The organism is Rhodobacter sp. SGA-6-6, from assembly GCF_011043545.1.
Classification (GTDB): domain Bacteria; phylum Pseudomonadota; class Alphaproteobacteria; order Rhodobacterales; family Rhodobacteraceae; genus Pseudogemmobacter.
Window position 1 is genome coordinate 1 of record NZ_JAAKGP010000013.1, and the last position, 54,665, is coordinate 54,665.

At 69.3% G+C, this 54,665-nt stretch carries 58 protein-coding genes and 1 tRNA gene (1 of these 59 running past the window's edge); 37 read left to right on the forward strand and 22 right to left on the reverse strand.

From position 1 onward, the window contains the following. The first annotated feature begins 201 nt into the window (after window positions 1–201). Entirely contained in the window at window positions 202–1,101 is a 900-nt protein-coding gene (locus G5B31_RS17370) for a lysophospholipid acyltransferase family protein (protein ID WP_165019480.1), read from the forward strand. A 270-nt stretch (window positions 1,102–1,371) separates the two neighbouring features. Here the strand turns inward: G5B31_RS17370 and G5B31_RS17375 are convergent, their stop codons facing one another. Continuing rightward, window positions 1,372–1,986: a class I SAM-dependent methyltransferase gene (locus tag G5B31_RS17375; protein ID WP_165019481.1), complete on the reverse strand. Its 615-nt coding sequence runs from the start codon at window positions 1,984–1,986 to the stop codon at window positions 1,372–1,374. A gap of 76 nt (window positions 1,987–2,062) precedes the next feature. Here G5B31_RS17375 and G5B31_RS17380 point away from each other — a divergent pair, with 76 nt between their 5' ends. Beyond that, window positions 2,063–2,962 carry a choline/ethanolamine kinase family protein gene (locus tag G5B31_RS17380; protein WP_165019482.1) on the forward strand — a complete coding sequence of 300 codons (900 nt, stop codon included), beginning with the start codon at window positions 2,063–2,065 and terminating at the stop codon, window positions 2,960–2,962. A gap of 129 nt (window positions 2,963–3,091) precedes the next feature. Next, complete coding sequence (locus G5B31_RS17385; RefSeq protein ID WP_165019483.1) at window positions 3,092–3,442, forward strand: hypothetical protein; 351 nt, start codon at window positions 3,092–3,094, stop codon at window positions 3,440–3,442. Between the two features lie 82 nt (window positions 3,443–3,524). Here G5B31_RS17385 and G5B31_RS17390 read toward each other — a convergent pair whose 3' ends face one another. Beyond that, window positions 3,525–5,099, reverse strand: coding sequence for a bifunctional UDP-sugar hydrolase/5'-nucleotidase (locus G5B31_RS17390; RefSeq protein WP_165019484.1), 1,575 nt, complete (start codon window positions 5,097–5,099; stop codon window positions 3,525–3,527). A gap of 168 nt (window positions 5,100–5,267) precedes the next feature. Here G5B31_RS17390 and G5B31_RS17395 point away from each other — a divergent pair, with 168 nt between their 5' ends. The 12 genes from G5B31_RS17395 (at window position 5,268) to G5B31_RS17450 (ending at window position 18,028) form a co-directional block, all read left to right on the forward strand. After that, window positions 5,268–5,606 carry a DUF952 domain-containing protein gene (locus tag G5B31_RS17395; protein WP_165019485.1) on the forward strand — a complete coding sequence of 113 codons (339 nt, stop codon included), beginning with the start codon at window positions 5,268–5,270 and terminating at the stop codon, window positions 5,604–5,606. A gap of 29 nt (window positions 5,607–5,635) precedes the next feature. Continuing rightward, on the forward strand, window positions 5,636–6,664 hold the full coding sequence (locus tag G5B31_RS17400; RefSeq protein ID WP_240904481.1) for a quinone-dependent dihydroorotate dehydrogenase: 1,029 nt from the start codon (window positions 5,636–5,638) through the stop codon (window positions 6,662–6,664). Window positions 6,665–6,795: 131 nt separating this feature from the next. Next, complete coding sequence (locus G5B31_RS17405; RefSeq protein WP_165019487.1) at window positions 6,796–8,133, forward strand: 1-acyl-sn-glycerol-3-phosphate acyltransferase; 1,338 nt, start codon at window positions 6,796–6,798, stop codon at window positions 8,131–8,133. 154 nt (window positions 8,134–8,287) lie between these two features. After that, window positions 8,288–9,580 (forward strand): crotonyl-CoA carboxylase/reductase, encoded by a 1,293-nt coding sequence (gene ccrA, locus G5B31_RS17410; protein ID WP_165019488.1) that lies wholly within the window; start codon window positions 8,288–8,290, stop codon window positions 9,578–9,580. Between the two features lie 391 nt (window positions 9,581–9,971). Further along, the gene (locus tag G5B31_RS17415; protein WP_165019489.1) at window positions 9,972–10,151 is read left to right on the forward strand and encodes a hypothetical protein; all 180 of its coding nucleotides are present in this window, start codon (window positions 9,972–9,974) and stop codon (window positions 10,149–10,151) included. Between the two features lie 37 nt (window positions 10,152–10,188). Then, on the forward strand, window positions 10,189–11,715 hold the full coding sequence (locus tag G5B31_RS17420; protein ID WP_165019490.1) for an ATP-dependent RecD-like DNA helicase: 1,527 nt from the start codon (window positions 10,189–10,191) through the stop codon (window positions 11,713–11,715). Window positions 11,716–12,158: 443 nt separating this feature from the next. After that, window positions 12,159–12,395, forward strand: coding sequence for an Lrp/AsnC ligand binding domain-containing protein (locus tag G5B31_RS17425; protein WP_165019491.1), 237 nt, complete (start codon window positions 12,159–12,161; stop codon window positions 12,393–12,395). Window positions 12,396–12,518: 123 nt separating this feature from the next. After that, on the forward strand, window positions 12,519–14,471 hold the full coding sequence (locus tag G5B31_RS17430) for a protein meaA (protein ID WP_165019492.1): 1,953 nt from the start codon (window positions 12,519–12,521) through the stop codon (window positions 14,469–14,471). Between the two features lie 109 nt (window positions 14,472–14,580). Further along, complete coding sequence (locus G5B31_RS17435) at window positions 14,581–14,937, forward strand: DUF6455 family protein (protein ID WP_165019493.1); 357 nt, start codon at window positions 14,581–14,583, stop codon at window positions 14,935–14,937. Window positions 14,938–15,030: 93 nt separating this feature from the next. Continuing rightward, window positions 15,031–15,732: a purine-nucleoside phosphorylase gene (gene deoD / locus G5B31_RS17440; RefSeq protein WP_165019494.1), complete on the forward strand. Its 702-nt coding sequence runs from the start codon at window positions 15,031–15,033 to the stop codon at window positions 15,730–15,732. Then, a complete protein-coding gene (gene glyA, locus G5B31_RS17445) occupies window positions 15,729–17,048 on the forward strand; it encodes a serine hydroxymethyltransferase (RefSeq protein ID WP_165019495.1) in 1,320 nt (439 codons plus the stop codon). The genes deoD and glyA overlap by 4 nt, the downstream gene beginning before the upstream one ends. Next, complete coding sequence (locus tag G5B31_RS17450) at window positions 17,045–18,028, forward strand: aldo/keto reductase (RefSeq protein ID WP_165019496.1); 984 nt, start codon at window positions 17,045–17,047, stop codon at window positions 18,026–18,028. The genes glyA and G5B31_RS17450 overlap by 4 nt, the downstream gene beginning before the upstream one ends. Here G5B31_RS17450 and G5B31_RS17455 read toward each other — a convergent pair. From G5B31_RS17455 to G5B31_RS17515, 13 genes are all read right to left on the reverse strand, one after another. After that, window positions 18,019–18,210 (reverse strand): hypothetical protein, encoded by a 192-nt coding sequence (locus tag G5B31_RS17455; RefSeq protein ID WP_165019497.1) that lies wholly within the window; start codon window positions 18,208–18,210, stop codon window positions 18,019–18,021. The genes G5B31_RS17450 and G5B31_RS17455 overlap by 10 nt on opposite strands. A 25-nt stretch (window positions 18,211–18,235) precedes the next feature. Continuing rightward, window positions 18,236–19,012, reverse strand: a complete 777-nt coding sequence (locus tag G5B31_RS17460; RefSeq protein ID WP_165019498.1) for a succinate dehydrogenase iron-sulfur subunit — start codon at window positions 19,010–19,012, stop codon at window positions 18,236–18,238. A 6-nt stretch (window positions 19,013–19,018) separates the two neighbouring features. Beyond that, complete coding sequence (locus tag G5B31_RS17465; protein ID WP_165019499.1) at window positions 19,019–19,309, reverse strand: hypothetical protein; 291 nt, start codon at window positions 19,307–19,309, stop codon at window positions 19,019–19,021. After that, window positions 19,309–19,626: a hypothetical protein gene (locus tag G5B31_RS17470; RefSeq protein ID WP_165019500.1), complete on the reverse strand. Its 318-nt coding sequence runs from the start codon at window positions 19,624–19,626 to the stop codon at window positions 19,309–19,311. Before G5B31_RS17470 ends, G5B31_RS17465 begins: the two co-directional genes overlap by 1 nt. 4 nt (window positions 19,627–19,630) lie before the next feature. Further along, window positions 19,631–19,981: a hypothetical protein gene (locus tag G5B31_RS17475; RefSeq protein ID WP_165019501.1), complete on the reverse strand. Its 351-nt coding sequence runs from the start codon at window positions 19,979–19,981 to the stop codon at window positions 19,631–19,633. Continuing rightward, window positions 19,981–21,783, reverse strand: coding sequence for a succinate dehydrogenase flavoprotein subunit (sdhA, locus tag G5B31_RS17480; protein WP_165019502.1), 1,803 nt, complete (start codon window positions 21,781–21,783; stop codon window positions 19,981–19,983). The genes G5B31_RS17475 and sdhA overlap by 1 nt, the downstream gene beginning before the upstream one ends. Before the next feature lie 10 nt (window positions 21,784–21,793). After that, a complete protein-coding gene (gene sdhD, locus G5B31_RS17485; protein WP_165019503.1) occupies window positions 21,794–22,165 on the reverse strand; it encodes a succinate dehydrogenase, hydrophobic membrane anchor protein in 372 nt (123 codons plus the stop codon). A 10-nt stretch (window positions 22,166–22,175) separates the two neighbouring features. Then, window positions 22,176–22,562 carry a succinate dehydrogenase, cytochrome b556 subunit gene (gene sdhC / locus G5B31_RS17490; protein WP_165019504.1) on the reverse strand — a complete coding sequence of 129 codons (387 nt, stop codon included), beginning with the start codon at window positions 22,560–22,562 and terminating at the stop codon, window positions 22,176–22,178. 241 nt (window positions 22,563–22,803) lie between these two features. After that, window positions 22,804–23,832: a MaoC family dehydratase gene (locus tag G5B31_RS17495; protein WP_165019505.1), complete on the reverse strand. Its 1,029-nt coding sequence runs from the start codon at window positions 23,830–23,832 to the stop codon at window positions 22,804–22,806. A 71-nt stretch (window positions 23,833–23,903) separates the two neighbouring features. Next, the gene (locus G5B31_RS17500) at window positions 23,904–24,107 is read right to left on the reverse strand and encodes a DUF1737 domain-containing protein (protein WP_165019506.1); all 204 of its coding nucleotides are present in this window, start codon (window positions 24,105–24,107) and stop codon (window positions 23,904–23,906) included. Continuing rightward, window positions 24,107–24,664: an NnrU family protein gene (locus G5B31_RS17505; RefSeq protein WP_165019507.1), complete on the reverse strand. Its 558-nt coding sequence runs from the start codon at window positions 24,662–24,664 to the stop codon at window positions 24,107–24,109. The genes G5B31_RS17500 and G5B31_RS17505 overlap by 1 nt, the downstream gene beginning before the upstream one ends. 36 nt (window positions 24,665–24,700) lie before the next feature. Next, window positions 24,701–25,561: a CoA ester lyase gene (locus tag G5B31_RS17510; protein WP_165019508.1), complete on the reverse strand. Its 861-nt coding sequence runs from the start codon at window positions 25,559–25,561 to the stop codon at window positions 24,701–24,703. Window positions 25,562–25,657: 96 nt separating this feature from the next. Beyond that, complete coding sequence (locus G5B31_RS17515) at window positions 25,658–26,410, reverse strand: sulfite exporter TauE/SafE family protein (RefSeq protein ID WP_165019509.1); 753 nt, start codon at window positions 26,408–26,410, stop codon at window positions 25,658–25,660. Window positions 26,411–26,564: 154 nt separating this feature from the next. Here G5B31_RS17515 and mdh point away from each other — a divergent pair, with 154 nt between their 5' ends. Further along, a complete protein-coding gene (gene mdh / locus G5B31_RS17520; protein ID WP_165019510.1) occupies window positions 26,565–27,527 on the forward strand; it encodes a malate dehydrogenase in 963 nt (320 codons plus the stop codon). 61 nt (window positions 27,528–27,588) lie between these two features. On the opposite strand, the gene G5B31_RS17525 is transcribed toward mdh, so the two are convergent. After that, window positions 27,589–27,924, reverse strand: coding sequence for an SMR family transporter (locus G5B31_RS17525; protein ID WP_165019511.1), 336 nt, complete (start codon window positions 27,922–27,924; stop codon window positions 27,589–27,591). A gap of 127 nt (window positions 27,925–28,051) precedes the next feature. Here G5B31_RS17525 and G5B31_RS17530 point away from each other — a divergent pair, with 127 nt between their 5' ends. The 13 genes from G5B31_RS17530 to lpdA all read left to right on the forward strand — a co-directional run bounded on the left by G5B31_RS17530 (window position 28,052) and on the right by lpdA (window position 40,461). Beyond that, window positions 28,052–28,201 (forward strand): hypothetical protein, encoded by a 150-nt coding sequence (locus G5B31_RS17530; protein WP_165019512.1) that lies wholly within the window; start codon window positions 28,052–28,054, stop codon window positions 28,199–28,201. Next, entirely contained in the window at window positions 28,198–28,860 is a 663-nt protein-coding gene (locus G5B31_RS17535) for a class I SAM-dependent methyltransferase (protein WP_165019513.1), read from the forward strand. Before G5B31_RS17530 ends, G5B31_RS17535 begins: the two co-directional genes overlap by 4 nt. Window positions 28,861–29,197: 337 nt before the next feature. Beyond that, on the forward strand, window positions 29,198–30,391 hold the full coding sequence (locus G5B31_RS17540; protein ID WP_165019514.1) for a hypothetical protein: 1,194 nt from the start codon (window positions 29,198–29,200) through the stop codon (window positions 30,389–30,391). A gap of 224 nt (window positions 30,392–30,615) precedes the next feature. Beyond that, window positions 30,616–31,809 (forward strand): ADP-forming succinate--CoA ligase subunit beta, encoded by a 1,194-nt coding sequence (gene sucC, locus G5B31_RS17545; protein WP_165019515.1) that lies wholly within the window; start codon window positions 30,616–30,618, stop codon window positions 31,807–31,809. Continuing rightward, the gene (locus tag G5B31_RS17550; RefSeq protein ID WP_165019516.1) at window positions 31,809–32,321 is read left to right on the forward strand and encodes a hypothetical protein; all 513 of its coding nucleotides are present in this window, start codon (window positions 31,809–31,811) and stop codon (window positions 32,319–32,321) included. Before sucC ends, G5B31_RS17550 begins: the two co-directional genes overlap by 1 nt. Window positions 32,322–32,363: 42 nt before the next feature. Beyond that, window positions 32,364–32,543, forward strand: coding sequence for a hypothetical protein (locus G5B31_RS17555; protein ID WP_165019517.1), 180 nt, complete (start codon window positions 32,364–32,366; stop codon window positions 32,541–32,543). Between the two features lie 81 nt (window positions 32,544–32,624). After that, window positions 32,625–33,509: a succinate--CoA ligase subunit alpha gene (gene sucD / locus G5B31_RS17560; protein WP_165019518.1), complete on the forward strand. Its 885-nt coding sequence runs from the start codon at window positions 32,625–32,627 to the stop codon at window positions 33,507–33,509. A 154-nt stretch (window positions 33,510–33,663) separates the two neighbouring features. Beyond that, entirely contained in the window at window positions 33,664–36,630 is a 2,967-nt protein-coding gene (locus tag G5B31_RS17565) for a 2-oxoglutarate dehydrogenase E1 component (RefSeq protein WP_165019519.1), read from the forward strand. Window positions 36,631–36,641: 11 nt separating this feature from the next. Then, entirely contained in the window at window positions 36,642–37,925 is a 1,284-nt protein-coding gene (gene odhB, locus G5B31_RS17570; protein ID WP_240904480.1) for a 2-oxoglutarate dehydrogenase complex dihydrolipoyllysine-residue succinyltransferase, read from the forward strand. A gap of 53 nt (window positions 37,926–37,978) precedes the next feature. Continuing rightward, complete coding sequence (locus G5B31_RS17575) at window positions 37,979–38,218, forward strand: hypothetical protein (protein WP_165019520.1); 240 nt, start codon at window positions 37,979–37,981, stop codon at window positions 38,216–38,218. Next, window positions 38,215–38,610 (forward strand): MAPEG family protein, encoded by a 396-nt coding sequence (locus G5B31_RS17580; RefSeq protein ID WP_165019521.1) that lies wholly within the window; start codon window positions 38,215–38,217, stop codon window positions 38,608–38,610. Before G5B31_RS17575 ends, G5B31_RS17580 begins: the two co-directional genes overlap by 4 nt. Beyond that, window positions 38,607–38,999: an MAPEG family protein gene (locus G5B31_RS17585; RefSeq protein WP_165019522.1), complete on the forward strand. Its 393-nt coding sequence runs from the start codon at window positions 38,607–38,609 to the stop codon at window positions 38,997–38,999. The genes G5B31_RS17580 and G5B31_RS17585 overlap by 4 nt, the downstream gene beginning before the upstream one ends. Window positions 39,000–39,072: 73 nt before the next feature. Continuing rightward, window positions 39,073–40,461 carry a dihydrolipoyl dehydrogenase gene (gene lpdA, locus G5B31_RS17590; protein ID WP_165019523.1) on the forward strand — a complete coding sequence of 463 codons (1,389 nt, stop codon included), beginning with the start codon at window positions 39,073–39,075 and terminating at the stop codon, window positions 40,459–40,461. A gap of 83 nt (window positions 40,462–40,544) precedes the next feature. Here lpdA and G5B31_RS17595 read toward each other — a convergent pair whose 3' ends face one another. From G5B31_RS17595 to G5B31_RS17610, 4 genes are all read right to left on the reverse strand, one after another. Further along, window positions 40,545–41,270 carry an intradiol ring-cleavage dioxygenase gene (locus G5B31_RS17595; protein ID WP_165019524.1) on the reverse strand — a complete coding sequence of 242 codons (726 nt, stop codon included), beginning with the start codon at window positions 41,268–41,270 and terminating at the stop codon, window positions 40,545–40,547. 67 nt (window positions 41,271–41,337) lie between these two features. Further along, complete coding sequence (locus G5B31_RS17600) at window positions 41,338–42,249, reverse strand: pirin family protein (protein ID WP_165019525.1); 912 nt, start codon at window positions 42,247–42,249, stop codon at window positions 41,338–41,340. A gap of 344 nt (window positions 42,250–42,593) precedes the next feature. Continuing rightward, complete coding sequence (locus G5B31_RS17605) at window positions 42,594–43,241, reverse strand: GntR family transcriptional regulator (RefSeq protein WP_165019570.1); 648 nt, start codon at window positions 43,239–43,241, stop codon at window positions 42,594–42,596. 32 nt (window positions 43,242–43,273) lie between these two features. Next, entirely contained in the window at window positions 43,274–43,984 is a 711-nt protein-coding gene (locus G5B31_RS17610) for a M48 family metallopeptidase (protein WP_165019526.1), read from the reverse strand. A gap of 133 nt (window positions 43,985–44,117) precedes the next feature. On the opposite strand from G5B31_RS17610, the gene G5B31_RS17615 reads away from it, so the two are divergent. The 8 genes from G5B31_RS17615 to G5B31_RS17650 all read left to right on the forward strand — a co-directional run bounded on the left by G5B31_RS17615 (window position 44,118) and on the right by G5B31_RS17650 (window position 51,451). Continuing rightward, a complete protein-coding gene (locus tag G5B31_RS17615) occupies window positions 44,118–44,453 on the forward strand; it encodes a TIGR02300 family protein (protein WP_165019527.1) in 336 nt (111 codons plus the stop codon). 91 nt (window positions 44,454–44,544) lie between these two features. Then, window positions 44,545–44,620, forward strand: a tRNA-Ala gene (locus G5B31_RS17620). A gap of 434 nt (window positions 44,621–45,054) precedes the next feature. After that, window positions 45,055–46,653: an ABC transporter substrate-binding protein gene (locus tag G5B31_RS17625; protein ID WP_165019528.1), complete on the forward strand. Its 1,599-nt coding sequence runs from the start codon at window positions 45,055–45,057 to the stop codon at window positions 46,651–46,653. Window positions 46,654–46,746: 93 nt separating this feature from the next. Beyond that, window positions 46,747–47,766 (forward strand): ABC transporter permease, encoded by a 1,020-nt coding sequence (locus G5B31_RS17630; RefSeq protein ID WP_240904482.1) that lies wholly within the window; start codon window positions 46,747–46,749, stop codon window positions 47,764–47,766. Between the two features lie 10 nt (window positions 47,767–47,776). Then, window positions 47,777–48,682, forward strand: a complete 906-nt coding sequence (locus G5B31_RS17635; protein ID WP_165019530.1) for an ABC transporter permease — start codon at window positions 47,777–47,779, stop codon at window positions 48,680–48,682. Next, on the forward strand, window positions 48,679–49,521 hold the full coding sequence (locus G5B31_RS17640; protein ID WP_165019531.1) for an ABC transporter ATP-binding protein: 843 nt from the start codon (window positions 48,679–48,681) through the stop codon (window positions 49,519–49,521). The genes G5B31_RS17635 and G5B31_RS17640 overlap by 4 nt, the downstream gene beginning before the upstream one ends. Window positions 49,522–49,606: 85 nt before the next feature. Beyond that, window positions 49,607–50,377 (forward strand): ABC transporter ATP-binding protein, encoded by a 771-nt coding sequence (locus G5B31_RS17645; protein ID WP_165019532.1) that lies wholly within the window; start codon window positions 49,607–49,609, stop codon window positions 50,375–50,377. A gap of 18 nt (window positions 50,378–50,395) precedes the next feature. Then, on the forward strand, window positions 50,396–51,451 hold the full coding sequence (locus G5B31_RS17650; protein WP_165019533.1) for a dipeptidase: 1,056 nt from the start codon (window positions 50,396–50,398) through the stop codon (window positions 51,449–51,451). A gap of 52 nt (window positions 51,452–51,503) precedes the next feature. Here the strand turns inward: G5B31_RS17650 and G5B31_RS17655 are convergent, their stop codons facing one another. Then, entirely contained in the window at window positions 51,504–54,611 is a 3,108-nt protein-coding gene (locus G5B31_RS17655) for an efflux RND transporter permease subunit (protein ID WP_165019534.1), read from the reverse strand. 1 nt (window position 54,612) lies between these two features. Further along, window positions 54,613–54,665: the end of an efflux RND transporter periplasmic adaptor subunit gene (locus tag G5B31_RS17660; protein ID WP_165019535.1), read on the reverse strand. The gene runs 1,072 nt beyond the window's last position; the window shows 53 of its 1,125 coding nt (coding positions 1,073–1,125); the start codon falls outside the window, past its right edge; the stop codon is at window positions 54,613–54,615.

Genomic DNA, 54,665 nt, shown 5'->3' on the forward strand with positions numbered 1-54,665 from the left:
AGCGGGAATCGAACCCGCCCCATCAGCTTGGAAGGCTGAGGCGCTACCACTACACCATACCCGCCGCTCTGGCCCGTCCCTAGCCGAATTCCGGCAGGCCCGCAAGCCGCCGGACCTTTCGCGGAACCGTCATCGCGCCGTCGCCGCGCCTTCATGCGCGGCGGCTAGCCTGCGGCGGCACCCTGCCGGTCCGAGGCCCGCATGATCACCGACGCGCTTCCCCTTCCCGCCGACCCGCCCGAGGTCCGCTTCACCTATTCCCACCCCGGCCAGCCGGCCTTCCGCCGCGGGCTGATCCGCGCGGTGGAACGGGTGTCGGGCCAGCCGCGGCTGGAAAGCCTCTATGCCGGCTGGGCCAACGGGAGCAAACGCCCGGGCGAATCCGTCTTCGCGGCCGCTCTGCGGCTCTTGGACCTGCCGGTCAGGATCGAGGGCCGGGCGGCGCTGGCCGCCCTGCCGCGCGAGGGCGGGCTGCTGCTGGTGGCGAACCATCCCTTCGGCATCGTCGACGGGCTGGCACTCGGCCAGCTGGGGATGGCGCTGCGGGGCAATGTGCGGATCATGACAAACAGCCTCTTGTGCCGGGTGCCGGAGGTGGACCCCCACCTGCTGCCGGTGGATTTCTCCGACACCGCCGCGGCGCGCCGGCTGACCGGCGAGACCCGCCGCCGCGCCGCCGAACTGCTGCTGGCCGGCAAGGTGGTGGCGATCTTCCCGGCCGGCGGCATCGCCACCGCCAACCGGCCCCTGCGCGGCCGCGCCGTCGATTCGCCCTGGCATCCCTTCACCGGGCGGCTGGCCACCCTGCCCGGCGTCACCACCCTGCCGGTGCATGTCCGCGGCCAGAACTCGCGGCTGTTCCAGATCGCCAGCCACCTGTCCTATCCGCTGCGGGTGGCGCTGATCTTCCACGAGACCCGCCGCCGCATCGGCCGCCCGCTGGACCTGCGGCTGGGGATGCCGATCCCGGCCGAGGAGCTGCGCCGGCTGGACCGCAACAGCGTCGCCGCCGAGCTGCGCCGCCGCACCATGACGCTGGCCCGCCCGCTGCCCGAGGACCCCGACGAGACATTCGACTGGCCGCGCCACATCCGCTGGTAGGGGGGCGGGCTCGCCCGTGGACCGGGCGGGAACAGGCGAGGCGCTGCCTCGCCCCCGCCCGTGCGCGACATATCAGCCGGAGACGGTGGTGGCTATAACCCCGAGAGGCCAGCGCCCGACCCGGCGGGCGTATAAGCGCTTGGCCCAAGGGCGGGGCGGGCGCTGGCCGGGCCTTGAGGGCCCGGCCGGTCCGGCCGAACGGTTGCACTGTGGCGAAGGCACACGCCTTCGCCAGGGAAACCGAGACAGGAAAACCCCAACCCAGGCGCCCTACCGCACCCGGGCCACCACCGCCCGGCTGGGCGTCGTCGCCGCGTCCGCCGGCATCGAGACATAGGGCTCCGTCACTTCCAGCAGTTCCACCGGCTGCGCCCGCAGGGCCGCGGCGAAGCCGCCGTCCCAGAGGCTGCCCTTCACCGTCAGCACGATCACCCCGCCCTTCGCCGTGATCCGCACCAGCTCGGGCAGCGCCTCGGCGCCGACATGGCCGGTGGTGAAGACCCCGGTCGAGATCACCGCGGCGAAGGCCCCGTCCGGGAAGTCCAGCGGCTGCCCCAGCACCGCCCGCATCAGCCGGGCATAGGCGCCCTTGCGGGCCGCGACCGCCAGCATCCCCTCGCTGATGTCCGCGCCCCAGACCTCGGGCCAGCCGAGGATGCCGAACCACGGCCCCGCGATCCCGGTGCCGCAGCCCGCGTCCAGCACCGGCCCCGCCCCCCGCGGCAGGTGCCGCGCCAGGAGCGCCAGCCCGATGCTGGGATGGCGGTAGCCGGTCGCCGCCATCTCGGCGTCGTAGCCCTCGGCCCAGCCATCATAGGCGGCGGCCACCTCCTCCGCCGATTTCGCCGCATAGACCGCGCCCAGGGCGCCCCCGTGTTCCGCCATCCGCCGCTCCCTTGCTGCCGCCGACCATAGCCAAACGCCGGGAAATGTATAACCCTTCCGGCAGATGGAGGCAGAGATGACCGACGAGACCGAGACCGCCGCCCTGATCCGCACGATCCCCGCGCTGGCCGCCGGCGGCACGCCGGAGCGCCTCGGCGGGCTGACCAACCGGGTCTACCGGGTCGGCGATTGCGTCCTGCGCCTGCCCGGCCGCGGCACCGAGGCCTATATCGACCGCCGGAACGAGGCCGAGGCCGCCCGCGCCGCCGCCGAAGCCGGCGTCTCGCCCCCGGTCCTGCACGCCGACCCGGAAACCGGCGTCATGGTCACCCGCTACCTGCCCGGCACCGCCACCATGTCGCCCGAGGCCTTCCGCACCCGCAAGGGCAGCCCCGCTCGCGCCGGCGCGGCCTTCGCCCGCCTGCACGCCTCCGGCGCCCGCTTCCCGGCGCGGTTCGAGCTCTTCGCCATGATCGACGACTACCTGCGCCACCTCGCCTCCACCGACATCGCCCCGCCCGAGGGCTACCACGACGTGCTGCGGGAGGCGGAGGCGGTCCGCGCCGCCCTTGCCGCGGTGCCGCTGCCGCTGGCCCCCTGCCACTGCGACCCGCTCTGCGAGAACTTTCTGGACACCGGAGAGGCGATGTGGATCGTCGACTGGGAATATTCCGGCATGAACGACCCGATGTGGGACCTCGGCGACCTGTCGGTCGAAGCCGGCTTCGACGCGGCGCAGGAGCAGGAGATGCTGCACGCCTATTTCGGCGGCGCGCCCTCCCCGCGCGACCATGGCCGGATGGTGATCTACAAGGCGATGTGCGACCTGCTGTGGACGCTCTGGGGCCTGCTGCAACTGGCGAACGGCAACCCGGCCGAGGACTTCCGCGCCTACGCCGAGGGGCGCTTCGCGCGGTGCAAGGCGCTGATGGCGAGTGCGGACTTCCCGCGGCATCTGGCGGCGATCGGGGGGTGAGGGGCTTGGCCCGGTCGTTCCCGAAAGCAGGATGGAACTGCGCGGTTACCGGGATGGATCTGGAGGCGTCATGAAACCGACGACTATCGCCGCCTCGGCAAGCTGTTCGAAGCCGGAAAACTGGAAAGGTTGCGCGACGAACTCCTGCCGTTCCTCGCCGAAAACGACCCGGATGCCAGATTCCTGAACGCACATTTCTCGACAGACCCCGAAGAAACCGGGGCTGAACTCGACCGGCGCACCGCGCGCGAACTGCAGGCGCTGGCCGCGGATCTCCATCCCCGCTCGCTCCATGCTCTGGCCTGGCGCTATCGCCATGGCGATGATGTTCCGGCGGACCATGCGAAGTTCAAGGACCTCCTCGCCGCCGCGGCCCTCCTGGGCAACAAGCCCGCACGACAGGACCTTGCTCACATCCTTGAACGTGACCTCGGCCTTTCCGGGCTGGGAAAGAGGTTCCCGAGGAACGAAGACGAATGATGATCCGACAAGCCCCTGTGACAGGCTCTCCCATCAGGGCGGACGCTGAACGCCCGCCCCCGATTTTTCGTCGAAAAATCGCCTACTTCTTGGTGATCCGTCCGTCCAGATAGGGCTGATAGGGCGCATTCGCGGCGATGAACTCGGCCACCACATCCGCCAGGTCGGGGCCGAAGTCGTAGGCCTTGGCCGCGTCGATGAAGACCGAGAAGCCGTCGCCGCCCTGGCGGACGTAGTTGTTCGACACCACCAGGTAAGAGGCCGTCGGGTCGATTGGGGCCCAGGCGTCGCCGCCGACCAGCACCTGCACGTCGCTGATCCGGCTGCCGGCCGGCTGGCTGACATCGAAGCTATATTTCAGCCCGGCCACCTGCAGGAAGCGTCCTGCCTTCTCCTCATACTGGCTGACGCCGTTCTCCAGCGCCTCGACCAGCGTGGCGCCGGTCACCTCGAAGGTGGACAGGGTGTTCTGGAACGGCAGCACCGTCAGCACCTCGCCCATCGTCACCTCGCCCGCGTCGATGGAGGCCCGCAGGCCGCCCGAGTTCACCAGCGCGATGGTCACCCCCTGGTCCGCCACCCGCGCCAGCGAGGCGTCGGCGACCAGGTTGCCCATGGTGCATTCGACCTGCCGGCAGTTGTCGCGGTTGCCGTCGATCTCGGCCGCGGTCTCGGCCACCACCTTGCTGCGGATCTCGTCCAGCGGCTGCGCCAGCTCGGCGATCCGGGCCAGGGTGGCGGCATCCTCGGCCACCGCCTTGTCCATGATCAAGGGCTCGCCCTTCGCCTCGACGATCTCGCCGGCGTCGTCGAAGGTGACGTTCAGCTCGCCCAGGAACTTGCCGTAGGCATAGGCCTGCACGATGGCGGTCTTGCCGACCATGGTCGGATAGGGGCCTTTCGCATCCGGGCTGATGTTGGACAGGTAGGTGTTGTCGTGGCCGCCGACGATGACGTCCACCCCCGTGGTCTCGGCCGCCACCCGCTTGTCCACCAGATAACCGGAATGCGACAGCACGATGATCTTGTTCACCCCCTCGCCGGTCAGCTTGTCGACCTCGCCCTGCACCGCCGCGACCGGATCGGTGAAGATCACGTTCTTGCCGGGGCTGGCGATCTCCGGCGTGTCGATGGGGGTCAGGCCGATCAGGCCGATCTTCTCGCCGCCGCGCTCGATCACCGTGGACTTCAGGATCTTGTCCTTCAGCTTCGGCTCCATGCTGATGTCGGCGTTCGACATCAGCACCGGGAAGCCCACCGCATCGACGAAGCCGGCCAGCACCTCGGGGCCGTCGTCGAATTCGTGGTTGCCCACGGTCATCGCGTCGTAGCCCAGCTTGTTCATGAACTCGGCGGTCATCACCCCCTTGTAATAGGTGTAGAACAGCGTGCCCTGGAACTGGTCGCCGCCATCGACAAGGATGGTGTTGTTCGACCGCGCCCGCGCCTCGGCCAGGGCCGAGACCAGCCGGGCCGAGCCGCCGAAACATTCGCCCGCCGCATTGTCCTCGGCCGAGCAGGGGCCGTCGGAAGAGGAGATCGGCTCGAACCTGTCGTGGAAATCGTTGGTGTGCAGGATGGTCAGCGAATAATCCGCCCAGGCCGCCCCCGCGCCAAGGGTCAGGGCCGCCACGGTGCCAAGGAGTTTGCCATACATCGTAGATCTCCGCGCTGGTTGATCCCGTTACATTGCTGTTACATCGCCGCCCGAGTCAAAGGTCCTGTGGCGGTCCGGTCCCTTCCTGCCGGTTGCAGGTGAAACCCCGGTGACAAATGTCCCCGCCCCGCCATTGACCGGCGCCCGGTTCCGGTGCAATGCACCGCCATGCTGATCTACAAGATCCTCCGCCGCCCCGAATGGGATGCCTTCCGCGCCGCGGGCGAAACCGCCGGCGCGCCGGTCGATCTGGCCGACGGCTACATCCATTTTTCCACCGCCGCCCAGGTGGCCGAGACCGCCGCCAAATGGTTCGCCACCGAAAGCGACCTGGTGCTGGTGGCCTTCGACGCCGACCGCCTCGGCCCGGCGCTGAAATGGGAGCCATCGCGCGGCGGGGCGCTGTTCCCCCATCTCTACCGGGTGCTGAAGCTGGAAGAGGTGGTCTGGGACAAGTCGCTGCCCCTCGGCGCCACCGGCCACATCTTCCCCGAGGGCCTGTGGTGAGCCTGCTGGAATCCCTCGGCCTCGGCCTGATGCGCCGGGTGGACCCGGAGCGGGCGCATGGGCTGGCGCTGAAGGCGCTGACTTCGGGCCTTGCGCCGCTGCCCGGGCCGGTGACCTCGCCGCGGCTGGCCTGCACGCTGGCCGGGATGGCGCTGCCGAACCCGGTCGGGCTGGCCGCCGGCTTCGACAAGAACGCCACCGCCGTGCCGCAGCTGTCGCGCGCGGGCTTCGGCTTCCTGGAGGTCGGCGCGGCGACGCCGCTGCCGCAGGACGGCAACCCGAAGCCGCGGCTGTTCCGGCTGGCCGAGGACCGCGCCGCCATCAACCGCTTCGGCTTCAACAACGACGGGATGGCGGCCATCGCCGCCCGCCTTGCCGCCCGGACCCGCGGCCCGGTTCCCGTGGGGCTGAACCTCGGCGCCAACAAGACCAGCGCCAACCGCGCCGCCGATTTCGCCCGGGTGCTGGCGGCCTGCGGCCCGCATGTCGATTTCGCCACGGTGAACGTCAGCAGCCCCAACACCGAGAAACTGCGCGACCTGCAGGGCCCCGCCGCCCTTTCCGCGCTGCTGGAGGGGGTGATGGAGGCCAACGCCCAACTCGCCCGGCCGATCCCGGTCTTCCTGAAGATCGCCCCCGACCTGACCGACGAGGACCTTGCCGGCATCGCCGGGGTCGCGCTGTCCTCGGGCCTGGCCGGCATCATCGCCACCAACACCACCCTGTCGCGCGAGGGCCTGAAATCCGCACATGCGGGCGAACAGGGCGGCCTTTCCGGCGCGCCCCTGTTCCAGAAGTCCACCCGCGTGCTGGCGCGTCTGTCGCAGCTGACGGAGGGGAAGCTGCCCCTGATCGGCGTCGGCGGCATCTTCTCGGCCGAAGAAGCCTATGCCAAGATCCGCGCCGGGGCCTCGGCGGTGCAGCTTTACACCGCCATGGTCTACCAGGGCCTGTCGCTGGCTGCCCGCATCGCCAAGGGGCTGGACGGGCTGCTGGCCCGCGACGGCTTCGCCACCGTCGCCGAAGCCGTGGGCACCGACCGCGCCCGCTGGCTGTAGCAGGTCACGCCTGTCCCTTTCATCTTGGCCGAAATACTCCACGGGGGTCCGGGGGTGTGAAACCCCCGGCGGCCGGCCACGCCTCCCAAGGCCCCCATTGAGGCGCCCGGGAAATCCGCTACCCTTCCCCCATGTTCCGCGCCGTCGAAGTTCCGCTCTGGCTTCTCATCCTGATCCTCGGCTTCGCCGCGATCAGCTTCGCCACCCATTTCCTGTTCCCCTCGGTGCGCTGGTTCTTCCGCCGCCGGGCCGAGCGGGCGCTGGCGCAGCTGAACGCAAGGCTCGACCGCAAGATCGACCTGTTCAAGCTGGCCCGCCGCCCGGACATGGTGGCGCGGCTGTCCTATGACGCCCGGGTGGTGGAGGCCGCGATGCTGCACGCCGCCGAGACCGGCATCCCGCCCGAGGTCGCCTTCGAGGAGGCCCGGCGCTATGCCCGCGAGATCGTCCCCGGCTTTTCCGCCACCGTCTATTTCGGCTTCGGCACCCGGGCCGCAAAGGTGCTGAGCCGGCTGCTGTTCCGCGTCCATGTCGGCCGCATCGACGAGGCGCTGCACCGGATCGACCCCAAGGCCACCGTGGTCTTCGTGATGAACCACCGCTCCAACATGGATTACGTGCTGGTCACCTGGCTGGTGTCGGAGCGCAGCGCGATCTCCTATGCCGTGGGCGAATGGGCGCATGTCTGGCCGCTGTCCTGGCTGATCCGTTCGATGGGGGCCTATTTCATCCGCCGCGGCAGCCGCAACGCGCTCTACCGCAAGGTGCTGGCGCGCTATGTCCAGATGGCGGCGGAGGAGGGCACGACGCAGGCGATGTTCCCCGAGGGCGGGCTCAGCCTCGACGGCCGGGTCGGAACGGCCAAGCTGGGCCTTCTCAGCTATATCGTCGAGGGCTGGACGCCCACCGAGCGCGATGTGGTCTTCGTCCCGGTCGGCTTGGCCTACGACCGGGTGCTGGAGGATCGCGTGCTGGTCGAGGCCGCGAAGGCCGGCACCCGCCGTTTCCGCAACCGGCCGCTCTGGGTGGCGGGCCATGCGCTGCGCTTCCTCTGGGCCCGCTGGCGCGGCCGCACCACCGGCTTCGGCACCGCCGCCGCCGGCTTCGGCGAACCGCTGTCGCTGCGCGCCTTCCTGGCCGAGGGCCATGCCGCGCCGGTCGAGGCGCTCGGCCATCAGTTGATGCAGCGGATCGCCCGGGTGGTCCCGGTGCTGCCGGTGCCGCTGGTCGCCGCCGCGCTCGGCCAGGGCGCCGCCAGCCGCGAGGACCTGCTGGGCCGGATCGGGGCGCTGACCGCCCGGCTGCAGGCCGCGGGCGCGGTGATGCACCTGCCGGAAAGCGCGGAGGCCACGCTGGAAGAGGGCCTCGCCCCGCTGCTCGGCCGCGGCCTGGTCACCGCCGACCTGCGTCCGGTGCCGTCCGAAGCCGCGCTGATGGCCTTCTACGCCGCCTCGGTCCCCGCGGTCTGAATCCCGGCGCCGATCCGCCGAAATTCTGCAACGCGGCGGACATAAAATTACAAAATCAAAACCTCACCCATTGCAATATTGCGCGACCGATCCTAATCCTTGCCCTCGGGACCGCCCCGATTCTGCGGCGCGGCATGTGATTGGAGAAAACGCCATGGCCCTGGACACCGCCAGCGCGATCGCCGCCTACGACGCGCCGAAGAAGGACCTCTACGAGATCGGCGAGATGCCGCCCCTCGGCCATGTGCCGAAGCAGATGTATGCCTGGGCGATCCGGCGCGACCGCCACGGCCCGCCGGAACAGGCGATGCAGCTGGAGGTGGTCGACACCTGGAAGCTGGACAGCCACGACGTGCTGGTCCTCGTCATGGCGGCGGGGGTCAACTACAACGGGGTCTGGGCCGGCCTCGGCGTGCCGATTTCCCCCTTCGACGGACACAAGCAGGATTATCACATCGCCGGGTCCGACGCCGCCGGCATCGTCTGGGCGGTGGGCGACAAGGTGAAGCGCTGGAAGGTCGGCGACGAGGTGGTCGTCCACTGCAACCAGGACGACGGCGACGACGAGGAATGCAACGGCGGCGACCCGATGTTCTCGCCCACCCAGCGGATCTGGGGCTACGAGACCCACGACGGCAGCTTCGCCCAGTTCACCCGGGTGCAAGCGCAGCAGCTGATGCCGCGGCCCAGGCACCTGACCTGGGAGGAATCGGCCTGCTACACCCTGACGCTGGCCACCGCCTACCGGATGCTGTTCGGCCATGCCCCGCACGACCTGAAGCCCGGGCAGAACGTGCTGGTCTGGGGCGCCTCCGGCGGCCTCGGCTCCTATGCCATCCAGCTGGCGAACACGGCGGGGGCCAATGCGATCGGGGTGATCAGCGACGAAACCAAGCGCGATTTCGTGATGAGCCTCGGCGCCAAGGGCGTGATCAACCGCAACGACTTCAAGTGCTGGGGCCAGCTGCCCAAGGTCAACTCGGAAGAATACAACGTCTGGCTGAAAGAGGCCCGCAAGTTCGGCAAGGCGATCTGGGACATCCTCGGCAAGGGCGTCTCGCCCGACATCGTGTTCGAGCATCCGGGCGAGGCGACCTTCCCGGTGTCGTCGCTGGTCTGCAAGAAGGGCGGCATGGTGGTGATCTGCGCCGGAACCAGCGGCTTCAACTGCACCTTCGACGTGCGCTACATGTGGATGCACCAGAAGCGCCTGCAGGGCAGCCATTTCGCGCATCTGAAGCAGGCGGCTTCGGCCAACAAGCTGATGTGCGAGCGCCGGCTGGACCCCTGCATGTCCGAGGTCTTCCCCTGGGCCGAGATCCCCAAGGCGCATACGCTGATGTGGAAGAACCAGCACAAGCCCGGCAACATGGCGGTGCTGGTGCAGGCCCCGCGCACCGGCCTGCGCACCTTCGACGACACGCTGGAGGCCAGCAAAGGGCGGTGAGGAAAGCCTTCGGCTCTGACATCGGACCCGGGCGGGAACAGGCGAGGCACTGCCTCGCCCCGCCCGTGCGCGGCGGTTGCACCCGGAAACATCGGTCACGCTAAACCGCGAGAGGCCAGCGTCCGCCCGGGCGGGCGAGAAGCGCCCGCCGAGGGCGGGGCGGGCGCTGGCCGGGACTTATGGTCCCGGCCGGGACAAGGGGAAGCGTTGCGCCGTGGCGAAGGCGATGGCCTTCGCCAGACAGGCAGGCCGAAAGCCGGACACCCCTCCCCCGGCAAGGTTTCGCCCCCCGGGGCGGTTTTCGCTTGAGATTCCCCTGCCCTGCGGGCTTCCTTGTCCTGCCGCCCCGGCCTTTCCGCAGGACGGCCTGAAGCGCAGCATCGGGGGCCTCATGCGGCACGACTGGATTCTGGACGTTCTCCGCGACCTGCTCAGCTACGCCCATCGCAACGACCTGCCCGCCCTCGCCGCCCGGGTCGAACAGACCCTCGCCGTGGCCGAGGCCGAGATCGCCGGCCCCGATACCCCGGCCGCCGCGGCCCCGCTCCCGCGCCCCGGCCGCGCGCATTGACTGGCCCTTTCCGGCGCCCGCCGCTAGTCTGCGCGCCATGACGCCGCTTCCCCTGACCTTCTCCGACGACCAGGCCGAGGCCTGGGACCGCCTCGCGCTGGAATTCGAGGCGCAGGGCATCGACCTGGCCGAAAGCGCCCTGACCCCGCAGGCCGAGGGCAGGCCGATGGTGATGGCGATCACCGGCAAGGCCGGGTCGGGCAAGACCATGCTGCTGGCCGGCCTCTACAAGGCGCTGCGCGAGGCCGGGGTGGAGGTGATCTCCGCCGACTGGGAGGGCAAGCGCCGCAAGGACCGCCGCACGCTGGCGATCCTGGCGCCGACCAACAAGGCCGCCTCCGTCCTGCGGCTGCGCGGGGTGCCGGCGACCACGATCCACCGCATCCTCTACACCCCGGTCTACGACCCGGAATACGAGAAGATCGCCGAATGGCTGGCCGGACAGGGGCCGCGGCCCGTGGTCGAAGGGCTGACCGACCAGGCGCTGGACCGCGCCTTTGCCTTTTTCCAGCAGGTCGCCTCGATCCCCGGCGCCCTGGCCGCCGCCGGCTTGAAGGGATCGGACTTCATCAAGGGCTGGAAGCGGCGGGAGGAGCCCTTGGACGTGGGCTTCGTCGACGAGGCCTCGATGCTGGACGAACGCCAGTTCGACGACCTGCGCGAGATCTTCCCGCGGCTGGTGCTGTTCGGCGATCCGGCCCAGTTGGCCCCGGTCGGCCAGTCCGGCGAGATGGTGTTCGACAAGCTGCCGCCCGCCCGCAAGCTGCACCTCAGCCGCATCCACCGCCAGACCCAGGACAACCCGATCCTCGACCTCGCCCATGCGCTGGCCGACGAGAGCCTGACCTTCGACGGTTTCCAGCGCCTGGTGCAGGACCGCGCCCGCAACGACGACCGGGTGGTGTGGGCGGAACGGGTGGATGCCGACCTGATGGCGCGCAGTCCGGTGCTGGTCTGGCGCAACATCACCCGGGTGAAGCTGATCCAGGCCTTCCGCACCGCCCATGGCGCCCCGGAGACCGACCTCCTGCCCGGCGAGCCGCTGGTCTGCGACGGCATCGAACTGCCGCTGAAACACCGCAAGAAGCGCATCGACCTGGAGGCGCGGGGCCTGATCAAGGGCGCGCAGGTGATCTACCTCGGCCCCGGCTCCCGCCCCGGCTTCGCCAGGCTGCATGTTCTGGGCACCGAGGACCCACGGCTTTCCGCCGCCTCGATCATCAAGATCGAGAAGCCGGACGAGGAGGAACCCTTCATCCCCCATGCCGCCACCATGGGCGCGGCCTTCCTGCATGGCGCCGCGGTGACGATCCACAAGGCGCAGGGGAGCCAATGGCCCGAGGTGCAGGTCTTCGCCCCCGACCTGTCGGCCGCCGCCTGGGCCAACCGGACCGAGGCCGGGGTGCCGCTGTGGAAGCGGCTGGCCTATGTGGCGATCACGAGGGCCGAGACCCGGCTGCACTGGGTGGTCCGCAACCGCCTCGCCCGCCCGACCCGGCCGCTGGCGGTGGACGACCTGCGCACCCCCGCGGCCCCGCTGGCGCTGGAAGCGGAGGAGGGGTGAGACCGATCCTGTCCCCCTCTCTCCCGCGCAGGGAGGAGAGAAGGGGGCGGAGGCCGTAGGGCGGGGGTCCCCCCCTCCCCTTGCCTCGGGCGGGAGCAGGCGAGGCACTGCCTCGCCCCCGCCCGTGCGCGGCGATTGCGCTCACATCGACCGGGTCACGAGAGGTCTGGTCCTCGCCCCCGCCCGTGCGCGGCGATTGCACCCGGAGACATTGGCAGCACAAGACCCCGAGAGGCCAGCGCCCGACCCGGCGGGCGAGAAGCGCCTGGCCCAAGGGCGGGGCGGGCGCTGGCCGGGCCTTTGGGGCCCGGCCGGGACAAGGGGAAGCGTTGCGCTGTGGCGAAGGCACGCGCCTTCGCCAAGGAGGCCGGGAGCGGCGCCCCTCCCCCCGTTGCGGGCCACCCCGATCCGCCTTACCCTCGCCGCAACGCAAGGAGATCGACATGGCGCTGGTGTTCGTCCAATTCCGCTGCACCCCGGGCAAGACCTATGACGTGGCCAACGAGATCTGGGATCTGGAAGTGGTCTCGGAGCTTTACTCCACATCGGGCGAATACGACCTCATCGCCAAGGTCTACATCCCCGACGACCAGGACGTGGGGCATTACCTGGCCTCCAGGCTGTTCGTGGTGCAGAACGTCACCAAGACGCTGACCACGATGACCTTCAAGGCCTTCTGACCGCAGATGCCGCGATCGCAGCGCCGCAGCGCAGCGATTGACAAGGTGCGAAAATTGCCGCTATCTCCGATCTGAGGAAATATTCTTGCGCGCCCAGATTCGGACGCCGCGTCGGAGACTGCTATGACCGAAAAGCCCTGGCTCTTCCGCACCTATGCCGGCCATTCCACCGCCGCCGCCTCGAACGCGCTGTATCGCAGCAACCTCGCCAAGGGGCAGACCGGGCTTTCGGTCGCCTTCGACCTGCCGACCCAGACCGGCTATGACAGCGACGATCCGCGGTCCAAGGGCGAGGTCGGCAAGGTCGGCGTCCCCGTCTGCCATCTGGGCGACATGCGGGCGCTGTTCGACAGCATCCCGCTGGAGCAGATGAACACCTCGATGACCATCAACGCCACGGCGCCCTGGCTGCTGGCGCTCTATATCGCGGTGGCCGAGGAACAGGGCGCCGACATCTCGAAACTGCAAGGCACCGTCCAGAACGACCTGATCAAGGAATACCTCTCGCGCGGCACCTATATCTGCCCGCCCAAGCCCTCGCTGCGGATGATCACCGACGTCGCGGCCTATACGCAGAAGCATCTGCCGAAATGGAACCCGATGAACGTCTGTTCCTACCATTTGCAGGAGGCCGGGGCGACGCCGGAGCAGGAACTGGCCTTTGCGCTGGCCACCGCCGTCGCCGTGCTGGACGACCTGAAAGGTAAAGTCCCGGCGGCGGATTTCCCCAATATGGTCGGCCGCATATCGTTTTTCGTCAATGCCGGCATCCGCTTCGTGACCGAGATGTGCAAGATGCGGGCCTTCGTCGCGCTCTGGGACGAGATCACCGAAACGCGCTACGGTATCGCGGACGCGCGTTACCGCCGCTTCCGCTATGGCGTGCAGGTCAATTCCCTCGGCCTGACCGAGCCGCAGCCGGAGAACAACGTCTACCGCATCCTTCTGGAGATGCTGGCCGTCACCCTGTCGAAGAACGCCCGCGCCCGCGCCGTGCAATTGCCGGCCTGGAACGAGGCGCTCGGCCTGCCGCGCCCCTGGGACCAGCAATGGTCGCTGCGGATGCAGCAGATCCTGGCCTATGAGACCGACCTGCTGGAATTCGACGACCTCTTCGACGGCAACCCGGCGGTGGAGCGCAAGGTCGCGGCCCTGATGGAGGGCGCCCGGGCCGAACTGGCGCAGATCGACGCCATGGGCGGGGCGGTCGCCGCCATCGACTACATGAAATCCCGGCTGGTGGAGGCGAATGCCGAACGCATCGCCCGCATCGAAAGCGGCGAGACCGTCGTCGTCGGCGTCAACCGCTGGCAGCAGGGCGAACCCTCGCCGCTGACCGCGGGCGATGGCGCGATCATGGTCTCGGACCCCGAGGCCGAGGCCGACCAGATCGCCCGGCTGATGGCCTGGCGCGACGGCCGCGACGAAGCGCGTGTGCAGCGGGCGCTGGACGCCGTCCGCCAGGCTGCCGCCACCGGCGCCAACATCATGCCGCCCTCGATCGAGGCCGCCAAGGCCGGCGCCACCACCGGCGAATGGGGCAACATGGTCCGCGCCGCCTTCGGGCAGTATCGCGGCCCCACCGGCGTGTCGAAAGCCCCGTCGAACCGCACCGAGGGGCTGGAGCCGATCCGCGAAGCCGTCGATCTGGTCTCCACCCGCCTGGGCCGGCGGCTGAAATTCGTGATCGGCAAGCCCGGCCTCGACGGCCATTCCAACGGCGCCGAGCAGATCGCCGCCCGCGCCCGCGACTGCGGCATGGACATCCATTACGAAGGCATCCGCCTGACTCCGCAGGAGATCGTCAACGCCGCCGCGGATCAGGAGGCGCATGTCCTCGGCCTGTCCATCCTGTCCGGCAGCCACCTGCCGCTGATCGCCGACACGATGCAGGCGCTGCGCGAGGCGGGGCTGCACCTGCCTGTCGTGGTGGGCGGCATCATCCCCGACGAGGACGCGGCCGCCCTGCGCGCCATGGGCGTCGCCGCGGTCTACACGCCGAAGGATTTCGAGCTGAACCGGATCATGCTGGACATCGTGGCGCTGGCCGATCCGGCGCGAGAGGCGGCGGCCTGACGAAATTTCGTCAGCCACGATGAGTCGAGTGCAGGCGGCTTGAGCCAGATCAAGTCGCCGCATCGCCGGAGCGGGCATCCTGCGCGGACAGGAACGCGACGAGGCTCCCATGTTCGACCGCATCAAGACCCTTTTCCAGCGCTGGCACGAAATCAAGGAAGCCGATGCGCTGACCGACTACGACCTGCACGACCTCGGCCTGTCGCGCGACCAGCTGCGGGCCTTCGTGCGGATGCCGACCGACCTGCAAGACAGGCTCACCGCCATGGCCGCGCTGTTCGGGGTGCCCGAGGACGAGCTGCGCCACGACCACGGCCGCTGGATCGAGATGCTGACCAGCTGCGGCCATTGCGCCGACCGCCGGGCCTGCTCGGAACTCCTGGCCCGCGGCAGGCTGGACAGCCCTGCGGATGCCCGCTTCTGCCCCAACCGGCACGAGCTGGAGGCGCTTTCCCACGCGGCATGACCGCCATTCCCCCCTTGCGTCCTTGCCCCGGGGCCGCTTTGATGCGGCCCGGAGTCTTGCGGCTGGCAGGACCGCAGGACACGAGAGGGACGAATGAGCTTTCACATCGGCGCCGAGCCCGGCGAGATAGCCGAAACCGTGCTGCTGCCGGGCGACCCCTACCGCGCCCGCTGGGCCGCCGAGAGATTCCTTGAAAATCCGGTGCTTGTGAACGAGGTCCGCGGGATGCTGGGCTACACCGGCACCTGGCGCGGCCACCGCGTCACCATCCACGGCTCCGGCATGGGGATGCCCTCGCTGTCGATCTATGCCAACGAGATGATCCGGGACTACGGCGCCAGGACGCTGATCCGCATCGGCTCCGCCGGCGCCCTGCAGCCGCATGTGAAGGTCCGCGACGTGGTGCTGGCGATGTCCTCCTCGACCACGCACACCCCGTCCTCCACCGCCTTCCGCGAGATGAACTTCGCCCCCACCGCCGATTTCGGCCTGCTCTCCAAGGCCTGGGCGGCGGCGCAGGGCAAGGCCACGACCCATGTCGGCATGATCCATTCCTCCGACACCTTCTACGAGGAACGGCAGGACCTGATCGACCAGCTGCAACGCCACGGCTGCCTCTGCGTCGAGATGGAGGCGGCGGAGCTTTACACGCTCGCCGCCAGATACGGCGTTCGCGCGCTGGCGGTGCTGACGGTCTCGGACCACATCCTGACGCATGAGGCCTTGCCGGCGGAAGACCGCGAGCGCAGCTTCGGCGCCATGGTCGAAATCGCGCTGGAGGCCGCCTTCGCATGACGACCCTTGCCCCCCGCCCCTGGGTTCCCGCCGCCTGCGAGGCCCGCGTCCAGTCCATCGCGTCGGAATGCGATGCCCCCTCCGCCGCGCTGGCCGACCGGATCGACCGGCTGATCGAGCGCAACCTGGAAATCCACGATGCCGAGTGCTTCAACCTGAACCCGGCCACCAACGTGATGAACCCGCGGGCAGAGGCGGCGCTGGCCCGCGGCCTCGGCTCCCGCCCCTCGCTGGGCTATCCCGGCGACAAATACGAGATGGGGCTGGAGGCGATCGAAGAGATCGAGGTCATCGCCGCTGAATTGGCCGCGCAGGTCTTCGGGGCAAGATATGCCGAAATCCGGGTGGCTTCCGGCGCGCTGGCCAACCTTTACGGCTTCATGGCGCTGGCGAAGCCGGGCGATGCCATCATCGCGCCGCCCGCGGCCATCGGCGGCCATGTCACCCACCACGCCGACGGCTGCGCCGGGCTTTACGGCCTGACCACCCACGCAGCACCTGTGGATGCCGACGGCTACACCATCGACATCGCCGCCCTGCGCGACCTCGCCCATGCCGTCCGCCCGAAGGTGATCACCGTGGGCGGCAGCCTGAACCTGTTCCCGCATCCGGTGGCCGAGGTCCGCAAAGTGGCCGACGAGGTGGGCGCCAAGGTGCTGTTCGACGCCGCCCATCAATGCGGCATCATCGCCGGCGGGGTCTGGGCCAATCCGCTGGTCGAGGGCGCGCATCTGATGACGATGAGCACCTACAAGTCGCTCGGCGGCCCGGCCGGCGGGTTGATCGTCACCGACGACGCCGGGATCGCCGAACGCCTCGACGCCATCGCCTTCCCCGGCCTGACGGCGAATTTCGACGCCGCCAAGTCGGCGGCGCTGGCACTGACGCTGCTGGACTGGCGCGACCACGGCCGCGCCTATGCGCAAGCCATGGTGGACCTGTCCCGCGCCCTTGCGGCCGAGCTTTCCGCCCTCGGCCTGCCGGTCTTCGCCGCCGACAAGGGCGGCACGCAGAGCCACCAGTTCGCGCTGGAAGCCGCGGCTTTCGGCGGCGGCCAAGCGGCGTCGAAGAAGCTGCGCAAGGCGGGCTTCCTCGCCTGCGGCATCGGCCTGCCCATCGCCGCCGTCCCGGGAGACCTGAACGGCCTCCGCATCGGCACGCCGGAACTGGTCCGCCGCGGCGTCACCCCCGCCGACGCCCCCGCCCTCGCCGCGCTGATCGCGGAAGGGCTGCGCTCCAACGCCCCCGAAACCGTCGCCCCGCGCACCCGCGCGCTGCGGGCACGGTTCCAGGGGATACACTATGTGACCGCATGAAGACCCGCCGCCTGGGCCGCAACGGCCCGGAAGTCTCGGCCCTCGGGCTCGGCTGCCTGTCCTTCGGCGGGCTGTTCGGCGCCACCACCGAAGCGGAGTCCCTGCGCACGCTGGACGCCGCCTGGGACCACGGCATCGACCTCCTCGACGTGGCCAACATCTACGGCAAGGGCGTCAGCGAGGCGGTCATCGGCACATGGCTGGCGACCCGCGGCCACCGGCCGAAGATCGCCACCAAGGCCGGCATCGTCGGCGGCTCTCCGCATGTGGTGAACAACGATCCGGCCTATCTGCGGGCGGAACTGGAGGGGTCGCTGAAGCGGCTCGGCGTCGATCACGTCCAGCTGTTCTACGCCCACCGCCACGACCCCGCCGTTCCGGCCGAGGACCTGGCCGGCACCATGCAGCGGCTGCAGGAAGAGGGGAAGATCCTCGGCTACGGCCTGTCGGAGATCGCCCCCTGCACGCTGGAGCGCGCCCATGCCGTGCATCCGGTGACGGCGGTGCAGAACGAATATTCGCTGTGGACCCGGCTGCCGGAACTGGGGATGATCCAGCTCTGCGCCCGGCTGGGGGTGGCCTTCGTCGCCTTCTCGCCGCTCGGCCGCGGCGTCTTCGGCGCGCCGATCCTCAACCCGGCCACCCTGCCCGAGGGCGAATTCCGCGCCCGCATCCCGCGGTTCCGGCCGGAGAACTGGCTCCACAACCTGGCGAAGCTGCAGGAGTTCCACGCCTTCGCCCGGACCCGCGGCCACGACCCCGCCGCGCTGGCGCTGGCCTGGCTGCTGGATCGCGACGGGCATGTGATCCCGATCCCGGGCACCCGCACGCCCGCCCATCTGGAGAACTGGATCGCGGCGCCGGAAATCCGGCTGACCGACGACGACCGCGCAGGGATCGACCGCATCCTGCCGATCGGCTGGGCCTGGGGCGACCGCTACGACGACGCCCAGTCCGCCAGCGCCGAACGCTACTGCTGACGCAGGCAGTCCCGCGGCTCATCCCCCTGCGCGGTGGCGCCGCAGGCGGCACAGCGCCAGAAATCCGGCGCGACCGAACGGTCCAGCCGCCAGCGGCAGGCCCGGGTCAGGCTGGAGTTGCGGCGGCTGAGCCAGAGGTAGAGGAAGACCGAAACCGCAAGCAAGATCAGCAGGATCGGCATCCGGCCCCCTCCCGGAACGGGCGGATCAGACCACCCGTTCCACCATCAGCTTCTTGATCTCGGCAATCGCCTTGGCCGGGTTCAGCCCCTTCGGGCAGGTCTTGGCGCAGTTCATGATGGTGTGGCAGCGATACAGCTTGAACGGGTCTTCCAGACCGTCCAGCCGCTCGCCCGTCGCCTCGTCGCGGCTGTCCACGATCCAGCGGTAGGCGTGCAGCAGCGCCGCCGGGCCGAGATAGCGGTCGGAGTTCCACCAGTAGCTCGGGCAGGCGGTGGAGCACGACGCGCACATCACGCATTCATACAATCCGTCCAGCTTGGCCCGGTCCTCGATCGACTGGCGCCATTCCTTCTGCGGGCGGTTGGTCTTCGTCTCCAGCCAGGGCATGATGCTGGCGTGCTGGGCGTAGAAATGCGTCAGGTCGGGGATCAGGTCCTTCACCACCGGCATGTGCGGCAGCGGGTAGATCTTCACGTCGCCCTTGATCTGGTCGAGACCGAAGATGCAGGCCAGGGTGTTGCTGCCGTCGATGTTCATCGCGCAGGAGCCGCAGATGCCTTCGCGGCAGGACCGGCGGAAGGTCAGCGTCGGGTCGATCTCGTTCTTGATCTTGATCAGCGCGTCCAGAACCATCGGGCCGCACTTGTCCATGTCCAGGAAATAGGTGTCCACCCGCGGGTTCTGGCCGTCGTCGGGGGTCCAGCGGTAGATCAGGAACTTGCGGATGTTCTTGCCTTCCGGCTTCGGCCAGGTCTTGCCGGTGCGGATCTTGGAATTCTTCGGAAGCGTGAACTGGACCATGGGAAGTCAGCCTTTCCAGCCGGGCATGTCGTAAAGCGGCCGGGTCGGGGCCTGCCCTGACCTGGCCATGACGCAGGTTTCGAATACGGCAGAGGGGTCCTTGCCGAGGAGGTAGTCGGAGGAGACGCTGAGATCCAGGCCCCCGGCCATCCGGCCGCCCGAGGCGGCGCCGACCTTGACCATGCCGCGCGGTTGCTGGGCGAGGCGCGCGCGCTCGTAACAGTCGCGCTCGGCCTGCTGGACCGAGACGGGGCCGCAGGCGGCAAGGATCAGCGGCAGGATCAGCAGGCGGCGCATCACGTCACCGGAGGCACGCCCGAGGCGGCGAAGCAGGCCTTTGCGGCGGGGCGCGTGGCAAGGTTGCGGATGTTCTCTTTGGTCAGCGTCCCGGCCTCGACGCCGAAATCGGCGGCCAAGGCCCGGACCTCCTCGATGCTGGCGGCCTGCAGGATGCATTCGGTGGCGGCCTTGGCGGGCGCCGCCGGCATCTCGCGCATCACCACCGCCTCCACCACATCGGCGGCGGCGCGGCGGGCGGTGTTGTCGGCCATGGCCTGCGGATCGCAGGCGGCAAGTGCCAGCACGGCAAGCGGGAGAAGGGTCTTCGGGGTCATCGCATCAGCCTCCAGGGCCCTGCGCCGCCAGGAACTGGCTGCCCGACAGGGCCGAGACCAGACATTGCGTCGCCTCCGGCCGGCTGGCCACCGTGCGGACCACCGGCCAGGCCCGGGCGGCGACATCCTGCGCAGCCCCCGCCCCGGCCGCCTGCGCCAGTTGCATCAGTTCCGAAGTGGAAGCGTTGTTGATCACGCAATCGGTATAGGGCGAGACATCCACCCCCGGCACATAGCGCGCCGCCGCCGCATCGACGGCGCTGCGGGCCAGGCTGCGGGTGGTCTCCTGCATCACCGCCTCGCCGGCGACGCAGCCGGAAAGGGCGAGGGGCAGGAGAAGGGCCGCAAGCCGCATCAGAACTTCCTCTCCGCCGGGGCGATCTTCTTCAGGCTGATGCCGCCCTCCTCCTCGGTGGTCAGCGGCGCGGTGTGGACCGGGCGGAAGTCCAGCCGCACCCGGTTGCCGTCCACCCAGGCCAGCGTGTGCTTGCGCCAGTTGGCGTCGTCGCGCTGCGGATGGTCCTCATGCGCGTGCGCCCCGCGGCTTTCGGTGCGGGCGTGGGCGCCGTAGATCGTCGCCAGCGCGTTCGGCATCAGGTTGGTCAGCTCCAGCGTCTCCATCAGGTCGGAGTTCCAGATCAGGCTGCGGTCGGTGACCTTCAGGTCCGAGAGCTTCCCGGCGATTTCGGTCATCGCCACCTCGCCCTCGGCCAGCGTCTTCTCGGTGCGGAAGACGGCGGCGTCGCGCTGCATGGTGCGCTGCATCTCCAGCCGCAGCTCGGCGGTCGGGATGGCGCCATCGGCGTTGCGCAAGCCGTCGAAACGGTCCAGCGCCTTGTCGACCTCGGCCTTGTTCGTGGCGGGCACCGGGGTGCCGCGGTCCACCACCTGCCCCGCCCGGATCGCCGCGGCGCGGCCGAAGACCACCAGGTCGATCAGCGAGTTCGACCCCAGCCGGTTCGCGCCATGGACCGAGGCGCAGCCGGCCTCGCCCACCGCCATCAGGCCGGGGAAGACCGCATCGGGGTTGTCATGCGTGGGGTTCAGCACCTCGCCCCAGTAGTTGGTCGGCACCCCGCCCATGTTGTAGTGCACGGTCGGCAGCACCGGGATCGGCTCCTTGTGCAGATCCACCCCGGCAAAGATGCGGGCCGACTCGGTGATGCCGGGCAGCCGCAGTTCCAGCGATTCCCGCGGCAGGTGGTTCAGGTGCAGGTGGATGTGGTCCTTGTGCGGGCCGACACCGCGGCCTTCGCGGATTTCCATCGTCATGCAGCGGCTGACGTAATCGCGCGGCGCCAGGTCCTTGTAGTGCGGCGCATAACGCTCCATGAACCGCTCGCCGTTGGCGTTGGTCAGATAGCCGCCTTCGCCGCGGGCGCCCTCGGTGATCAGGCAGCCCGAGCCGTAGATGCCGGTCGGGTGGAACTGCACGAATTCCATATCCTGCAAGGGCAGCCCGGCGCGGGCCACCATGCCGCCGCCATCGCCGGTGCAGGTATGGGCCGAGGTCGCCGAGAAATAGGCCCGGCCGTAGCCGCCGGTCGCCAGCACCGTCATCTTGGCGTTGAAGACATGGATGGTGCCGTCGTCCAGCTTCCAGCACACCACGCCGGTGCAGGCGCCGTCGGTGATGATCAGGTCGATGGCGAAATATTCGACGAAGAACTCCGCCTGCTGCTTCAGGCTCTGGCCATAGAGCGTGTGCAGGATCGCGTGGCCGGTGCGGTCGGCGGCGGCGCAGGTGCGCTGCACCGGCGGGCCCTCGCCGAATTCGGTGGTGTGGCCGCCGAAGGGACGCTGGTAGATCTTGCCCTCTTCGGTGCGGCTGAAAGGCACGCCGTAATGTTCCAGCTCGTAGACCGCTTTCGGCGCCTCGCGCGCCAGGTATTCCATCGCATCGGTGTCGCCCAGCCAGTCGCTGCCCTTCACCGTGTCATACATGTGCCACTGCCAGCTGTCCGGCCCCATGTTGCCAAGGCTGGCCGCGATGCCGCCCTGCGCCGCCACGGTATGGCTGCGGGTGGGGAAGACCTTGGTCACGCAGGCGGTGCGCAGCCCCTGCTCGGCCATGCCCAGCGTGGCGCGCAGGCCCGCGCCGCCCGCACCCACCACGACCACGTCGTAATCATGCACTTCATAGGGATAGGCAGTCATGGTGGTTCCTTCAGAGCGCGATTTTCAGAAGCGCGAAGATGCCGGTGGCGCCGATCATCCAGGCCAGCGAGATGACGAAGATCACCGCCATCTTGCGGGCGGAGCCGCGCAGGTAATCCTCGATCATGTTGGTCGCGCCCATGGCGAAATGGCGCATCCCGATCACCAGAACCAGCGCGGTCAGGATCGCGGGGAAGGGCCGGGCGAAGGTGGCCAGCACCTCCTCGCGGCCGCTGCCGAGGGCCGAGCCGAAGATGTAGAGCCAGGCCGGCACCATGAAGGCCAGGCCCACGGCGCTGAGCGTCATCGACCAGTGGTGTTCGGTGCCGGTGTGCGAGGCGCCCTTGCCCTCGGCGCGCTTGCGGGCGGTCAGGTAGCGCATTCTCGCCCCCTTACTGAACCAGAAGGATTGTGATCACGGTCAGCACGACCGAGCCGATCAGGCAGGCCCAGCCCAGCTTTTCCGCCGTGGGGATGTCCAGCCCGTGGCCGGCGTCGTAGTAAAGGTGCCGCAGCCCGGCGAGGTAGTGATACCACACCGCCCAGAGCGAGCCGGTGAAGACAAGGTCGCCGAACCAGCTGGTCGCCACCGCATCCGCCACCGCGAAATATTCATCCGAGATCGCGGCCGCCAGCAGCCACCAGACCCCCAGCAGCACGCCCGCCACCAGCGCATGGCCGGTGATCCGCGTCAGGATCGAGGTCAGCATCGGGATGTGCCACCGATAGATCTGCAGGTGGGGGGAGAGGGGCCGTTCGACCCGCTTGGCCTCTGCCATGTCGGTTCCCTTCGTCGCTGGCTCGCCCGGAATCCGGGCCGGGCGCGCTTCCTGTTTTCTTCCATGGCCGATTTTTCCGGCCGAGTCACGCCCGCTGCACCTGCAAATTGCACCCGTTCGCGGTAACGGGGCGATATTTTCCCTTCATGTGATCACAGTTTCAAAAGAAGTGATCACGAATTCCCTTCATCTTGGCCCAAATACTCCACGGGGGTCCGGGGGTGTGAAACCCCCGGCGGCCTCACCGGGGCACCAGCGCCCAGTAGTCCAGATCCAGCAACACCTCCGGCAGGTATTTCCCGGCCGCGTCCTTCAGCGCAAAGGGTGCGGCGCCGTTCTTCACCGCCACCAGCCGCAGCCGCAGCGCTCCCACGCCCGGCGCCGGGGTCTCCGCCCGGTCCAGCACCTCGGACCAGGCCCGCACCGTGTCGCCGGCGAAGCAGGGGTTGGCGTGCGCCCCGGCATTCAGCGCCACGATCATCTGCGCATTCGCCAGCCCGTTGAAGCTCAGCGCCCGCGCCAGGCTGATCACATGGCCGCCGTAGATCAGCCGCCGTCCGTCCTCGCGTTGGGTGGCGTCGAAATGCACCTTGGCGGTGTTCTGCCACAGCCTCGTGGCCAGCATGTGCTCGGCCTCCTCGACCGTCACACCGTCCACATGGTCGATCCTCTCGCCCGGGGCATAGTCGCCCCAGCGGTGCCGCTCTCCGGCCAGCGCGAAATCGTAGCTGGAGAAATCCAACCCGGCAGGCACCACCAGCGCCTCCGGCGCCACCACGGCTTGCAGTTGCGGAACAACCGCCTCGGGCGCCGGGGTCGGGCGGTTCTTCCGCACCATCACCCACCGCACATACTCCAGCACCGCCTCGCCCCGCTGGTTCAGCCCGCGGGTGCGGACCCAGACCACCCCGGTCTTGCCGTTGGAATTCTCCTTAAGCCCGATCACCGTCGAGTCCGACTGCAGGGTATCCCCCGGCCAGACCGGCGCCAGCCAGCGCCCCTCGGCATAGCCGAGGTTCGCCACCGCGTTCAGGCTGATGTCCGGCACGGTCTTGCCGAAGACGGTGTGGAAGGCGATCAGGTCGTCCATCGGGCTGGCCGGCAGGCCGCAGGCGCGGGCGAATTCGTCCGAGGAGTAAAGCGCCCCGCGGGCGGGGTAGAGCGCATGGTAGAGCGCCCGCTCCCCGCCCGAGACGGTGCGCGGCACCGCATGGGTGATCGTCTCGCCCAGCCTGTAGTCCTCGAAGAATCGTCCTGCGTCGGTCTTCATCGCCCCTCCTGCCCGCACCCCCCGGACTTCGCGCGAAGTCCGGCACGATTTCCGCGCGGAAATCGTCCGGCTCACATCTCGCCCAGTTTCACCTCCGGGGAATAGGTCCCCGGCACCTCCTTCACCACCGCCTGCCCGCAGCGCATCACGCCCTTCAGCGCGTCGTAGGCGTAGGTCGGCCCGCCGTGCAGCTCCCACCCCTTCGACAGGGCGAGGCTGACCTTGTGGCAGAAGGCCGAGGTGTCGTCGTCGGACAGGAAACGATACAGCCGCATCAGTAATAGCTCCCCTCGAAGACCGGGTGGCCCAGCCAGTTGTGGACCAGCGCGATCACCGCCAGCAGCACCAGCGTGCCGACCAGGTTCATCGCATCGCCCTTGATCCCGCGGCCGCCCGTAGGCCGCACCCAGGCCGACGTGCGGTTGATCGCGGCCATCTGCACCAGCGCCCAGAGGCCGATGCCGCCGAACAGCACCAGCGAGGCCATATCGCCGTTCACCAAGAGGTGCGCGACGGCCCAGACCACCGTGCCCCAGAGCATCGGATGCCGCATCCGCGGGTAAAGCGTGCCCTTGGTGCCGCCCACCCCGAACAGGAAGATCGACACCAGCATCAGCGTGTTGTTGGCATGGCCCATCCCCGGCAGCGGGGTATAGACCGGCACGAACTCGGCGGCGCGGTAGCCGAGGATCATCAGCACCACCGCGGCCAGCACGGCCAGCGCCACCGCGGCGCGGCCCGCGTCGCCCATGCCGGCCCGCGCGCCCGGCGCGAGGCGTTTGAAAAGATGGGCAGCCCACCACAGGGCAAGGCCAAGGATCAGAAGAGTCATCTGGCGTTCTCCGGCTTGATGGCGCTGACCCTGCCCCTAATCGGCCATGGCTGCAATCGCCTCGGCCCGCGACAGGATGGCCTTGGCGGTGGCGACATGCAGGTTCTCGACGATCCTGCCGTCCACCACGGCGACGCCGCCGCCCTGCGCCAGGGCCTCCTCGTAGGCGGCGATCTGGCGGCGGGCGAGGTCGATCTCGGCCTCGGAGGGCGCGAAGGCGGCATTGGCGATCTCCAGCTGCGCCGGATGGATCAGGGTCTTGCCGTCGAAACCCATGTCGCGGCCCTGCTCGCATTCGGCGCGCAGGCCCTCGTCGTCCTTGAAGGCGTTGTAGACCCCATCCACGATCACCAGCCCCTGCGCCTTGGCCGCCAGCAAGCACAGCCCCAGCCCCGCCTGCATCGGCAGCCGGTCGGGCCGGAACCGCGACCCCAGCTCCTTCGCCAGGTCATTGGTGCCCATCACCATACCCTTCAGCCGCGGATGCCCGGCGATCTCGGCCGCGTTCAGCATCCCCGCCGCCGTCTCCATCATCGCCCAGAGGGCGACGCCCGGCACCACCGCCGCCACCGCCTCCAGATCGGCGGCGCGGTTGACCTTGGGCACCAGAACGGCGTCGATCCTCGCCCCCTCGGCCAAGGCCGCCGCCATCGCCGCGGCATCGTCCCGGCCCCATTCGGTATCGAAGCCGTTGATCCGCACGATCCGCAGCCGCGGCCCGAAGTCCATGTCGCGCAGCACCCGTGCCAGCAGCTCCCGCGCCGCGGGCTTCTCGGCCGGAGCCACCGCATCCTCGAGGTCGAAGATGATCGCATCCGCCGGCAGCGCCTGCGCCTTCTCCATCGCCCGCTCGCGCGCGGCGGGGATATAGAGGACCGAACGGCAGGGACGAGACATCGCAAGACCTCACGCAAGATTCTTGCGGCAGAAACCACGAATCCGCCACTTTCATCAAGCCCAGATTCGCCGCGGTGCAGAAATTCTGTGCGGGTATCAGCCGGCCAGCGCCCGACCGCCGTCCCAGGCCAGCTTGATCGAGATCAGCAGCAGCGCCCAGGTCACCAGCTGGAAGAACAGCTTCTCCGGCAGCCGTTTCACCAGCCCCACCCCGGCGAAGACCGCAAGGCTGGCGGGCAGGAACAGCATCGCCGCCGTCTTCAGGTTGGTGGGGGACAGCAACCCAAGCTGCCAGTAGGGCGGCAGCTTGGCGGCGTTGATCACCGCGAAGGCGATGGTCGAGGTGCCGGCGAAGACCGACCGCGACAGGCCCAGCGGCAGGGTGAACACCTGCCAGGGCGGCGCCCCGGCATGGCTGACGAAGCTGGTGAAGCCGGTCACCGCCCCCCAGAACATGCCCGGGCCGACACGCGCGGGCCGCGGCTCGGCCACGACGCCGCGGCGGAGCAGCAGGTTCAGCGCGAAGGCCATCCCGATCACCCCGATCAGCACCCGCACAGCCGCCTCGGGCACCACGCTGGCGGTGGCCCAGCCGACGGCGATGCCGACCATGGCCCCCGGCAGCGCGATCGCCAGCACCCGCGCGTCGTAGTCGCGGCGATAGGCCCAGAGGCCGAAAATGTCGCTGACGACATAGACCGGCAGCAGCAACCCCGCCGCCACCCCGGGCGGAATCACCAGCGCCAGCACCGGCACGCCCAGCATCCCGACGATGGGAATCCCGCCCTTGCCGGCGCCGACCAGCGCCGCGGCGATCACCGCCGCGATCCAGAACCCCCAGCCTTCCATCGCGCCCTCCGTCCGCGTTACCGCTAAACCGGGACGCCGGGGCCGGAAAGCCCCGATCTTCGTATGCAATGGCATACATTCGCCGCGCGCGGTGCTGGACAGGGCGCGCATTAGGGGCTAGGCCCTTGCGCGACTCGAACCTCAGGAGGTCCCCATGGCACGACCCAAGATCGCTCTCATCGGCGCGGGCCAGATCGGCGGCACGCTTGCCCATCTGGTCGCAACCAAGGAACTGGGCGACGTCGTCCTGTTCGACATCGCCGAAGGCACGCCGCAAGGGAAGGCGCTGGACCTGGCGCAATGCGGCCCGGTCGAGGGCTTCGACGCCGTGCTGAAAGGCACCAATTCCTACGCCGACATCGCCGGCGCCGATGTCTGCATCGTCACCGCCGGCGTGCCGCGCAAGCCGGGGATGAGCCGCGACGACCTTCTCGGCATCAACCTGAAGGTGATGAAATCGGTCGGCGAGGGCATCAAGGCCCATGCCCCGAACGCCTTCGTGATCTGCATCACCAACCCGCTGGACGCCATGGTCTGGGCGTTGCGCGAATTCTCCGGCCTGCCGCACAACATGGTGGTCGGCATGGCGGGCGTGCTGGACTCGGCCCGCTTCCGTCACTTCCTTTCGCTGGAATTCGGCGTCTCGATGCGCGATGTCACCGCCTTCGTCCTCGGCGGCCATGGCGACACCATGGTGCCGCTGACCCGCTATTCCACCGTCGCCGGCATCCCGCTGCCCGATCTGGTCGCCATGGGCTGGACCACGCAGGAGAAGCTGGACGCCATCGTGCAGCGCACCCGCGACGGCGGGGCCGAGATCGTCGGCCTGCTGAAGACCGGCTCGGCCTTCTACGCCCCCGCGACCTCGGCCATCGAGATGGCGGAAGCCTATCTCAAGGACCAGAAGCGCCTGCTGCCCTGCGCGGCCTATGTGAAGGGCGCCTACGGGCTGGATGGCCTTTACGTCGGCGTGCCGACGGTGATCGGCGCCGGCGGGATCGAGCGGGTGGTGGAAATCAAGCTGAACGGCGACGAGCAGGCGATGATGACCAAATCCGTCGACGCGGTGAAGGGCCTTGTCGCCGCCTGCAAGGGCATCGACCCCTCGCTGGCCTGAGTCCTCGGAGCCTTTGCGCAAGGGCGTCTCCGGCCTGTCCGGGGGCGCCCTTTCCTTTGGCTCAATGCGAAACCGAGCGCGAGAACAGGTGGATCACCAGCACCCCGGCCAGGATCAGCGCCAGCCCGAGGATCGCCGCCAGGTCCAGCGCCTGCTTCGCCCAGATCCAGGCCACCATGGTGATCAGCACGATGCCGAGGCCGGACCAGAGGGCATAGACCACCCCGGTCGGCATGTGCCGCAGCGGGAAGGACAGGAACCAGAACGCCCCGGCATAGCCGACCACCGAGATCACGCTCGGCCAGAGCCGGGTGAAACTCTGCGACCGGGCCAGCGCCGAGGTGGCGATCACCTCCAGCACGATGGCCATCACCAGGAAGATCATCGCCTTCTGCATCCGTCCCCTCCGCCCTGCCGGGCGACAGGACCACAGCGCAGGGGCGGCCGCAAGCCCGGGGCTTTTGCCATTGCCCCCGGGCCGCGAATCCGGCATCCCCGGCGCATGTCTTCCCCCGGAGGTTCCGATGGACTATTCCAAATCCGGCGGCGCCAATGCCGCCAAGACCTCGCCCAAGCCCAAGCGCGGCGCCCAGAAGGGCGCGCCGAAGGTGGCAGCCACCGACAAGACCGCGCTTCTTGCCCGGATGAAGGCCGCCGCCGCCAAGAAGCCTTGACCTCGCCCTATCTCGCGCCCGGCTTCTACGACCGGGCGCTTGCGGCCGGCCGGCACCGCGAGATCGTCGGCGGCCGCTGGGACGAGACCGCCCGCGCCCAGATGGCCGCGCTTCTGGACGAGGGGCTGCGGCCGGAGCACCGTCTGCTGGACATCGGCTGCGGCTGCCTGCGGCTGGGGCACCGGGCAGTCGGTTACCTCGACCCCGGCCATTACTGGGGCACCGACGCCTCCGCCGCACTGATGCAGCGCGGGTGGGAGGCGGAGCTGACGCCGGACCTGCAAGCCCGCCTGCCGCGGGAGCAGCTGGTTGAGGACGCCGGTTTCGCCTTCCCCGGCTTGCCGGCCGACATCGACCACGCCATCGCCTTCGGCGTCTTCACCCATCTGCCCGCCCCCGTCCTCCGCCCTGCGCTGGCCGCGCTGCGCGCCCGCATCCCGGGGCTGCGGAAACTCCTGCTCACCGTCTTCCTTGCGCCCGGGGGCCAGACCGGCCCGCTGCGCCAGCCCGACGGCGTGGTCACCCACCCGGACCGCCCGCCTTACCATCGCTCCGCTGTGGAGGTGGAGGCCGACGCCGGCGCAGCCGGTTTCCGCCTGGCTTGGCGGGACCGGCGATTGCCCCGCGGCCAGAGGCTCTGCGTGCTGGAACCGGCATAGCCGAAGGCGCGGCTGCCGCCGCATTCCTTATCGTTTCGGCTGACGGAGGCCCCTGGGGCTGCTGTCGGCGGATGGGGGCATTCTGCCCCCAACCCCCCTGAGGATATTTGGGGCAGGTGAATTTGGAAAAAGAGCGCTTCTTGCAATTCACCTGCCCCCAAATATCCCCGCCGGAGGCACGTCCGAGCCGGTTGCGCCTGAAAGGCGCAGAGGCGAGACAAAAGGCTTGCGCCGCAAGGCGCTCGATACAATTCCGGCGGCGGATTTCCCCACCCCGCCGCCGGTTGACCCCCCGGGCCCCCCGGCGCATCCTTCTGCCATCCCGAAGGAGGTCCCCATGCGCCCGATCCTCGCCGCCGCCCTCGCCCTTCTCCCCGGCCTCGCGCTGGCCGAGCCTTCGGCGCTGTCCGCCGAGATCGCCGCCAAGGGGCTGAAGGCGACCGAGGAGCGGCTGGCCGCGCTGCCGCAGCCGAATCCGCCCGACCTGTTCGCGCTGGCCGGGCTGCGCTTCCTCTCCGGCGTCGAATCCGCGCTGCAGCTGCGCTGGCAGACCGGGCTGCAGGCCGACTGGTCGGAGCTGCCGATCCTGCGCCTGCCGATCCCGCAGAACCCCGACGCCCGGCCCTTCACCGGCGCCGACCTCGGCACCCTGCTGACCGGCATCGACAAGGACATGGAGGCCGCCCGCGCGGCGCTGGACCAGCTGGGCGAGCAGCAGTTCGTGCTGGAGATCGCCGTCGGCGACCTCTGGTTCGACATCAACATGAACGGCAGCCGCGACAAGGGCGAGGACGTGGGCGAGGTGGCGGGGCTGACCCTCGGCGCCGGCCGGATGGGCTCGGTCGAGATGATCGACCCGACCATCCGCTTCGACGCCGCCGATGCCGCCTGGCTTTCGGCCTATACCCACCTGCTCTCGGCCTTCACCGATGTGGCGCTGGCCTACGACCCGGCGGCGGCGGTGGACCGGGTGGCCGCCTCGGCCGCGAAGATGGCCGAGTTCCACGGCACCACGCCGCCCAACCACGCGCTGGACATGATGTTCGGCGCCCAGGTCGACCGGGTGGCGATCATCCTGCACGCGCTGGCGACGGAGCCCGACCCGGCGCTTGCCGCCTCGGCGCATGAGCATCTGCTGGCGACGATCCGCGAGAACCGCCGCTTCTGGTCGCTGGTCGAGGTGGAGACCGACAACGACAGCGAATGGATCCCGAACGACCGCCAGGTCTCGGGCCTGGGGCTGAACATGCCGCCCGGCACCGGGGCGCATTGGCAGGCGGTGCTGGCCGATGCCGAGGCGATCCTGACCGGGCAGCTGCTGGTGCCGCACTGGCGCTACGGCGCCGAGGCCGGGATCGACGTGTCGCTGATGTTCAAGGACCCGCCGGCGGTGGATCTGGTCGCCATGGTGCAGGGCGAGGGCTTCCTTCCCTTCGTCCGCAAGGGGCCGCAGGCCAGCGCGCAATCCTGGCGGGAATTCGAAAGTCTCGTCTGGGGCGACTCGCTGCTTTTCGCCATCCTGCTGAACTGACGGCGCCGGCCCGAATCACGTTAGCGCCACCGCGCGGCGGGGTATCCTCGCGGCAAGTGATCACGGGCCCGAAAGCTGTGATCACGGCCTGAAAATTCGTGATCACAAAACTGCATTTCTCCGCCGATTTGCCGGAAAACCCCGAAAAGCGCTTTGGCGGCGTTACGTTTCCATGCCAGAAAGCCCGGACATCGGCATGAAACGACCGTCCCCGGAGAAAGCACATGAACATCCACGAATACCAGGCCAAGGCGCTTCTCCGCAGCTACGGCATTCCGGTCTCGGACGGCCGCGTCGTGCTGCGCGCCGAAGAGGCCAAGACCGCCGCCGGGGAACTGGACGGGCCGCTCTGGGTGGTCAAGGCGCAGATCCATGCCGGCGGCCGCGGCAAGGGCAAGTTCGTGGAGCCCGAGGCGGGCGAGAAGGGCGGCGTCCGGCTGGCGAAATCGGTCGAGGAAGCCGCCGAGTTCACCCGCCAGATGCTGGGCCGCACCCTCGCCACCGTGCAGACCGGCCCGGCCGGCAAGCAGGTCAACCGCATCTACATCGAGGACGGCAGCGACATCGAGCGCGAGTTCTACCTCGCGCTGCTGATCGACCGCAAGACCAGCCGCATCTCGATCGTCTGCTCGACCGAGGGCGGCATGAGCATCGAGGACGTGGCCCATGACACGCCCGAGAAGATCCACACCCTGACCATCGACCCGGCCACCGGGCTGCAGGATTTCCATGGCCGCCGGGTGGCCTTCGCGCTCGGCCTCACGGGCAACCAGGTCAAGCAATGCGTCGCCATCGTCAGGAAGCTCTACCAGCTGTTCCTCGACAAGGACATGGACATGCTGGAGATCAACCCGTTCTGCGTGCTGAAGGACGGCTCGCTGCGGCTCCTGGACGCCAAGATGGGCTTCGACGGCAATGCGATCTACCGCCACCCCGACATCGCCGCGCTGCGCGACGAGACCGAGGAGGACCCGAAGGAACTCGCCGCCTCGAAGTTCGACCTGAACTACATCGCGCTGGACGGCGAGATCGGCTGCATGGTCAACGGCGCCGGGCTGGCCATGGCGACGATGGACATCATCAAGCTTTACGGCGCCGAGCCGGCCAACTTCCTGGACGTGGGCGGCGGGGCGACCAAGGAGAAGGTGACCGAGGCCTTCAAGATCATCACCTCGGACCCGAACGTGAAGGGCATCCTGGTCAACATCTTCGGCGGCATCATGCGCTGCGACATCATCGCCGAGGGCATCGTCGCCGCGGTGAAGGAGGTCGGCCTGCAAGTCCCGCTGGTGGTGCGGCTGGAAGGCACCAACGTGGAACTGGGCAAGAAGATCGTCAACGAAAGCGGCCTGAACGTGATCGCCGCCGACGACCTGTCGGACGCGGCGCAGAAGATCGTCAAGGCGGTGAAGGGGTGATGCTGCGGGCCGCCCTGATCCTTGCCCTGACCGCCCTGCCCGTCACGGCGCAGGACTGGTCGACGGTCGAATTCATGACGCGCAAGCTGGATGATCCCGATCACGGCGCGGCCTATCGTGCGGCAGTGGCCGCCTGCCTGGCCGGACGGGGCGATCCGGCGGCCACGGCCGCCCTGTTCCTGGAAGGCAACTGGGTCACGGTCGAGGAACGCGAGCAGGGCCTGATGGAAATCTTCTCACCCGATGCCGACCTTTACGTCCTGGCCGCCGATGACGGCAGCTTTTGCGCCGCCTATTCCGAGGTGCAGGGCACGGCCACGGCCATCGGCAACCTGCAGATCATCGGCGGCGCGGCTGGCCTGTCCCTCGAAAGCCTGGACATGCCGGCGGGCTGCATCGCCTTTGCCTTGGGCCATGGCATCCAGGCCGAAGTCACCTCGTCGGGGAACGACCCGGTCTGCGAAAGCGAAACGACCAGTTCCGTCCGCTTCATCTTTGGCGGGGCGGGCTGATGCCATTGCAACACCCGTCACCGCAATGAAAGGGAAAACCCCATGCGCCTGACATTCGCCGTCCCGCTGCTGCTTGCCTCCCTGGCCCTTCCGGCCTGCACAGGCGGTGTGGTGGACGTGAACGATGCCCACACCTCCTTCGAGCAGACCTGCGCCGAGCAATCGGCCCTGGCCACGCAAGGACGGATGGACGGGCGCGACATCACGATCACCTGCCCCTAGGGGCGGCGTGATCCCCGCTGGACTTCCCCGGCACCTGTCCACGGGCGCCGGATCGATGGATATTCTTTGAAGGAGGCCCCGATGGCCGTTCTCGTCGACAAGCATACCAAGGTCATCTGCCAGGGCTTCACCGGCAGCCAGGGCACCTTCCATTCGGAACAGGCCATCGCCTATGGCACCCGGATGGTGGGGGGCGTGACGCCGGGCAAGGGCGGCAGCACCCATCTCGGCCTGCCGGTGTTCGACAGCGTCCATGACGCGGTGGAGAAGACCGGCGCCGACGCGACCGCGATCTACGTGCCGCCGCCCTTCGCCGCCGACTCGATCCTGGAGGCCATCGACGCCGAGATCCCGCTGATCGTCTGCATCACCGAGGGCATCCCGGTGCTGGACATGATGAAGGTGAAGCGGGCGCTCCTGAACTCCAAATCCCGGCTGATCGGGCCGAACTGCCCCGGGGTGATGACGCCCGACGCCTGCAAGATCGGCATCATGCCGGGCTCGATCTTCAAGCGCGGCTCGGTGGGCGTGGTCAGCCGCTCGGGCACCCTGACCTACGAGGCGGTGAAGCAGACCACCGACGTGGGCCTGGGCCAGTCCTCGGCCGTCGGCATCGGCGGCGACCCGATCAAGGGCACCGAGCATATCGACGTGCTGGAGATGTTCCTGGCCGACCCCGAGACCACCTCGATCATCATGATCGGCGAGATCGGCGGCTCGGCCGAGGAGGAGGCGGCGGAATTCCTGGCCTCGGAGAAGAAGAAGGGCCGCTGGAAACCGACCGCCGGCTTCATCGCCGGCCGCACCGCCCCTCCGGGCCGCCGCATGGGCCATGCCGGCGCCATCGTGGCGGGCGGCAAGGGCGATGCCGGATCGAAGATCGAGGCGATGAAATCCGCCGGCATCGTGGTTGCCGACAGCCCCGCGGGCCTGGGCGAGGCGGTGCTGAAGGCGATCAAGGGCTGACCATGCCTATGGGTGGTCCATCAGACCCCTGCAAGGCGCGCCCGATGTGGCGCGCCGGCGTCCTGTGCAAGACCCGGGTTTTCGCCGAAAACCCGCCCCCCTTTCCGAGTTTTCGACGAAAACTCGCTCTCTCCCGTCCCCTTGAGGTGACCCGATGACCGAACATTCCCCCAACGCGCAATTCCAGGCCTCCTCCTTCATGGACGGGGCCAATGCCGATTACATCGACCAGCTGCAGGCCCGCTATGCCGAGGACCCGAATTCGGTCGATGCCGGCTGGGCGGAGTTCTTCCGCGCCCTCGGCGACAACGAGCTGGACGCCAAGCGCGCCGCCGAGGGGCCGAGCTGGGCGCGGGCCGACTGGCCGCCGGCTCCGGTGGACGACCTGACCGCGGCGCTGACCGGGGAATGGGCCGCCGCGCCGGCGAAGGAGCGCAAGGCGGCGGGCGAGAAGATCGCCGCCAAGGCCGCCGAGCAGGGCGTCAACCTGACCGAGACGCAGCTGCAGCGCGCCGTCATCGACTCGATCCGCGCGCTGATGATCATCCGCGCCTACCGCATCCGCGGCCACCTCGCCGCCGATCTCGATCCGCTGGGGATGCGCGAGCAGGCGCCCCACCCCGAGCTGGACCCGGAAAGCTACGGCTTCTCCGAGGCCGACATGGACCGGCCGATCTTCATCGACAACGTGCTGGGGCTGACCCATGCCTCGATGCGGCAGATCATCGACATCCTGAAGCGCACCTATTGCGGCACCTTCGCGCTGCAATACATGCACATCTCGGACCCCGAGCAATCCTCCTGGCTGAAGGAACGGATCGAGGGCTACGGCAAGGAGATCCAGTTCACCCGCGAGGGCCGCAAGGCCATTCTGAACAAGCTGGTCGAGGCCGAGGGCTACGAGAAGTTCCTGCACGTCAAATACATGGGCACCAAGCGCTTCGGCCTCGACGGCGGCGAGGCGCTGATCCCGGCGATGGAGCAGATCGTCAAGCGCGGCGGCCAGCTGGGCGTGAAGGAGATCATCATCGGGATGCCGCACCGCGGCCGGCTGAACGTGCTGGCCAACGTGTTGATGAAGCCCTACCGCGCCATCTTCAACGAATTCCAGGGCGGCAGCTTCAAGCCCGAGGACGTCGACGGCTCGGGCGACGTGAAATACCACCTCGGCGCCTCGGCCGACCGCGAGTTCGACGGCAACAAGGTCCACCTGTCGCTGACCGCCAACCCCAGCCACCTGGAAGCCGTGAACCCGGTCGTCCTCGGCAAGGCCCGCGCCAAGCAGGACCAGCTGAACGACACCGTGGAGCGGATGGCGGTGCTGCCGATCCTGCTGCACGGCGACGCGGCCTTTGCCGGCCAGGGCGTGGTGGCGGAATGCCTGCAACTGTCGGGCATCAAGGGCCACCGCACCGGCGGCTGCATCCATATCGTGGTGAACAACCAGATCGGCTTCACCACCGCGCCGCATTTCAGCCGGACCTCGCCCTACCCCACCGACATCGCCCTGATGGTCGAGGCACCGATCTTCCACGTCAACGGCGACGACCCCGAGGCTGTGGTGCACGCCGCCCGGGTGGCGACCGAATTCCGCCAGAAGTTCCACAAGGACGTGGTGCTGGACATCATCTGCTACCGCCGCTTCGGCCACAACGAAGGCGACGAGCCGATGTTCACCAACCCGGCGATGTATAACCGCATCCGGAAACAAAAGACCACCTTGCAGCTTTATACCGAAAGGCTGGTGGCCGACGGGCTGATCCCGGAAGGCGAGATCGAGGACATGAAGGCCGCCTTCCAGGCCCGCCTGAACGAAGAGTTCGAGGCCGGCAAGGATTATCGCCCGAACAAGGCCGACTGGCTGGACGGGCGCTGGAAGAACATGCAGACCAAGGACCTGGACAACTACCAGCGGGGCGAGACCTGGATTCCGCCCGAGACCCTGGCCGAGATCGGCCAGGCGCTGACCCGGGTGCCCGATGGCTTCAACATCCACAAGACCGTCGCCCGGCAATTGCAGGCCAAGGCCAAGATGTTCGAGGAGGGCCGCGGCTTCGACTGGGCCACCGCCGAGGCGCTGGCCTTCGGCTCCCTGCAGGTCGAGGGCTTCCCGGTCCGCCTTGCGGGGCAGGACTGCACCCGCGGCACCTTCAGCCAGCGCCACTCGGCCCTGGTCGACCAGGACACCGAGGAGCGCTACTATCCGCTGAACCACATCCGCGCCGGCCAGGCGAAGTTCGAGGTCATCGACTCGATGCTGTCGGAATATGCGGTGCTCGGCTTCGAATACGGCTATTCGCTGTCCGAGCCGAACGGGCTGACGCTGTGGGAGGCGCAGTTCGGCGACTTCGCCAACGGCGCGCAGATCATGTTCGACCAGTTCATCAACTCGGGCGAGTCGAAATGGCTGCGGATGTCGGGCCTTGTCGTCCTTCTCCCGCATGGGATGGAGGGCCAGGGGCCGGAACATTCCTCGGGCCGGCTGGAGCGGTTCCTGCAACTCTCGGCCGAGGACAACTGGATCGTCGCCAACTGCTCGACCCCGGCGAACTACTTCCACATCCTGCGCCGGCAGATGCACCGCGACTTCCGCAAGCCGCTGATCCTGATGACGCCGAAATCGCTGCTGCGCCATCCGATGTGCATCAGCGATGCCGAGGACTTCACCACCGGCTCCACCTTCCACCGCGTCCTCTGGGACGATGCGCAGAAGGGCCATTCCGAGCTGAAGCTGAAGGACGACAAGAAGATCCGCCGCGTCGTCCTCTGCTCGGGCAAGGTCTACTACGACCTCCTGGCCGAGCGCGACTCGCGCGGGCTGGACGACGTCTACCTGCTGCGGGTCGAACAGATCTACCCGGTGCCGGGCATGGCACTGACGGCGGAACTGTCGCGCTTCCCGGGGGCCGAGTTCATCTGGTGCCAGGAAGAGCCGAAGAACCAGGGCGCCTGGTCCTTCATCGAGCCGGAGCTTGAAACCCTGCTGACCAGGGTCCGCGGCACGCCGACCCGGGCGCGCTATGCCGGCCGCGTGGCCTCGGCCTCGCCGGCGACCGGACTCGCCTCGCGCCACAAAGCCGAACAAACCGCGCTGGTCGATGCCGCGCTGACCATCGCCTGAAGGAGTTGAAGATGACCGACGTCATGGTGCCCGCCCTGGGCGAAAGCGTCTCCGAAGCCACCGTCTCCACCTGGTTCAAGAAGCCCGGCGATGCGGTGAAACAGGACGAGATGCTCTGCGAGCTGGAGACCGACAAGGTCTCCGTCGAGGTGCCCTCGCCGGTGGCGGGCGTGCTGGCCGAAATCCTTGCTCCCGAGGGCACGACCGTCGCGGCCAATGCCCGGCTGGCGATCGTCACCGAAGGCGCCGCCGCCGCGGCGCCGAAGGCCGGCAGCGCCCCCAATGCGCCGCCGGTTTCCCCCGCCGCCAAGGCCACCGAGCCGAAGTCCGAGGATGCAGCCACCGTCGGTTCCCCCGGCGCCGGGCCGGAACAGCTGACGCCGCGCGCCGATGTCGAGGATGCGCCCTCGGCCAAGAAGGCGATGGCCGAGGCCGGGCTCGACCGTGACGCGATCCAGCCCACCGGCAAGGACGGCCGGGTGATGAAGGAGGATGTGGCCCGCACCGTGGCCGGCGCCGCCGGTGCCGCCGCGGCCGCCACCGTCGCCCCGGCCCCCGCCGCCATCCCCCGCGCGCCCGTCCCCGCGGACGATGCCGCGCGCGAGGAGCGTGTGAAGATGACCCGCCTGCGCCAGACCATCGCCCGCCGGCTGAAGGACGCCCAGAACACCGCCGCCATGCTGACCACCTACAACGAGGTGGACATGTCCGGCATCATGGGCCTGCGCAACGACTACAAGGACGCCTTCGAGAAGAAGCACGGCGTCAAGCTGGGCTTCATGTCCTTCTTCGTGAAGGCCTGCTGCCACGCGCTGAAGGAAGTGCCCGAGGTCAATGCCGAGATCGACGGCACCGACATCGTCTACAAGAACTACGTCCACATGGGCGTTGCGGTCGGCACCCCGTCCGGCCTGGTGGTGCCGGTGGTGCGCGACGCCGACCGGATGTCCTTCGCCGAGATCGAGAAGAAGATCGCCGAACTGGGCCTGCGCGCCCGCGACGGCAAGCTGTCGATGGCCGAGATGCAGGGCGGCAGCTTCACCATCTCGAACGGCGGCGTCTACGGCTCCTTGATGTCCAGCCCGATCCTGAACCCGCCGCAGTCCGGCATCCTCGGGATGCACAAGATCCAGGACCGGCCGGTGGTGGTGAACGGCCAGATCGTCATCCGCCCGATGATGTATCTGGCGCTGTCCTACGACCACCGCATCGTCGACGGCAAGGGGGCGGTGACCTTCCTCGTGCGCGTCAAGGAAGCGCTGGAAGACCCGCGCCGGTTGTTGATGGACCTGTGATCCTGTGCAGGATGGGCAATATCGCCCATCCTGCCCCCAAGCGGAGCCGCCCGATGCACCAGCTTCTGATCCAGACCACCGCCCCCGATTTCGCCGCCTGGAAGGCGGCCTTCGACGCCGAGGCCGAGAACATCGCCGCGGCCGGGCTGAACATGCTGCAGATCTGGAAGGCCGAGGGCGGCGCGGTGCTGGTGCTGTTCGAGGTGGCGAACCGCGCCCGTGCCGAGGAGTGGCTGGCGAAGCATACCGGCTTCGGCCGCGGCTACGCCGCGCAATTCCTGGAAACCGCATGACCGCCGAACTCGCCGCCCTCGCCGCCGCCGCGCTGGTCCATTTCGCCACCGTCCTGGTGGCGCAGCACTTCCTGACCCGCGACGTGGGGCCCGAGGACAACCTGGGAACCCGCGAGGGGATCGAGGAACGGCTCTCGCCCGTCACCCAGCGCCTGCGCCGCGCCACGGCGAACTTCACCGAGAATGTCGGGCCGTTCATCATCGCGATCCTCGTCGTCACCCTGGCGCAGAAGACCTCCGCCCTCACCGCGGTGCTGGCCTGGGCCTTCGTCGCCGCCCGCGTGCTCTACGTTCCGGCCTACGCGCTGGCCTGGGTGCCGTGGCGCAGCCTGATCTTCTCGGTCGGCGCCCTCGCCACGCTGGCGCTCCTGCTGATCGGACTTCTCGCATGACCCCCGAACTCGCCGCCCTCGCCGCCGCCGTGCTGGTCCAGATCGCCACACTGGGCCTGATGGCCGTGGTGGCCAACCTGGAACTCGGCCCGAAGATCACCACCGGCCCGCGCGACGGCACGCCGCCTCCGGTGTCGCAGCTGCTCGGCCGCCTCATCCGCGCCACCACCAACGGGTTCGAGGGTCTGGCGATGTTCGCCCCCGCCGTGCTGGTCGTCGCCCTCTCCGGCCAGTCCACCCCGGTGACGCAGGCCGCCGCCTGGACTTTCGTCGTCGCCCGCATCCTCTATGTCCCGGCCTATGCCTGGGGCCTGCGCCCCTGGCGCAGCGCCATCTGGGGCCTCGGCCTTCTCGCAACCCTCGTCCTTCTGGTGTCAGCCCTGATCTGACCCCTTCATCTTGGCACAAATACTCCGGGGGTCCGGGGGCAGAGCCCCCGGCCACCGGCCGAAAGGAGATCCCATGGCAGAGTTCGACCTGATCGTCATCGGCGGCGGCCCCGGCGGCTATGTCTGCGCCATCCGCGCCGCCCAGCTGGGCCTGAAGACAGCCTGCGTCGAAGGGCGCGAGACGCTCGGCGGCACCTGCCTGAACGTCGGCTGCATCCCCTCGAAAGCGCTCCTGAACGCCACCCATCTCTTGCACGAGACCCATGAGAATTTCGAGAAGATGGGCCTGATGGGCGCGAAACCCACCGTCGATTGGGAAAGGATGCTGCGCTACAAGGACGACGTGATCGCCGGCAACACCAAGGGCATCGAGTTCCTGTTCAAGAAGAACAAGGTGACCTGGCTGAAGGGCTGGGGCTCGATCCCCGAAGCCGGCAAGGTCAAGGTCGGCGACGAGGTTCATTCGGCAAAGGCCATCGTCATCGCCACCGGCTCCGAGGCCTCGGTCCTGCCCGGCATCACCGTGGACGAAGAGGCCATCGTCACCTCCACCGGCGCGCTGGCCCTGCGGGAAATCCCGAAGTCCATGGTGGTGATCGGCGCCGGCGTGATCGGGCTGGAAATGGGCTCGGTCTACGCCCGGCTCGGCACGCAGGTGACGGTGGTGGAATATCTCGACGCCATCACCCCCGGCATGGACGCCGAGGTGGCGAAAGGCTTCCAGCGCATCCTGTCCAAGCAGGGGCTGAAATTCGTCCTCGGCGCCGCGGTGCAGGTGGTGGAGCGGACCAAGTCCGGCGCCAAGGTCGCCTGGAAGCTGCGCAAGAACGATGCGGCGGGCGAGATCGAGGCCGATGTCGTCCTCGTCGCCACCGGCCGCAAGCCCTATACCGCCGGGCTGGGGCTGGAGGCGCTCGGGGTGGAGCTGCTGCCCCGCGGCCAGATCAAGGTCGACGGCCACTGGCAGACCAATGTTCCCGGCGTCTATGCCATCGGCGATGCCATCCCCGGCCCGATGCTGGCCCACAAGGCCGAGGACGAGGGCATGGCGGTGGCCGCGGTCATCGCCGGCCGGCACGGCCATGTGAACTACGGCGTCATCCCCGGCGTGGTCTATACCACGCCCGAGGTGGCGACGGTGGGCGCCACCGAGGAACAGCTGAAGGAGGCGGGCCGGGCCTACAAGGTCGGCAAGTTCTCGTTCATGGGCAACGGCCGCGCCAAGGCGGTGTTCCAGACCGAGGGCTTCGTCAAGCTCCTGGCCGACAAGGAGACCGACCGCATCCTCGGCTGCCACATCATCGGCCCCGGCGCCGGCGACCTGATCCACGAGATCTGCGTGGCGATGGAATTCGGCGCCTCGGCCGAGGACATCGCCCTGACCTGCCACGCCCACCCGACCTTCAGCGAGGCCGTGCGCGAAGCCGCGCTCGCCTGCGGCGACGGCGCGATCCACGCCTGACCGGCCGCTTGTCGTCGCATTCCATGCGCTCCTCGCGGGTCCTTCCCCCGCGAGGAGGGACGAAGTCCCCGACGAGCCCGCGCCTACCCCTGCCCGAACAGTCTCTCCAAGAGCCCGCCCGCGGGCCGGTCGGCGTCGATGCCGATCACCAGCGCCGCCACCGCCTCGCCGTCCGGCGCGTCCATCTCCACCCGGGCGACCGCGCCCGCTCCGGCCTGCCGGGCGATGCCGTCGCGGCCGAGCGGCGTGTCCTGCGGCCCGCGCGCCTCGTAGGCCGGATGCTCGGAATGGATGGTCTCCGCCAGCGCATCGTCGAAGAAGACTTGGCCAGTCAGCACGGTGCGGGCATCGAGGAAGACCTTGTAGTGCACATGGGTCACCCGGCCGCGATACCAGCCGGGAAAGATGGTGCGGAACTCCGCCACGCCCTCGGCCCCGGTCTCCTGGGTGCCGCGCAGGAAGGTGCCGCCCGCGCCCTCCACCCCGGAATAGGCGCCGGCGGCGTCGCAATGCCAGACATCGACCCGCGCGGCGGGCACGGGCCGGCAGTCCGCCGTCACCACCTGCAGCCGCAGCACCAGCGGCAGGCCGGGCCGCCCCTCGGCGATGTCCTGCCGGATCAGGTCTTCCTCCAGATAATAGGGGCCTTCCGTCACTTCGGGCTGCAGCAGGCAGACTTCGGGCGCGATCAGCCCGGCCTCCTGCGCCTCGGCCCGCGCCCGGGCCGGGACCGCCACGGCAAGGGCAGGCGCCAGCGACAGCGCCTTCAGCAGGCTGCGGCGGTCGAGGACGGTCAGCGGGCGGGGCATGGCAATCTCCTTTGCCCGGGCAAACGGGCGGGGCGGCGGATTCCGTCGCCCCGCGGCCGCTGCCGGCTCAATGCCCCGGCCGGATGAAGGTTCCGTTGCGCAATTCGGCAAAAGCCTGCCGCAGTTCGGCCTCGGTGTTCATCACGATCGGCCCGGCCCAGGCCACCGGCTCCTGGATCGGCGCGCCGGAGATCAGCAGGAACCGCACCCCTTCCGGCCCCGCCGTCACCGTCACCTCGTCGCCCGCGCCGAAGCGGACCAGGGTGCGGTTGCCGCTGAGGTCGCGGATGTTGACCTCCTGCCCCGCCACTTCCTTCTCCAGCAGCACGCCCTGGGGCCGGGCGGCATCGCGGAAGCTGCCCGCACCCTCGAAGACATAGGCGAAGGCCCGGCGGCGGGTGTCGATCCTGAAGGTCTTGCGCTTGCCCGCGGGCACGAAGATGTCCAGGTATTGCGGGTCCGCCGCGATCCCCTCGACCGGGCTCCTGACCCCGCGCCAATCCCCGATCACCACCCGGATCTGCGTGCCGTCATCCTCGTGCCGCTCGGGCAGTTCGGCGCCGGGGATGTCCTGATAGCGCGGGTCGGTCATCTTCAGCGCGGCGGGCAGGTTGCCCCAGAGCTGGAAGCCGTGCATCCGGCCGGTTTCGTCGCCCTTCGGCATCTCCTGATGCAGGATGCCGCGGCCCGCGGTCATCAGTTGCAGGCTGCCGGGGCCGAGGATGCCGCGGTTGCCGAGCGAATCGCCATGCTCCACCGTGCCGGCCAGCACATAGGTGATGGTCTCGATCCCGCGGTGCGGGTGCCAGGGGAAGCCGGCGGAATAGTCGCGCGGATGGTCGCCGCGGAAGTCGTCGAACAGCAGGAAGGGGTCGGCCTCGGCCGGGTCCCGGAAGCCGAAGGCGCGGTGCAGGTTGACGCCGGCGCCCTCCACATGAGGCTGGGCGCGGCGGGTCTCGATCACGGGACGGATGGACATTCTGGCCTCCTTTGCCGGGGGGTGATGGTGCCAAGATGGAGGGGCGGCGGCCGCCGAAAAATACCGGAACGCACAGCCCGGATGTGCGCGGATGCACAGGCGACCCGGGCGGGAGAAGGCGAGGCACTGCCTCGCCCCCGCCCGTGCGCGGCGGGTGCACCCGGAGACGGTGGCCGCGAGAGGCCACAGAGGCCATCGCCTGCCCGGGCGGGCGAGAAGCGCCCGCCGAGGGGCAGGCGGGCGCTGGCCGGGTGCTTTGGGCACCCGGCCGGGAAGGTGACAATGGCACCGCGTGGCGAAGACACACGCCTTCGCCAAGGAAGCCGGGCAAGACTTCTGAGATGTCACCCCGACAGGTGCCGCAGCCCCTGGGTCACGTCGGTGCGGATCGCCAGCCGCAGCCCCGGCTCGTCTCCCGCCTTCAGCGCCGCCAGGATCATCCGGTGGTGTTGCGGCGGCTCGGTCCGCCTCAGCCTTGCATAGACCGCCCGCATGGTAGGGCCGAGTTGCAGCCAGACCGTCTCGCACAGGGCCAGCATCGCCGGGGTCTGCGCCCGCAGGTAAAGCGTGCGGTGGAACTCCAGGTTCGTCCGCACATAGCCCACCGCATCCTGCTTCACCGCCGCCTCGGCGTTCAGCGCGTTGATCGCCGCCAGCCGCTCGATCAGCGCGAAATGGGCGCGCGGCAGGGCGCGGGCGGCCATCTCCGGCTCCAGCATCGCCCTTATCGCCGCCAGTTCCTCGATCCGCTCGGGCGACAGTTCCGGCGTCGTCACCCGGCCCGAGGAGGACAGCGTCAGCGCCCCCTCCGCCACCAGCCGCCGCACCGCCTCGCGCGCAGGCGTCATCGAGACGCCGAACTGCCGGCCGATCCCGCGCAGGGTCAGCGCCTGCCCCGGCGCCAGCTCGCCATGCAGCACCTGCTGGCGGAGCGAGCGATACACCCGCTCATGCGCGGCGGCGTTGGGATCGGCGGGGCGAGGGGTGATCATGGCGGCAAGGGAAGCACCGGGCAGAGGACGGGTCAATCCCCGTTCCCGGCCCCGGCAGCGAAGCGGAAGCGGTGCAGCCCGCCGCCATGGCTGTGCAGCCAGGCCCTTTGCCGCTTCCAGCCCGGAAAGATGCCCTCCACCACCGCCCAATAGGCCGGCGAATGGTTCATCTGCACCAGATGCGCCACCTCATGCGCGGCCACGTAGTCCAGCACCGAGGGCGGGGCCATGATCAGCCGCCAGGAATACATCAGGGTGCCGTCATGGCTGCAGGACCCCCAGCGGGAGCGGGTGTCGCGCAGCACCAGCCGGCCGTAGCGCCGCCCCACCTGCGCGGCGTGGCGGGTCGAGGCCAGCGCCAGCCGGTCGCGCGCCAGCACCTTCAGCCAGGCCGCCACCCGCGCGCCCGCCCGGGCGGGATCGCCCGGCACCAGCAGGCGGTCCTCCTCCACCCGGATCGCCCGGCCCGGGCCGGTCTCCAGCCGCAGCGGCCGCCCCTCCACCGGCAGCACGCAGCCGATGCCGACCGCCAGCCCCTGCGACTCGGGCATCCGCGCCAGCGTCCGGCGCAGCCAGCCCTCCTGTTCCGCCAGGAAGGCCAGCGCCTCGGTCTCCCGCGCGCGGGCGGGCAGCGACAGCGTGACCTTGCCGTCCAGCCGCGACACCCGCAGCGAGAATCGCCGCGCCTGCGCCGAGCGGCGCAGATGCACCTCGACCGGCGGATCGCCCGGCAGCACCGGCATCGCAAAACCCCGCTGAAACCCCTTGAATCCCGGCCCCGTGATAGCCATTTCGGCGCCCGAGCGAAAGGCTTTGACACCGCCCGGCGCCTGTGGCAAGGGGCGGCTTTCTGGACATCCGTTGAAGGGACAACCCATGCCCAAAGCAGAATGGGGCACCAAGCGCGTCTGCCCGACGACCGGCAAGCGTTTCTACGACCTGAACCGCGTTCCCGTGGTCAGCCCCTATACCGGCGAGGTGGTGGACATCGAATCCGCCCGCCGCAAGATGGCCGCGGCGGTGATCGCCCGCGTCTCGCCCGAGAAGGATGACGACGTTCTGGTCGACGACCTGGAAGCCGACGACGACCTGCTGGAAGCCGCCGCCTCGGAAGACACCGAGATGGACGACGACCTGCTGGAGGACGACGCCGACGACAACGTCTCGCTGGACGATCTGGCGGATGTGGCGGGCGACGAGGAAGAAGTCTGATCCGCCGCGCGGCCCGTGCATTTTCCTCTTGCACCCCCCCGCGCGCTCTACTAGATACCCGGCACCGCGGCGGAGACGCCGCGCCCACGGTGGGGCCGTAGCTCAGTTGGGAGAGCGCTTGAATGGCATTCAAGAGGTCAGGGGTTCGATTCCCCTCGGCTCCACCAAATAAATCAAGGACTTGATCGACAGACGCCCCGCCTTGCGCGGGGCGTTGTCGTTTCCGGGGTGCCCGCGGCCAGTCCGGGCGGGAGAAGGCGAGGCACTGCCTCGCCCCGCCCGTGCGGACGGGTTCAACCGGAGACCTTTCGGCACGAGACCCCGAGAGGCCAGCGCCCGACCCGGCGGGCGAGAAGCGCCCGCCGGGGGCGGGGCGGGCGTTGGCCGGGCCGGCCGGGACAAGGGAAAGCGTTGCGCCGTGGCGAAGGCACGCGCCTTCGCCAGAGAGGCCGGGCTGGTCCCGGCGGATGTGTCATCCCTCCGGCCCCTCCCCGCCCCCGGAGGATTGTCATTGACAGTTGAACCCGCGGTTTGTCCAATCGGTCAAGGAACGGGTCCAGAGAACTGAGTCCCGAAGAAGCACAACAATGGGGAGTTGCACATGAACCTGAAGCATGGAGCCTGCCGTGCGGCAGTCCTGGCGGCGCTGATGGCGGGGGCCGCGCCGGCGGCGCTGTTCGCCGAGACGCCGGCCGACACGCTGGTCATCGCCGATGCGATCGACGACATCGTGTCGATCGACCCGCACGAGGCCTTCGAGTTCTCGGGCCTCGACCTGGCGAACAACCTCTACGACACGCTGATCGAACTGGACCCGACCAAGCCGGGCGAGCTGGTCCCCGGCCTGGCCGAAAGCTGGTCGGTCAGCGAGGACGGGCTGACCTATACCTTCAAGATCAAGTCCGGCATCACCTTCTCCTCCGGCAACCCGCTGACGGCCGAGGACGTGGCCGGCTCGCTGCGCCGGGTGATCAAGATCGACAAGACCCCCGCCTTCATCCTGGCCCAGTTCGGCTTCACCGCCGAGAACGTCGACCAGATGATCGCCTTCGAGGGCGACACCGTCACCATCACCACCGACAAGGTCTATGCGCCGACCTTCTTCTACAACTGCCTGACCGCGGGCGTGGCCAATATCGTCGACATGAAGACGGTGATGGCGAACGAGGCCGACGGCGACATGGGCAACAACTGGCTGAAGTCGAACTCGGCCGGGACCGGGGCCTATGTGCTGAAAAGCTACAAGCAGAACGAGGGCTATATCCTCGAGGCGCGCGAGGGCCACTGGCGCGGCGATGCCAAGATCAAGAACGTCTTCATGCAGCACGTGCCGGAAGGCGCGACCGAGCGGCTGCTGCTGGAGAAGGGCGACATCGACATCGCCCGCGCGCTGACGCCCACCGATGTGGAAGGGCTGTCGGGCAATGCCGACATCAAGATCACCACCGACAGCGGCGGCCAGATCTACTATCTGGCGATGAACCAGAAGGTCGAGGCGCTGGCCAATCCGAAGGTGCTGGACGCGATGCGGTGGGCGGTGGACTACACCGGCATGGCCGACACCATCCTGAAAGGCCAGTGGCAGGTGCACCAGGCCTTCCTGCCCTCGGGCTTCCTCGGCGCGCTGGACGAGACGCCCTATGCGCTCGACATCGAGAAGGGCAAGGCGCTGATGGCGGAATCGGGGGTGGAACTGCCGCTGAAGGTCAGCATGACCGTCCGCAACAACCAGGAGCGGATGGACATCGCCCAGTCGATCCAGAACACCTTCGCCCAGATCGGCATCGAGCTGACGCTGGACGTGGGCGACGGCGCGCAGGTGCTGGACAAGTATCGCGCCCGCCAGCACGACATCACCCTGCAGACCTGGGGGCCGGACTATCCCGACCCGCACACCAATGCCTCGACCTTCGCCATGAACCCCGACAACTCGGACGAGGCCAAGGCGACCGGCTACCTGGCCTGGCGCACCGCCTGGGACCCGGGCGAGTTGGGGGCGCTGGCCGAGGCCGCGGTGGCCGAGATGGACGGCGAGAAGCGGGCGGCGATGTATAAGGAGCTGCAGGAGAAGCACCGCGACGATTCCGCCTTCGTGCTGATGTTCCAGCAGCTGCAGCAGACCGGCCTGCGCGGCAATGTCGAAGGCTTCTACACCGGCGGGGCGGTCGATTCCGCCTCCTACTGGCTGGTCACCAAGTAAGGCCGGGACCGGCGCGGCGGGGTTCGCCGCCGCGCCGGTCCGCATCCGATGACCGAGAGTCCCCACGCTTCCCGGCCCTCGCGGCTGCGGCCCATGGTCTTCGCATTGGGCGGCGGCCTCCTCACCCTGGCGCTGACGCTGCTGGGGCTGTTGCTCTTCACCTTCGTGATCTCGCGCGTGGTGCCGATCGACCCGCTGCTGTCGATCCTGGGCGAACGCGCCACCGCCGCGCAGTATGAGGCGGCGCGGCTGGCGCTCGGCCTCGACGAGCCGATGTGGAAGCAGTTCCTGATCTACCTGGGCGACGCGCTGCAGGGCGACCTCGGCACCTCGATCCGCTCGCGCCAGCCGGTGCTGAGCGAGGTCGCCCACCGCTTCCCCGCCACGCTGGAGCTGGCGACCTTGGGAACGCTTTTCGGCGTGATCACCGGCGTTCCGGCCGGAGTGCTGGCGGCGACGCGGCCCGGCAGCATCGCCGACCAGGTGGTGCGGGTGGTCGGGCTGATGGGCTATTCGATGCCGGTGTTCTGGCTGGGGCTGATCGGCCTGCTGGTCTTCTACGGCCAGCTGGACTGGGTGGCCGGGCCGGGGCGGCTGGACGCCACCTACCAGATGATGCTGGAGTTCCAGATGACCCAGTATACCGGGATGATCCTCTTGGATTCCGCGCTGAACGGCGCCTGGGACATGTTCCGCAACGCGCTGTCCCATATCGTGCTGCCCGCTGCGCTCCTGGGTTACATATCGATGGCCTATATCAGCCGGATGACCCGCAGCTTCATGATGAACGAGCTTTCGCAGGAGTATATCACCACCGCCCGGGTGAAGGGGATGCCGGAATGGCGGGTGGTCTGGGTCCATGCCATGCGCAACGTGCTGGTGCCGCTGATCACCGTCATCGCCCTCAGCTACGCCTACCTGCTGGAAGGCTCGGTGCTGACCGAGACCATCTTCGCCTGGCCCGGCCTCGGCAGCTACATCACCGATGCGCTGTTCGCCGCCGACATGCCCGCCGTGCTTGGCGGCACCGTGGTGGTGGGCGTGGCCTTCGTCACCCTGAACATGGCCAGCGACATCCTCTACCGGCTGGTCGACCCGAGGGCCCGGGCATGAGAGGTCTGGCATGAGCACGCTCCGCGCCTGGCTGACCGACCCCAGCCCGACCTCGCGCCGGCAGGCGAGGCTGGGGCAGAGCTACCTCGCCTGGCTGCGCATCCGCAGGAACCGGCTGGCGATGGCGGGGCTGGTGATCGTCGGCCTCTTGCTGCTGGTCGCCGCCTTCGCGCCGCTGATCGCGCCGCACGACCCGCTGGTGCAGGACCTGTCGCGCCGCCTGCTGCCGCCGGGGACGCCGGGCAATCTGCTGGGCACCGACGACTTCGGCCGCGACATCCTCTCGCGCATCCTCTACGGCGCGCGGATCACGCTTTACATCATCGCGCTGGTGGCGGTGACGGCCCCTGTCCTCGGCCTGCTGATCGGCACCGTCGCCGGCTATTTCGGCGGCTGGGTCGATGCGGTGCTGATGCGGATCACCGACATCTTCCTGGCTTTCCCGCGGCTGATCCTGGCGCTGGCGCTGGTCGCCGTGCTCGGCCCCGGGATCGGCAATGCCGTCCTTGCCATCGCCCTGACCGCCTGGCCGCCCTATGCCCGGATCGCAAGGGCCGAGACGCTGACCGTCCGCAATTCCGACTACATCGCCGCCGTGCGGCTGCAAGGCGCCGGGGCGGGGCGGATCATCTGGGGCCATATCGTGCCGATGTGCCTGCCCTCGGTGATCATCCGGGTGACGCTGGACATGGCCGGCGTGATCCTGATCGCCGCGGGTCTGGGCTTCCTCGGCCTCGGGGTGCAGCCGCCGATGCCGGAATGGGGACTGATGATCTCCTCCGGCCGCAAGTTCCTGTTCGAGCAATGGTGGGTCGCCACCATGCCCGGCCTTGCGATCTTCCTCGTCTCGCTCGGCTTCAACCTCTTGGGCGACGGGCTGCGCGACGTGCTGGACCCGAGGAGCGCGGGGAAATGAGCCTGCTCGAAGTCCAGAACCTGCGGGTGACCTTCGACACCGAGACCGGCCCGGTGCAGGCGGTGCGGGGCGTGTCCTTCTCGCTCGGCCGTGAACGGCTGGGGATCGTCGGCGAAAGCGGCTCGGGCAAGACCATGACCGGCCGGTCGGTGCTGCGGCTGATCCGCCCGCCGGGCCGGATCGCGGCCGACCGGATGGTCTTCGACGGGCAGGACCTGATGCGCGCCTCGGAACGCGACATGCGCGCCCTGCGCGGCAAGCGCATCGGCATGGTGATGCAGGACCCGAAATACAGCCTGAACCCGGTGATGACCGTGGGCGAGCAGCTGACCGAGGGCCTGCGCCGCCGCGACCGCATCCGCGGCGCCGAGGCCCGCGCCAAGGCCGTCGCCGCGCTGGAGGCGGTGCAGATCCGCGACCCGGACCGGGTGATGGCGGCCTATCCGCACGAACTGTCGGGCGGGATGGGCCAGCGGGTGATGATCGCGATGATGCTGATCCCGGAACCCGACCTCCTGATCGCCGACGAGCCGACCTCGGCGCTGGATGTCACCGTGCAGGCCGAGGTGCTGTCGATCCTCGACGCGCTGGTGCGCGACCGCGGCATGGGGCTGATCTTCATCAGCCACGACCTGCGGCTGGTCGGCCGCTTTTGCGACCGGGTGCTGGTGATGTTCAAGGGCCGGGTGGTGGAGGAACTGGAGGCCAGGCGCCTGACCGAGGCGCGGCATCCCTATACCCGCGGGCTGCTGAACTGCCTGCCCCGCATCGGCGGCCCGCGCGAGCCCTTGCCGGGGCTGGACCGTTCCGGCGATTGGGCGAAGGAGGGTGCAGCATGAGCGCGCCTCGTCCCACCCGCGCCGGAGATCGCGCGATCTCCGTTACGATTTCCGCGCGGAAATCGTCGCCGGGAAAGGCCGCGCCATGGGCCTGATCGAGATCGAGAACCTCTCCGTCACCTTCCGCGCCAAGGGCCGCGAGGTGCGGGCGGTGGAAGGCGTCAGCCTGACCGTGGGCGAGCGGGAAAGCTACGGGCTGGTCGGCGAAAGCGGCTCGGGCAAGTCCACCATCCTGCGGGCGATCTGCGGCATGGCCCCGGTGACCGGCGGGCAGATCCGCATCGGCGGCGAGGCGCTGCGGATGCCGCGCGGCCCGGGCTTCAGCCGCCGGGTGCAGATGGTGTTCCAGGACCCCTATGCCAGCCTGCACCCCCGCCACACCATCGACCGGACGCTGTCGGAACCGCTGGCGATCCACCGCATCGGCGGCTCGGATGCGAAGGTGGTGAAGGCGCTGACCGATGTCGGCCTGCCGGCCAGCTTCCGCTTCCGCTACCCGCACCAGCTGTCCGGCGGCCAGCGCCAGCGGGTCGCCATCGCCCGGGCGCTGATGCTGGAGCCGTCGATCCTGCTGCTGGACGAACCGACCTCGGCGCTGGATGCCTCGGTGCAGGCCGAGGTGCTGAACCTGCTGACCCGGCTGCGCGAGGAACGCGGGCTGACCTTCCTGATGGTCAGCCACGACCTCGCCGTGATCGACCATATGTGCGACCGGGTGCTGGTGATGCAGCACGGCCGCGCGGTGGAGGAACTGGCGCGCGACGACCTTGCCGCGGCCCGGATGACCACGGCCTATGCCCGCAGCCTGTTCGAGGCCAGCGCCGACCGGATGCTGGACCCGGCGAAAGCGCCCTGACACCCCGGAGAGACCCCGATGATCCCCGTCTTCGACGGCCACAACGACCTGCTCTACCGCCTGCTGGAGGCCCCCGGGCGGCGGGAGGAAATCTTCCTGACCGGCACCGGCGAAGGCCATCTCGACCTGCCGCGGATGCGCGCTGCGGGCTTTGCCGGCGGCTTCTTCGCCATCTACCTGCCCTCGCCGCAGGCCCATGACGACGCCGAGCATCAGGCGCAGATGGAGCGCCCGCCCTACCGCCTGCCGCTGCCCGACCTGCTGCCGCAGCCACAGTCGCTCGCCACCGCGGCGACGCTGGCCGGGCATCTGCTGTGGATGGAACGCGCCAGCCAAGGCGCCTTCCGCCTCTGCCGGACCACGGCGGACATCCGTTCTGCCATGGCCGAGGGCGCGGTGGCGGCGGTGATGCACATGGAGGGCGCCGAGGCCATCGACGAAGGGCTCGACGCGCTGCACCTGTTCCACGCCGTCGGCCTGCGGTCGCTCGGCCCGGTCTGGAGCCGCCCCACCGCCTTCGGCCATGGCGTGCCCTTCGCCTTTCCCTCCAGCCCCGACACCGGCCCGGGCCTGACCGAGGCCGGCAAGCGGCTGGTCCGCGAATGCAACGCCCTGCGGATCATGCTGGACCTCAGCCACCTGAATGAAGCCGGCTTCGATGACGTGGCGCGGCTCAGCGACGCGCCCTTGGTCGCCACCCATTCCAATGCCCATGCGGTGACGCCGTCGAGCCGCAACCTGACCGACCGGCAGCTGGCGATGATTCGCGACTCCGGCGGCATGGTCGGGCTGAACTTCTCGGTCAGCTTCCTGCGGGAGGACGGGCGGCGGGTGGCGGAAACCGGCTGGGACCCGGTGCTGCGGCACATGGACCACCTGCTGGACCGTCTCGGCGAGGACCACCTCGGCTTCGGCTCGGACTTCGACGGCTGCACCACGCCGGAGGTGATCGGCGATGCCACCGGCCTGCCCCGGCTGATCGAGGCGCTGGCGGCGCATGGCTACGGCCGGCCGCTGCTGGAGAAGCTGGCGCACGGCAACTGGCTGCGGCTGTTGCAGCGGACCATCGGGTGAGGGGTGCCGCGGTGGGGTAAAACCCCACCCTACCGATGGCGTAGGGCGGGGTTCACCCCGCCGCCCCGGGCTCCGGCTCCTGCGCCGCGCGCATCTCCTGATCCAGCAGCACCTGCTCGTGGCTGCGGGGCCGGGCCAGGCCGGCCAGCAGCAGATAGGCAACCGGGGTGATGTAAAGCGTCGCCAAGGTCGCCAGCCCCAGCCCGCCGACGATGATCCAGCCGAGGACCGAGCGCGCCTCGGCCCCTGCCCCCTGCGCCAGCACCAAGGGCAGGCCGCCCAGAACGGTGGCGATCATCGTCATCATCACCGGGCGCAGCCGGATCGTCGCCGATCGCTCGATGGCCTGCCGCACCGTCGCCCCGCGCTCGCGCAGCTGGTCGGCGAATTCCACGATCAGGATGCCGTTCTTGGCCATGATCCCCACCAGCAGCACCAGTCCGATCTGCGAATAGACGTTCAGGCTGCCCCCGGTCGCCAGCATCGCGAAGACCGCGCAGGCCAGCCCCAAAGGCACCGTCGCCATCACGATCACGGCGGAGACGAAGCTTTCGAACTGCGCCGCCAGCACCAGGAAGACCACCGCCAGCGCGATGCCGAAGGTGGCGGCCAGGCCCGAGGAGGTCTCGCCCAAAGTCGCCGCCTCGGCCAGCGGCACGATGCGCATGTCGGCGGTCAGCAGCGGCGCGGCCATCGCCTGCACCTCGGCCAGCGCATCGCCGAGCGCCAGCTCGGGCGACAGCCCCGCCGTCACCGGCACCGCCCGCATCTGCGATTCCCGCTGCAGCTCGGGCGCCACCGCGCGTTCGGTCAGGGTGGCGAAGGTCGAGATCGGCACCATCTGCCCTGCGCTGGAGGGGACGAAGATCCGCTCCAGGTCGCCGGGGTCGTTCACCGGGTCGGTGGTGGAGACCAGCCGGATGTCGAAGCTGTCGTCGTCCAGGAACAGCGTCCCCACGGTGCGGCCGTCCAGCACCGCCTGCAGCGCCTCGCCCATGCCGTCGATGTTGACGCCAAGGTCCTCGGCCCTTGTGCGGTCGATCTCGACGAACAGCTGCGGCTGGGTGGTGTCGTAGCCGAGCCGGACCTGGCCGTAGCGCGGATCCGCCTCCATCCGCGCCACCAGTTCCTTCGCCACCCCGGCCAGCCGGCCGTAGTCGTCGCCGACCAGCGCGAAGGACAGCCCCTGCCCCGCCCCCCGGATGCCGAGGGAATTGGGCTGGATCGCGAAGACCCGCACGCCGATCACGTCGCGCAGGCCCTGTTCCAGCCCTTCGGCGATCTCCTGCTGGCTGCGGTCGCGGTCGGCCCAGTCGGCCAGCGTCACCACGATGAAGCCGCGGTTGTCCGACCCGCCCATCCCGGCGATGGCGAAGATGCTGGTCACCTCGCCGGCGGCGCGCAGCGGTTCCACCAGCGCCTCGATCTCGCGCATCTTCTGGTTGGTGAAGTCCAGCGACACCCCCTGCGGCGCCTGCACCGAGAACAGGATGGCGGCGCGGTCCTCGGGCGGGGTCAGTTCCTGCCGCAGGAGCGGGAAGCTGGCGACGGCGACGGCGGCGAAGAGGACCGCCACGAAAGCGGCCACCAGCGGCGCGTTCAGGCAAAGGCGCAGGGTGGCGGCGTAGAGCCGGGCAAGCGCCTCGCCCAGCCGGGCGACCGGGCCATGCCCCTCGGCATGGGGGCGCAGGAAGCGGGCGGCCAGCACCGGCGTCAGCGTCAGCGCGGTGACCGAGGACAGCAGAACGGCGATGGCCAGCGTGAAGCCGAATTCGCGGAACAGCCCGCCGGTCTGGCCGGGCAGGAACGACAGCGGCACGAAAACCGCCGCCAGCGTGGTGGTGGTGGCGAGGACGGCGAAGAACACCTGCTCGGTCCCCAGCACGGCGGCGGCGCGGGCGCCCATGCCTTCGGACCGGCGCCGGACGATGTTCTCCAGCACCACGATGGCGTCGTCCACCACGATGCCGGTGGCCAGCACCAGCGCCAAGAGCGTCAGGATGTTGACCGAGAACCCGGCCAGCCAGATCGCCGCCAGCGTGCCGACCAGCGCCACCGGGATCGCCACCAGCGGGATCAGCGTGGCGCGGGCGTCGCGCAGGAACAGGAAGATCACCGCCGTCACCACCAGCACCGACAGGCCGAGGGCGATCTCCACCTCATGGATGGCGCCGTTGATGAAATCGGCGCTGTCCGAAGTGATGAACATCCGCACGTCGTCGGGCAACAGCGGCTGCAGCTCTGCCACCACCTCGCGCACCGCGGCCGAGATCGCCAGCGTGTTGCCGTTGGCCTGCCGGATGATGCCGAGGCCGATCCCGGTCTCGCCGTTCGAGCGCAGGATCGAGGCCCCCGGCTCCGGCCCCAGCGTCACCTGCGCCACGTCGCCCAGACGGACATCGCCCGCGACAGTCAGCGCCTCCATCTGCTCGGCGGTGCGGATGGCGGCGGTGGTGCGGACCATCAGGCTCTGCCGGTCCGAGGACAGCGCGCCGGCGGGGGAGTCGAAGGCCACGTCGCCGAGCGTGCTGCGCAGGTCGGCCAGCGTCAGGCCGCGGGCGGCCAGTTGCATCATGTCCACGTCGACCCGGAACACCAGGCCGCGGTCGCCGAAGATCTGCAGGTCGGCCACGCCGGGGGCGGACAGGAGGCGGGTCTCGGCCAGATCGGTGACAAGCTTGGTCAGGTCCTCGGCGCTGCGGCGCGAGGAGGTGACGGCGATGCGCAGCACCGCGTCGGAATCGGCGTCGGCCTTCACCACCCGCGGCGCCTCGGCATCGTCGGGCAGGCTGTTGGTCACCCGCGCCACCGCATCGCGCAGGTCGGTGGCGGCCACGTCCAGATCGACGTCGTCGCGGAATTCCACCGTGACGCGCGAAGATCCGAAGCGCGAGGAGGAGGAGATCGACTTCACCCCCGCCACCCGGCCCGCCGCGCCCTCGATCACCGCGGTCAGCTCGCGGTCGATGGTCTCGGGCGCGGCGCCGGGATAGGCGGTGGAGACGGTGACGACCGGGCGGTCCACGTCCGGCAGTTCGCGCACGTCGGCGCCCAGGAGGCCGGCGAGGCCGGCCAGCACGATCAGCGCGTTCAGCACGAAGGCCAGGATCGGGCGGCGGATGAACAGCGCGGTGCGCGATCCCTGCGGTGCGGCCTCCATCTCAGCTGCCCCCCGGGGTGACCAGTGCCTCGGCGCCCGGGCGCAGGGCCTGCA

Excerpts from the sequence above, each read along its gene's own strand:
- ccrA (WP_165019488.1), top strand. The coding sequence starts at position 8,288 with ATGGCCCTGGACACCGCCAGCGCGATCGCCGCCTACGACGCGCCGAAG.
- G5B31_RS17580 (WP_165019521.1), top strand. The coding sequence starts at position 38,215 with ATGACCGCCGAACTCGCCGCCCTCGCCGCCGCCGCGCTGGTCCATTTC.
- mdh (WP_165019510.1), top strand. The coding sequence starts at position 26,565 with ATGGCACGACCCAAGATCGCTCTCATCGGCGCGGGCCAGATCGGCGGC.
- sucC (WP_165019515.1), top strand. The coding sequence starts at position 30,616 with ATGAACATCCACGAATACCAGGCCAAGGCGCTTCTCCGCAGCTACGGC.
- G5B31_RS17605 (WP_165019570.1), bottom strand. The coding sequence starts at position 43,241 with ATGATCACCCCTCGCCCCGCCGATCCCAACGCCGCCGCGCATGAGCGG.
- G5B31_RS17395 (WP_165019485.1), top strand. The coding sequence starts at position 5,268 with ATGCTGATCTACAAGATCCTCCGCCGCCCCGAATGGGATGCCTTCCGC.
- G5B31_RS17475 (WP_165019501.1), bottom strand. The coding sequence starts at position 19,981 with ATGCGGCTTGCGGCCCTTCTCCTGCCCCTCGCCCTTTCCGGCTGCGTC.
- G5B31_RS17450 (WP_165019496.1), top strand. The coding sequence starts at position 17,045 with ATGAAGACCCGCCGCCTGGGCCGCAACGGCCCGGAAGTCTCGGCCCTC.
- G5B31_RS17650 (WP_165019533.1), top strand. The coding sequence starts at position 50,396 with ATGATCCCCGTCTTCGACGGCCACAACGACCTGCTCTACCGCCTGCTG.
- G5B31_RS17525 (WP_165019511.1), bottom strand. The coding sequence starts at position 27,924 with ATGCAGAAGGCGATGATCTTCCTGGTGATGGCCATCGTGCTGGAGGTG.
- G5B31_RS17430 (WP_165019492.1), top strand. The coding sequence starts at position 12,519 with ATGACCGAAAAGCCCTGGCTCTTCCGCACCTATGCCGGCCATTCCACC.
- G5B31_RS17370 (WP_165019480.1), top strand. The coding sequence starts at position 202 with ATGATCACCGACGCGCTTCCCCTTCCCGCCGACCCGCCCGAGGTCCGC.
- G5B31_RS17390 (WP_165019484.1), bottom strand. The coding sequence starts at position 5,099 with ATGTATGGCAAACTCCTTGGCACCGTGGCGGCCCTGACCCTTGGCGCG.
- G5B31_RS17655 (WP_165019534.1), bottom strand. The coding sequence starts at position 54,611 with ATGGAGGCCGCACCGCAGGGATCGCGCACCGCGCTGTTCATCCGCCGC.
- G5B31_RS17575 (WP_165019520.1), top strand. The coding sequence starts at position 37,979 with ATGCACCAGCTTCTGATCCAGACCACCGCCCCCGATTTCGCCGCCTGG.
- G5B31_RS17510 (WP_165019508.1), bottom strand. The coding sequence starts at position 25,561 with ATGTCTCGTCCCTGCCGTTCGGTCCTCTATATCCCCGCCGCGCGCGAG.
- G5B31_RS17565 (WP_165019519.1), top strand. The coding sequence starts at position 33,664 with ATGACCGAACATTCCCCCAACGCGCAATTCCAGGCCTCCTCCTTCATG.
- G5B31_RS17530 (WP_165019512.1), top strand. The coding sequence starts at position 28,052 with ATGGACTATTCCAAATCCGGCGGCGCCAATGCCGCCAAGACCTCGCCC.
- G5B31_RS17505 (WP_165019507.1), bottom strand. The coding sequence starts at position 24,664 with ATGACTCTTCTGATCCTTGGCCTTGCCCTGTGGTGGGCTGCCCATCTT.
- G5B31_RS17600 (WP_165019525.1), bottom strand. The coding sequence starts at position 42,249 with ATGTCCATCCGTCCCGTGATCGAGACCCGCCGCGCCCAGCCTCATGTG.
- G5B31_RS17495 (WP_165019505.1), bottom strand. The coding sequence starts at position 23,832 with ATGAAGACCGACGCAGGACGATTCTTCGAGGACTACAGGCTGGGCGAG.
- G5B31_RS17610 (WP_165019526.1), bottom strand. The coding sequence starts at position 43,984 with ATGCCGGTGCTGCCGGGCGATCCGCCGGTCGAGGTGCATCTGCGCCGC.
- odhB (WP_240904480.1), top strand. The coding sequence starts at position 36,642 with ATGACCGACGTCATGGTGCCCGCCCTGGGCGAAAGCGTCTCCGAAGCC.
- G5B31_RS17400 (WP_240904481.1), top strand. The coding sequence starts at position 5,636 with ATGCGCCGGGTGGACCCGGAGCGGGCGCATGGGCTGGCGCTGAAGGCG.
- G5B31_RS17550 (WP_165019516.1), top strand. The coding sequence starts at position 31,809 with ATGCTGCGGGCCGCCCTGATCCTTGCCCTGACCGCCCTGCCCGTCACG.
- G5B31_RS17540 (WP_165019514.1), top strand. The coding sequence starts at position 29,198 with ATGCGCCCGATCCTCGCCGCCGCCCTCGCCCTTCTCCCCGGCCTCGCG.
- deoD (WP_165019494.1), top strand. The coding sequence starts at position 15,031 with ATGAGCTTTCACATCGGCGCCGAGCCCGGCGAGATAGCCGAAACCGTG.
- G5B31_RS17630 (WP_240904482.1), top strand. The coding sequence starts at position 46,747 with ATGGTCTTCGCATTGGGCGGCGGCCTCCTCACCCTGGCGCTGACGCTG.
- G5B31_RS17635 (WP_165019530.1), top strand. The coding sequence starts at position 47,777 with ATGAGCACGCTCCGCGCCTGGCTGACCGACCCCAGCCCGACCTCGCGC.
- lpdA (WP_165019523.1), top strand. The coding sequence starts at position 39,073 with ATGGCAGAGTTCGACCTGATCGTCATCGGCGGCGGCCCCGGCGGCTAT.
- G5B31_RS17380 (WP_165019482.1), top strand. The coding sequence starts at position 2,063 with ATGACCGACGAGACCGAGACCGCCGCCCTGATCCGCACGATCCCCGCG.
- G5B31_RS17555 (WP_165019517.1), top strand. The coding sequence starts at position 32,364 with ATGCGCCTGACATTCGCCGTCCCGCTGCTGCTTGCCTCCCTGGCCCTT.
- G5B31_RS17625 (WP_165019528.1), top strand. The coding sequence starts at position 45,055 with ATGAACCTGAAGCATGGAGCCTGCCGTGCGGCAGTCCTGGCGGCGCTG.
- G5B31_RS17460 (WP_165019498.1), bottom strand. The coding sequence starts at position 19,012 with ATGGTCCAGTTCACGCTTCCGAAGAATTCCAAGATCCGCACCGGCAAG.
- G5B31_RS17470 (WP_165019500.1), bottom strand. The coding sequence starts at position 19,626 with ATGACCCCGAAGACCCTTCTCCCGCTTGCCGTGCTGGCACTTGCCGCC.
- G5B31_RS17415 (WP_165019489.1), top strand. The coding sequence starts at position 9,972 with ATGCGGCACGACTGGATTCTGGACGTTCTCCGCGACCTGCTCAGCTAC.
- G5B31_RS17465 (WP_165019499.1), bottom strand. The coding sequence starts at position 19,309 with ATGCGCCGCCTGCTGATCCTGCCGCTGATCCTTGCCGCCTGCGGCCCC.
- G5B31_RS17435 (WP_165019493.1), top strand. The coding sequence starts at position 14,581 with ATGTTCGACCGCATCAAGACCCTTTTCCAGCGCTGGCACGAAATCAAG.
- G5B31_RS17615 (WP_165019527.1), top strand. The coding sequence starts at position 44,118 with ATGCCCAAAGCAGAATGGGGCACCAAGCGCGTCTGCCCGACGACCGGC.
- G5B31_RS17425 (WP_165019491.1), top strand. The coding sequence starts at position 12,159 with ATGGCGCTGGTGTTCGTCCAATTCCGCTGCACCCCGGGCAAGACCTAT.
- G5B31_RS17595 (WP_165019524.1), bottom strand. The coding sequence starts at position 41,270 with ATGCCCCGCCCGCTGACCGTCCTCGACCGCCGCAGCCTGCTGAAGGCG.
- G5B31_RS17645 (WP_165019532.1), top strand. The coding sequence starts at position 49,607 with ATGGGCCTGATCGAGATCGAGAACCTCTCCGTCACCTTCCGCGCCAAG.
- G5B31_RS17500 (WP_165019506.1), bottom strand. The coding sequence starts at position 24,107 with ATGCGGCTGTATCGTTTCCTGTCCGACGACGACACCTCGGCCTTCTGC.
- sucD (WP_165019518.1), top strand. The coding sequence starts at position 32,625 with ATGGCCGTTCTCGTCGACAAGCATACCAAGGTCATCTGCCAGGGCTTC.
- G5B31_RS17455 (WP_165019497.1), bottom strand. The coding sequence starts at position 18,210 with ATGCCGATCCTGCTGATCTTGCTTGCGGTTTCGGTCTTCCTCTACCTC.
- G5B31_RS17375 (WP_165019481.1), bottom strand. The coding sequence starts at position 1,986 with ATGGCGGAACACGGGGGCGCCCTGGGCGCGGTCTATGCGGCGAAATCG.
- G5B31_RS17515 (WP_165019509.1), bottom strand. The coding sequence starts at position 26,410 with ATGGAAGGCTGGGGGTTCTGGATCGCGGCGGTGATCGCCGCGGCGCTG.
- G5B31_RS17640 (WP_165019531.1), top strand. The coding sequence starts at position 48,679 with ATGAGCCTGCTCGAAGTCCAGAACCTGCGGGTGACCTTCGACACCGAG.
- glyA (WP_165019495.1), top strand. The coding sequence starts at position 15,729 with ATGACGACCCTTGCCCCCCGCCCCTGGGTTCCCGCCGCCTGCGAGGCC.
- sdhD (WP_165019503.1), bottom strand. The coding sequence starts at position 22,165 with ATGCGCTACCTGACCGCCCGCAAGCGCGCCGAGGGCAAGGGCGCCTCG.
- G5B31_RS17585 (WP_165019522.1), top strand. The coding sequence starts at position 38,607 with ATGACCCCCGAACTCGCCGCCCTCGCCGCCGCCGTGCTGGTCCAGATC.
- G5B31_RS17405 (WP_165019487.1), top strand. The coding sequence starts at position 6,796 with ATGTTCCGCGCCGTCGAAGTTCCGCTCTGGCTTCTCATCCTGATCCTC.
- sdhA (WP_165019502.1), bottom strand. The coding sequence starts at position 21,783 with ATGACTGCCTATCCCTATGAAGTGCATGATTACGACGTGGTCGTGGTG.
- sdhC (WP_165019504.1), bottom strand. The coding sequence starts at position 22,562 with ATGGCAGAGGCCAAGCGGGTCGAACGGCCCCTCTCCCCCCACCTGCAG.
- G5B31_RS17420 (WP_165019490.1), top strand. The coding sequence starts at position 10,189 with ATGACGCCGCTTCCCCTGACCTTCTCCGACGACCAGGCCGAGGCCTGG.